Annotated in this window: 49 protein-coding genes (2 of these 49 cut by a window edge); 30 read left to right on the forward strand and 19 right to left on the reverse strand. The window is 74.3% G+C overall.

Annotated elements, in window-relative coordinates; translation table 11 throughout:
* The 3 genes in view from DWV08_RS00265 to DWV08_RS00275 are tightly spaced (each overlapping or abutting the next) and all read left to right on the forward strand, a layout consistent with a single transcriptional unit that may run on beyond the window.
* A protein-coding gene (locus tag DWV08_RS00265) for a carbon starvation CstA family protein (protein ID WP_115414837.1) crosses the window boundary here: on the forward strand, positions 1-980 show its 3' portion. Its footprint begins 730 nt before the window's first position; the window shows 980 of its 1710 coding nt (coding positions 731-1710); its start codon lies off the left edge, out of view; it ends in the stop codon at positions 978-980.
* Positions 977-1288 (forward strand): cory-CC-star protein, encoded by a 312-nt coding sequence (locus DWV08_RS00270; protein ID WP_420897518.1) that lies wholly within the window; start codon positions 977-979, stop codon positions 1286-1288. Before DWV08_RS00265 ends, DWV08_RS00270 begins: the two co-directional genes overlap by 4 nt.
* Positions 1279-2274, forward strand: coding sequence for an ArsA family ATPase (locus DWV08_RS00275; protein WP_115411966.1), 996 nt, complete (start codon positions 1279-1281; stop codon positions 2272-2274). The genes DWV08_RS00270 and DWV08_RS00275 overlap by 10 nt, the downstream gene beginning before the upstream one ends.
* A 15-nt stretch (positions 2275-2289) precedes the next feature.
* On the opposite strand, the gene DWV08_RS00280 is transcribed toward DWV08_RS00275, so the two are convergent.
* The 3 genes from DWV08_RS00280 to DWV08_RS00290 all read right to left on the reverse strand — a co-directional run bounded on the left by DWV08_RS00280 (position 2290) and on the right by DWV08_RS00290 (position 5811).
* Positions 2290-3768, reverse strand: coding sequence for a DHA2 family efflux MFS transporter permease subunit (locus DWV08_RS00280; RefSeq protein WP_115411967.1), 1479 nt, complete (start codon positions 3766-3768; stop codon positions 2290-2292).
* Between the two features lie 184 nt (positions 3769-3952).
* Positions 3953-4591 (reverse strand): response regulator, encoded by a 639-nt coding sequence (locus tag DWV08_RS00285; protein WP_115411968.1) that lies wholly within the window; start codon positions 4589-4591, stop codon positions 3953-3955.
* The gene (locus DWV08_RS00290) at positions 4588-5811 is read right to left on the reverse strand and encodes a sensor histidine kinase (protein ID WP_115411969.1); all 1224 of its coding nucleotides are present in this window, start codon (positions 5809-5811) and stop codon (positions 4588-4590) included. The genes DWV08_RS00285 and DWV08_RS00290 overlap by 4 nt, the downstream gene beginning before the upstream one ends.
* Before the next feature lie 102 nt (positions 5812-5913).
* On the opposite strand from DWV08_RS00290, the gene DWV08_RS00295 reads away from it, so the two are divergent.
* The 8 genes from DWV08_RS00295 to DWV08_RS00330 all read left to right on the forward strand — a co-directional run bounded on the left by DWV08_RS00295 (position 5914) and on the right by DWV08_RS00330 (position 15492).
* Positions 5914-6663 (forward strand): GAP family protein, encoded by a 750-nt coding sequence (locus DWV08_RS00295; RefSeq protein ID WP_115411970.1) that lies wholly within the window; start codon positions 5914-5916, stop codon positions 6661-6663.
* 97 nt (positions 6664-6760) lie between these two features.
* On the forward strand, positions 6761-7609 hold the full coding sequence (locus tag DWV08_RS00300) for a DeoR/GlpR family DNA-binding transcription regulator (RefSeq protein WP_115411971.1): 849 nt from the start codon (positions 6761-6763) through the stop codon (positions 7607-7609).
* Position 7610: 1 nt separating this feature from the next.
* Positions 7611-8651, forward strand: a complete 1041-nt coding sequence (locus DWV08_RS00305; RefSeq protein ID WP_115411972.1) for a LacI family DNA-binding transcriptional regulator — start codon at positions 7611-7613, stop codon at positions 8649-8651.
* Positions 8648-9925 (forward strand): alpha/beta fold hydrolase, encoded by a 1278-nt coding sequence (locus DWV08_RS00310; RefSeq protein ID WP_115411973.1) that lies wholly within the window; start codon positions 8648-8650, stop codon positions 9923-9925. The genes DWV08_RS00305 and DWV08_RS00310 overlap by 4 nt, the downstream gene beginning before the upstream one ends.
* Positions 9926-10139: 214 nt before the next feature.
* Positions 10140-11480 (forward strand): MFS transporter, encoded by a 1341-nt coding sequence (locus DWV08_RS00315; RefSeq protein ID WP_115411974.1) that lies wholly within the window; start codon positions 10140-10142, stop codon positions 11478-11480.
* A 49-nt stretch (positions 11481-11529) separates the two neighbouring features.
* Positions 11530-12168 (forward strand): TetR/AcrR family transcriptional regulator, encoded by a 639-nt coding sequence (locus DWV08_RS00320; protein ID WP_115411975.1) that lies wholly within the window; start codon positions 11530-11532, stop codon positions 12166-12168.
* Positions 12169-12398: 230 nt separating this feature from the next.
* Positions 12399-13733, forward strand: coding sequence for an exo-beta-N-acetylmuramidase NamZ family protein (locus DWV08_RS00325; protein WP_115411976.1), 1335 nt, complete (start codon positions 12399-12401; stop codon positions 13731-13733).
* 13 nt (positions 13734-13746) lie between these two features.
* Positions 13747-15492, forward strand: coding sequence for a glycoside hydrolase family 3 protein (locus tag DWV08_RS00330; RefSeq protein WP_115411977.1), 1746 nt, complete (start codon positions 13747-13749; stop codon positions 15490-15492).
* Here DWV08_RS00330 and DWV08_RS00335 read toward each other — a convergent pair.
* Positions 15454-16686, reverse strand: coding sequence for an MFS transporter (locus tag DWV08_RS00335; protein ID WP_241237417.1), 1233 nt, complete (start codon positions 16684-16686; stop codon positions 15454-15456). The two genes, DWV08_RS00330 and DWV08_RS00335, sit on opposite strands and share 39 nt — an antisense overlap.
* Before the next feature lie 138 nt (positions 16687-16824).
* Here DWV08_RS00335 and DWV08_RS00340 point away from each other — a divergent pair, with 138 nt between their 5' ends.
* From DWV08_RS00340 to DWV08_RS00385, 10 genes are all read left to right on the forward strand, one after another.
* Positions 16825-17403 (forward strand): helix-turn-helix domain-containing protein, encoded by a 579-nt coding sequence (locus DWV08_RS00340; protein WP_115411978.1) that lies wholly within the window; start codon positions 16825-16827, stop codon positions 17401-17403.
* A 126-nt stretch (positions 17404-17529) separates the two neighbouring features.
* Positions 17530-19191: a purine-cytosine permease family protein gene (locus tag DWV08_RS00345; protein WP_115411979.1), complete on the forward strand. Its 1662-nt coding sequence runs from the start codon at positions 17530-17532 to the stop codon at positions 19189-19191.
* A gap of 6 nt (positions 19192-19197) precedes the next feature.
* Positions 19198-19500 (forward strand): urease subunit gamma, encoded by a 303-nt coding sequence (locus tag DWV08_RS00350; RefSeq protein ID WP_115411980.1) that lies wholly within the window; start codon positions 19198-19200, stop codon positions 19498-19500.
* Positions 19501-19509: 9 nt separating this feature from the next.
* Complete coding sequence (locus DWV08_RS00355) at positions 19510-19863, forward strand: urease subunit beta (RefSeq protein WP_115411981.1); 354 nt, start codon at positions 19510-19512, stop codon at positions 19861-19863.
* The gene (locus DWV08_RS00360) at positions 19863-21566 is read left to right on the forward strand and encodes an urease subunit alpha (RefSeq protein WP_115411982.1); all 1704 of its coding nucleotides are present in this window, start codon (positions 19863-19865) and stop codon (positions 21564-21566) included. The genes DWV08_RS00355 and DWV08_RS00360 overlap by 1 nt, the downstream gene beginning before the upstream one ends.
* 5 nt (positions 21567-21571) lie before the next feature.
* Positions 21572-22258, forward strand: coding sequence for an urease accessory protein UreF (locus tag DWV08_RS00365; protein ID WP_115411983.1), 687 nt, complete (start codon positions 21572-21574; stop codon positions 22256-22258).
* Entirely contained in the window at positions 22251-22988 is a 738-nt protein-coding gene (gene ureG / locus DWV08_RS00370; protein ID WP_115411984.1) for an urease accessory protein UreG, read from the forward strand. The genes DWV08_RS00365 and ureG overlap by 8 nt, the downstream gene beginning before the upstream one ends.
* Complete coding sequence (locus tag DWV08_RS00375) at positions 22985-23728, forward strand: urease accessory protein UreD (RefSeq protein WP_115411985.1); 744 nt, start codon at positions 22985-22987, stop codon at positions 23726-23728. The genes ureG and DWV08_RS00375 overlap by 4 nt, the downstream gene beginning before the upstream one ends.
* Positions 23725-24612 (forward strand): aldo/keto reductase, encoded by an 888-nt coding sequence (locus DWV08_RS00380; protein WP_115411986.1) that lies wholly within the window; start codon positions 23725-23727, stop codon positions 24610-24612. The genes DWV08_RS00375 and DWV08_RS00380 overlap by 4 nt, the downstream gene beginning before the upstream one ends.
* A 231-nt stretch (positions 24613-24843) precedes the next feature.
* Positions 24844-25341 carry an FBP domain-containing protein gene (locus DWV08_RS00385; RefSeq protein WP_115411987.1) on the forward strand — a complete coding sequence of 166 codons (498 nt, stop codon included), beginning with the start codon at positions 24844-24846 and terminating at the stop codon, positions 25339-25341.
* 19 nt (positions 25342-25360) lie between these two features.
* Here DWV08_RS00385 and DWV08_RS00390 read toward each other — a convergent pair whose 3' ends face one another.
* The 9 genes from DWV08_RS00390 to DWV08_RS00430 form a co-directional block, all read right to left on the reverse strand.
* On the reverse strand, positions 25361-26005 hold the full coding sequence (locus DWV08_RS00390) for a nucleoside/nucleotide kinase family protein (RefSeq protein ID WP_115411988.1): 645 nt from the start codon (positions 26003-26005) through the stop codon (positions 25361-25363).
* Complete coding sequence (locus DWV08_RS00395) at positions 25998-29228, reverse strand: UvrD-helicase domain-containing protein (RefSeq protein ID WP_115411989.1); 3231 nt, start codon at positions 29226-29228, stop codon at positions 25998-26000. The genes DWV08_RS00390 and DWV08_RS00395 overlap by 8 nt, the downstream gene beginning before the upstream one ends.
* Positions 29225-31909, reverse strand: coding sequence for a PD-(D/E)XK nuclease family protein (locus DWV08_RS00400; protein WP_115411990.1), 2685 nt, complete (start codon positions 31907-31909; stop codon positions 29225-29227). Before DWV08_RS00400 ends, DWV08_RS00395 begins: the two co-directional genes overlap by 4 nt.
* 72 nt (positions 31910-31981) lie before the next feature.
* Positions 31982-33580: an MFS transporter gene (locus DWV08_RS00405; RefSeq protein WP_241237418.1), complete on the reverse strand. Its 1599-nt coding sequence runs from the start codon at positions 33578-33580 to the stop codon at positions 31982-31984.
* Positions 33573-34592 carry a glutaminase A gene (gene glsA / locus DWV08_RS00410; protein WP_115411992.1) on the reverse strand — a complete coding sequence of 340 codons (1020 nt, stop codon included), beginning with the start codon at positions 34590-34592 and terminating at the stop codon, positions 33573-33575. Before glsA ends, DWV08_RS00405 begins: the two co-directional genes overlap by 8 nt.
* Positions 34593-34660: 68 nt before the next feature.
* Positions 34661-35701, reverse strand: a complete 1041-nt coding sequence (locus tag DWV08_RS00415; RefSeq protein WP_115411993.1) for a hypothetical protein — start codon at positions 35699-35701, stop codon at positions 34661-34663.
* A gap of 68 nt (positions 35702-35769) precedes the next feature.
* A complete protein-coding gene (locus tag DWV08_RS00420) occupies positions 35770-36882 on the reverse strand; it encodes an SPFH domain-containing protein (protein ID WP_115411994.1) in 1113 nt (370 codons plus the stop codon).
* Between the two features lie 58 nt (positions 36883-36940).
* Positions 36941-37432: a glutathione peroxidase gene (locus tag DWV08_RS00425; protein ID WP_115411995.1), complete on the reverse strand. Its 492-nt coding sequence runs from the start codon at positions 37430-37432 to the stop codon at positions 36941-36943.
* A 60-nt stretch (positions 37433-37492) separates the two neighbouring features.
* Complete coding sequence (locus DWV08_RS00430; protein ID WP_115411996.1) at positions 37493-38404, reverse strand: PfkB family carbohydrate kinase; 912 nt, start codon at positions 38402-38404, stop codon at positions 37493-37495.
* 29 nt (positions 38405-38433) lie between these two features.
* On the opposite strand from DWV08_RS00430, the gene DWV08_RS00435 reads away from it, so the two are divergent.
* A complete protein-coding gene (locus tag DWV08_RS00435) occupies positions 38434-40338 on the forward strand; it encodes a penicillin-binding transpeptidase domain-containing protein (protein ID WP_115411997.1) in 1905 nt (634 codons plus the stop codon).
* Here DWV08_RS00435 and DWV08_RS00440 read toward each other — a convergent pair.
* Both DWV08_RS00440 and DWV08_RS00445 read right to left on the reverse strand, forming a co-directional pair.
* On the reverse strand, positions 40332-40811 hold the full coding sequence (locus DWV08_RS00440; RefSeq protein WP_115411998.1) for a nucleoside deaminase: 480 nt from the start codon (positions 40809-40811) through the stop codon (positions 40332-40334). The two genes, DWV08_RS00435 and DWV08_RS00440, sit on opposite strands and share 7 nt — an antisense overlap.
* Entirely contained in the window at positions 40808-41281 is a 474-nt protein-coding gene (locus tag DWV08_RS00445; protein ID WP_206516761.1) for a DUF6194 family protein, read from the reverse strand. The genes DWV08_RS00440 and DWV08_RS00445 overlap by 4 nt, the downstream gene beginning before the upstream one ends.
* A 43-nt stretch (positions 41282-41324) precedes the next feature.
* On the opposite strand from DWV08_RS00445, the gene DWV08_RS00450 reads away from it, so the two are divergent.
* A complete protein-coding gene (locus tag DWV08_RS00450; RefSeq protein WP_115412000.1) occupies positions 41325-42041 on the forward strand; it encodes a MerR family transcriptional regulator in 717 nt (238 codons plus the stop codon).
* 3 nt (positions 42042-42044) lie between these two features.
* Here DWV08_RS00450 and DWV08_RS00455 read toward each other — a convergent pair whose 3' ends face one another.
* Together DWV08_RS00455 and DWV08_RS00460 are read right to left on the reverse strand one after the other, a co-directional pair.
* Positions 42045-44111: an NADPH-dependent 2,4-dienoyl-CoA reductase gene (locus tag DWV08_RS00455; RefSeq protein ID WP_115412001.1), complete on the reverse strand. Its 2067-nt coding sequence runs from the start codon at positions 44109-44111 to the stop codon at positions 42045-42047.
* Positions 44112-44172: 61 nt separating this feature from the next.
* Positions 44173-45744, reverse strand: coding sequence for an HNH endonuclease signature motif containing protein (locus DWV08_RS00460; protein WP_206516762.1), 1572 nt, complete (start codon positions 45742-45744; stop codon positions 44173-44175).
* A 447-nt stretch (positions 45745-46191) separates the two neighbouring features.
* On the opposite strand from DWV08_RS00460, the gene DWV08_RS00465 reads away from it, so the two are divergent.
* Both DWV08_RS00465 and DWV08_RS00470 read left to right on the forward strand, forming a co-directional pair.
* Entirely contained in the window at positions 46192-47412 is a 1221-nt protein-coding gene (locus tag DWV08_RS00465) for an AAA family ATPase (RefSeq protein ID WP_115412002.1), read from the forward strand.
* Positions 47413-47474: 62 nt separating this feature from the next.
* A complete protein-coding gene (locus DWV08_RS00470) occupies positions 47475-47972 on the forward strand; it encodes a DUF1648 domain-containing protein (RefSeq protein ID WP_115412003.1) in 498 nt (165 codons plus the stop codon).
* Here the strand turns inward: DWV08_RS00470 and DWV08_RS00475 are convergent.
* On the reverse strand, positions 47969-49063 hold the full coding sequence (locus tag DWV08_RS00475; RefSeq protein WP_115412004.1) for a MerR family transcriptional regulator: 1095 nt from the start codon (positions 49061-49063) through the stop codon (positions 47969-47971). The two genes, DWV08_RS00470 and DWV08_RS00475, sit on opposite strands and share 4 nt — an antisense overlap.
* Positions 49064-49222: 159 nt before the next feature.
* On the opposite strand from DWV08_RS00475, the gene DWV08_RS00480 reads away from it, so the two are divergent.
* The 3 genes from DWV08_RS00480 (at position 49223) to DWV08_RS00490 (ending at position 52115) form a co-directional block, all read left to right on the forward strand.
* On the forward strand, positions 49223-50263 hold the full coding sequence (locus DWV08_RS00480) for a GNAT family N-acetyltransferase (RefSeq protein ID WP_115412005.1): 1041 nt from the start codon (positions 49223-49225) through the stop codon (positions 50261-50263).
* A 75-nt stretch (positions 50264-50338) separates the two neighbouring features.
* A complete protein-coding gene (locus DWV08_RS00485) occupies positions 50339-51568 on the forward strand; it encodes a beta-propeller fold lactonase family protein (protein ID WP_115412006.1) in 1230 nt (409 codons plus the stop codon).
* A 64-nt stretch (positions 51569-51632) separates the two neighbouring features.
* Positions 51633-52115, forward strand: a complete 483-nt coding sequence (locus DWV08_RS00490) for a DnaJ family domain-containing protein (RefSeq protein WP_162801458.1) — start codon at positions 51633-51635, stop codon at positions 52113-52115.
* A gap of 12 nt (positions 52116-52127) precedes the next feature.
* On the opposite strand, the gene DWV08_RS00495 is transcribed toward DWV08_RS00490, so the two are convergent.
* Entirely contained in the window at positions 52128-53027 is a 900-nt protein-coding gene (locus tag DWV08_RS00495) for a serine protein kinase RIO (protein ID WP_115412008.1), read from the reverse strand.
* A gap of 248 nt (positions 53028-53275) precedes the next feature.
* Between DWV08_RS00495 and DWV08_RS00500 the strand changes: the two genes are divergently transcribed.
* Complete coding sequence (locus tag DWV08_RS00500; protein WP_115412009.1) at positions 53276-55633, forward strand: hypothetical protein; 2358 nt, start codon at positions 53276-53278, stop codon at positions 55631-55633.
* Between the two features lie 44 nt (positions 55634-55677).
* A protein-coding gene (locus DWV08_RS00505) for a VOC family protein (protein WP_115412010.1) crosses the window boundary here: on the forward strand, positions 55678-56294 show its 5' portion. The gene runs 115 nt beyond the window's last position; only the first 617 of its 732 coding nucleotides appear in the window; it begins with the start codon at positions 55678-55680; the stop codon falls past the right edge of the window.

Below are 56294 nucleotides of genomic sequence, written 5' to 3' on the forward strand. Positions count from 1 at the left end.
TGCAGCCCCGCGACTACATCAACGGCCTGCAGCTGTTCATCGGGCTGGGCCTGCTGTACGGCTCGGTGCTGCTGTTCGGCCCCAGCATCGTGGCCCCGGCCGTCAACGCGAACGTCCCCGAGGGCACCCCGGGGCTGATGCCGCTGCTGTTCGTCACCATCGCCTGCGGCGCGATCTCCGGGTTCCACGGCATCGTCTCCTCCGGCACCTCCGCCAAGCAGCTGGACAAGGAGACCGACGCCCGCTTCGTGGGCTACTTCGGCGCGGTGGGCGAGGGCCTGCTGGCGCTCGGCGCGATCATCGCCACCACCGCCGGGTTCCGCACCCTGGCGGATTGGGAGGAGGTCTACAGCGCCTTCGGCCAGGGCGGTGTGGGGGCGTTCGTCGACGGCGGCGGCGCGATCCTCAACGCCGGTCTGGGCCTGCCCACCTCGCTCTCCTCGACCATCCTGGCGACCATGGCGGTGCTCTTCGCGGCCACCACGATGGACACCGGCGTGCGCCTGCAGCGCTTCGTGGTGCAGGAGATCGGCGACCTGGTGGGCGTGAAGCTCGGCACCGTCGTGGCCACGGCGATCGTGCTGGTGGTGTGCCTGGGCCTGACCTTCAGCGCCGGGGCCGACGGCTCTGGCGGCATGCTGATCTGGCCGCTGTTCGGCACCACCAACCAGATCCTCGCGGGGCTCACCCTGTCGATCCTGGCGGTGATGCTGGTGCGCCGGCGCCGCCCGGTGCTGCCGGCCCTGGTGCCGCTGGTGTTCGTGCTGTTCGTGAGCGTGTACGCGCTGCTGATCCAGCTGGGCGGGTTCTACCGGGACGGCAACTGGCTGCTGCTGGTGCTGGACGTGATCATCCTGGTCGCCGCGCTGTGGGTGATCGTCGAGGCGGCCGTGGCCCTGCGACGCGCCCGCACCGCGGAGCCCGACCTCGACGAGGACGAGCCCGCGCAGGTCGGCACCGGGGGAGGCGGCCGGGAGTGAGCGGCGCGGCGGGTGCGCGGGCCGCGGCGGTGCGCAGGGCGGCCGGCGCGCTGCGCACCCGCTGGCGCGCCCTCGCCGAGGGACTGCACGAGTTCTACGTCGGCCCCTACCGGCGCACCTTCGCGAAGGCCCAGCGCGACGAGGACGATCTGTTCCGGATGCTGGTGATGAGCGAGATGCTGGGCGTGCCCAACCCCGCCTCTTACTACACCGCCGAGCTGCTGCCGGTGCTGTACGACGGCTTCCACGAGTGGCACCGGCGCATGGGCATGGAGCGGTCCCCGCTGGAGGAGTACCGATGCTGCTGAGGCTCGCCGCGGAGCGCCGCGTGCTGTTCCTGGGCGGGAAGGGCGGGGTCGGCAAGACCACCCTCGCCTCCGCCGGCGCGCTCGCCGCCGCCCGGGCGGGACGGCGCGTGCTGGTGGTCTCCACCGACCCGGCCCACAACCTGGGCCACCTGTGGGACCGCCGGATCGGCGACCGCCCCACCACCCTGGATGCCGGGGCCGACGGGGGCGTGCTGCGCGGGCTGGAGATCGACCCCGACGCCACCACCGATCAGCACCTGCGCGACGTGGGCCGCTCCCTGCGGCGCCTCATGCCCGCGCACCTCGCGGGCGAGGTGGACCGGCACATGGAGCTCTCCCGCCGCTCCCCGGGCACCCACGAGGCGGCGCTGCTGGAGCGGATCACGGAGCTGGTGGAGCAGGGGAGGGAGGAGCACGACCTGCTGGTCTTCGACACCGCCCCCTCCGGGCACACCGCCCGGATGATGGCGCTGCCGGAGCTGATGACCGCCTGGACCGACGGGCTGCTGCAGCGGCGGGAGCGCTCGCGCCGGCTCGGCGCGGCCCGGCGCGGGCTCGACGGGGACCACGGCGACAGGATCCTCGGCTCCAGCGCCCCGCGCGATCCGCTCGAGGAGCGCGATGAGGAGATCCGCGCGATCCTGCTGCGCCGCCGCGACCGGCTCGCGGGGCTGCGCGCGGTGCTCACCGACGCCGAGATCTGCTCCTTCGCGATCGTGCTCGCCGCGGAGCGGCTGCCGGTGCTGGAGACCATCGCCCTGCACGAGGAGCTCACCCGCACCGGCGTGGACGTCGGCGCCCTGGTGGTCAACAAGCGCTCGCCCGCGGATCGTGGCGACTTCCTCGCCCGCCGCCACGCGGTGGAGGCGGAGCATCTGGGCACCCTCCGCGAGGCGCTGCCGGCCGTGCCGCTGCAGGAGGTCCCGCTCGGCGAGGAGGACGTCGTCGGCCCCGCCGCGCTGGAGCGATTCGCCGCGCTGCTGTGACCGGCGCGGGAGCGCTCAGCCCTGCGCCGGCTCCCGCGACGGCCGCAGCGTGCACGCCAGCACCACCGCGATCGAGGTCATGACCCCGCCGGCCGAGAAGGCCCACGAGGCGCCGGCGGCCTGGGCGATCGGCCCGGAGGCACCGCCCTGGGCGGCCACGGCCGCACCGAGCGTGAGCAGCGCGATGAACACCGCCGTGCCGAGCGCGGCGGCGAGCTGTTGGAGGGTGTTGAGGATCGCCGAGCCGTGGCCGTACTGCGCCCGCGGCAGCGCGCCGAGCGAGAGCGCCATCAGCGGGGTCATCACCATCGCCATGCCGAGGCCCAGCGGCACGTTCAGCGCGATCACCAGGCCCTGGCTCGCCTCCCCATCCAGCAGCACCATCGCCAGCCAGGACGACGCGGCCATCAGCGCCGCCCCGGGGATCACGATCGGGCGCGGCCCCAGCCGGTCGTAGAGCGCGCCCACCAGCGGGCCCAGCAGCCCGGAGGCCGCCGCGCCCGGGAGCATCGTCAGCCCCACCGCGAAGGTGTTCATCCCCAGCGCTCCGGTCATGTACAGCGGCAGCGCGGTGACGGTGCCCAGCATCGTCGCGAAGCTCAGCATCATCACCAGCAGGGACACGGTGTAGGTGCGCACCCGCAGCGGCCGCAGGTCCAGCAGCGGTTCGTCGCCGCGGCCCACCCGCCGCACCTGCCGCAGCGCGAACGCCGCCAGGGAGACCAGGCCGATGCCGCCGGCCAGCAGCGGCAGCAGGCGCGCCTCGCCCTCGACCACGCGGCTGATCGAGGACAGCGCGTACACGGCGCCGCCGAAGCCGAGCGCGGAGAGGACCACGGAGACCACGTCCAGCGAGACCTTCTCCGGCTCGGTGTGGTTGCGCATGAACAGCAGCCCGATCACCAGCGCGATCACGATGATCGGCAGCATCAGCGCGAACAGGTGGTGCCAGGTGCCGTGCTCGAGCACGAAGCCGGAGATCGACGGGCCCAGCGCCGGCGCCGCGGAGATCACCACGCCCACCAGCCCCATCACCAGGCCGCGGGAGCGCAGCGGCACCAGGGCGAGGATCGTGGTCATCAGCAGGGGCAGCACCATCGCGGTGCCGGCCGCCTGGACCACGCGCGCGCCCAGCAGCACCGCGAAGGAGGGCGCGAGCATCGCCGCGGTGGTGCCCACCAGGAACAGCCCCATCGCCAGCTGGAACACCCTGCGCGAGGCCAGACGCTTCATGAGGAAGCCGGTGGTGGGGATGACCACCGCCATCGTGAGCATGAAGCCGGTGGCCAGCCACTGCGCGGTCACCGCGGTGATCGAGAGGTCCGCCATCAGGGTGGGCAGCGCCACCGACAGCAGGGTCTCGTTGAGGATCATCACGAAGGCGGAGACCACCAGCACCGCGATCAGCGGTGCGACCTTCACGGAGGGGGCGGTCTCGTCGGGGGCGGCGACGGCGGGGAGCTCGCCGGTGGGGGTGGGGGAGTGCGTGGTCATGGCGACGCCGGGGTGCTTTCTTGCTCGTCGTACCGGAGGGCCGGGACCCGGGCGCCGCGGTGAGCGGGCGGGTCACCCTCCGGTGGGGTCGCGAACACGATTCACGACCGGTGGAAGTCTTTCACGGCAGGCCGTTCCCGTCACGGTGATAAACGCCGCTCCCCGCGCCGCCCCGGAGACCGGCTCAGCCGCGGTGCCGCTGCCACCACAGCGCCGCCTGCACCCGCGACTCCAGTCCCAGCTTCGTCAGCGCGTGGGAGAGGTGGGACTTCACCGTGGAGACCTCCACGAACAGGGCGCTGGCGATCTGCTGATTGGTGCGACCCTGCGCCACCAGCGCCAGCACGTCCTCCTCCCGCCCGGTGAACGCCGGGTCGGGGCCGGATCCGGCGCCGTCCGCGCCCCGCAGCGCCGCCAGGACCGTGCGGGTCGCGCCGGCGGAGAGCACCGCGTCCCCCCGGTGCACGTCCCGCACGGCGGCGAGGATGCGCTGCGGCTCCTCCGACTTCACCAGGTATCCGTCGGCCCCTGCCCCGAGCGCGCCGAGCACCGCCTCGTCGAGGTCGAACCCGGAGATCACCAGCACGCTCGCCCCCAGCGCGCGCAGGCGCGGTGTGATCTCGATGCCGGTCGCGCCGGGCATGCGCACATCGGTGAGCACCACGTCGGGGCGGTGCGCCCGGGTCTCCTCGACCGCCGCGGCACCGTCGGCCGCCCGGCCCACCACGGTGATGTCCGGGGCCGAGTCGAGCAGGGCCACCAGGCCGGAGAGGACGCCGGGATGGTCGTCGGCGACCACCACGCGGATCGGGGGAGTGCTCATGTGGGGGGCTCCTCGAGGTCGGGTGCGAAGGGGTGCTCGCCGCGGGCGCACAGCGGCAGACGCGCCTCCACCTGCCACCGGGAGGTGTCGTCGGGGAGAGGGCCGGCGCTCGCGGTGCCGCCCACCGCCGCGGCCCGGTGCGCGAGGGCGCCGCGCCCCACCCCGGTGCGGGGTGCGGCGTCGTCGGACCGCTCGTTGGTGAGCGTCAGCACCGCCGCGTCCTCCTCGCGCCGCGCGGTCATCGTCATCGGCGCCCGGCCGTGGCGCACCGCATTGGTGACCGCTTCGGCGCCGATGCGCAGCAGCGCGGCCTGCGCCGACGGCTCCACCTGGGCGGGGTCGCTCAGCGCCGGTTCGACCTCGACCCGGGCCTGCGGGTCCCGCCCCCGCAGCCGCGCGCTGAGGGAGGGCCAGTCCAGCGTGGCCTGCGGCAGCGCCCCGGCCTCCTCGCTGGAGAGCACCCCGATCATCGAGCGCAGGTCCCGCAGCGCCGCCCGGGCGGAGTCCCCGGCGGTGCGCAGGGAGCTCTCCCGCTCCGCGGCGTCCTCCAGGCTCGCGGCGAGACCGGTGTGGAGCGAGACGGCGCTGAGATGGCCCGCCACCACGTCGTGCAGGTCGTGGGCGATGGTGCGCCGCTCCGCCTCCACGGCGCGGGACGTGCGCACGGCCGCGAGCTCCTGCTCGAGCCCGGCGAGGCGTTCGGCCGCGAACCGGGCCTCACGATGGTGGCGCACCTCCCAGCCCCACAGCAGCGGGGTGGCGAGCACGAGCACGATGAGCATCGCCAGCAGCAGCACCTGCGGCCCGGGCACCCCGGCCACCAGTGCGGCGAGCATGCCGAGGGACCCGGTCGTGATCGCGAGGCCCGTGGTGAGGCGGGCGAGGCGCGCGCTGCCGTGCATCACCGGGTCGAACAGCGCCTCGAACAGCAGCAGATAGGCGCCGATGTTCCCGCCCCCGAGCAGCTCGGCGAGGCTCAGCGGCCCGGCGACCGCGAGCGTGACCGCCGGGCGGCGCCGCCGCCACAGAAGGCTCGCGCAGGAGACCAGCAGGAGGGTGAGAGAGACCGGCAGCCCCCATCCGTCCCGCCCCGACAGCAGCCCCGAGCTCTGCAGCCCCAGCAGCGGCAGCGCCACGACGACCCCGGCGTACAGGGCGGCGACCAGCAGGTCGCGCCCGAGTCCGGGCTCGTGCTCGACGGGCTCGACGGCGGAGGGCATGCTCCGAGGCTACGCGGGCGGGGATCCCCGCGGAGGGCGGCCCGCGCGGTTCCTCCCAAGGGGGGAGGACCGCGCCCCGCCGCACCGGGAAGGATGATCGTCATGGATGTGCTGACCGATGCCGCCGGCCCGCTGGGCCTGGTGCTGCTGGCCCTGGTGGACTCGACCTCGATGGGCACGCTGGTGATCCCCGTGATCCTGCTGGTGGTGGGAGAGGGCGGGGCGCGCCGCGTGGCCGGCCGCACCCTGCTGTACCTGCTGGTGATCGGGGTGTTCTACCTGGTGCTCGGCGTGGCGCTGCTGGCCGGTCTGCTGCCGCTGCTGGCACGCTTCGGGCACCTGCTGGGTGCCCCGCCGGTGATGCTGGTGCTCGCCGTGCTGGGCGTGCTGGCGGTGATCTGGTCCTTCCGGCTGGAACCGGCGGCGATCGAGAAGCGGGGAGGGGACCCGCAGGCCTCCGCCCGGCGCTGGACCCTCCGCGCCCGGCGCGCCTCCGGCCGTCCCGCGCTGCTGGTCTCGCTGGCGCTGGTAGCCGGGGTGATCGAGGCGGCCTCGATGCTCCCGTACCTCGCGGCTATGGGGCTGGTGGCAGAGATGGGGCTGGGGCTGGGGGCCGGGGCGCTGGTCCTGGCCGGCTACTGCACGGTGATGATCCTGCCCGCCGCGGTGCTGTGCGGGGTGCGGGCGCTGCTGGGGGCGCGGGCGGACCGCCTCCTCGAGCGACTCCACGACCGCGCGGTGCGCAGCGCCCCGAGCGCCTTCTCCTGGATGCTGGGAATCGTGGGCGTGGTGGTGGTGGTGAACACCGCCGGGCCCGCGCTGGAGTGGCTCGGCGGGAACGCGGGCCCCTGACCGGGGCGGACGGTTCCCGAGCATCCCGTCCGCGGTGGTCACAGGGCCGGTAGACTCCCGGCAATCCGCGCACGCCGAGAGGGGAGGGGCCCGCACCATGCCGCCCACGGACGAGGGAGCCGACCGCCACGCCCCGCCGGTGCGCGGCCGGCGCGCCCGCCTGGACCACGTGCTGGACCTCATCATCGAGGAGGGCCACCTGGGGGTGGACGATCTCATCGAGCGGCTGGGCATCTCCCCGGCCACCGCGCGGCGCGACCTCGACACCCTCGCCGAGCAGCAGCTCGTGATCCGCACCCACGGCGGCGCCTCCGCCCATCCGGACGCGAGCGCCCTGCCCATGCGCTACCGGGCCGCGCGCAACGCCGGCGCCAAGGAGGCGATCGCCCGGTGCGCCGTGGAGCTCGCCGAGCCCGGCAGCGTGCTGGGCCTGAACGGCGGCACCACCACCACGGCCCTGGCGCAGGAGCTCGCCGCCCACCCCGCCTTCCGTGAGGCGCCGCGGCAGACGGTCCTGGTCACCAACGCGATCAACATCGCCCAGGAGCTGGCGGTGCGGCGGCACCTGCAGCTGGTGGTGACCGGCGGCGTGGTGAAGGAGGCCAGCTTCGAGCTGGTGGGCTCCTGGGCGGAGCAGCTGCTGGCGCAGATCCGCATCGACACCCTGTTTCTGGGCGTGGACGGCCTCACCGCCGTCGACGGCGCCCGCACCCACGACGAGGCGGAGGCGTCGATCTCGGCCCGCCTCATCGAGCGCTCCACCCGCGTGGTGGTGCTCGCGGACGCGGAGAAGATCGGCACCGGCGCCTTCGCGAGGATCGTGCCCACCACGGGGATCCACGACCTGGTCACCGAGGAGTCCTCCGATCCGGAGGTCCTCGCCGCGCTGCGCGAGGCCGGGGTGCGGGTGCACCTGGCCCCCGCCGAGCACGGGAGGGCCGGCTGAGATGGCCAGAGCATCCCGGGGCACCGTGACCCTGGCCGACGTGGCCCGCGTCGCCGGCGTGTCCCTGGCCACCGCCTCCTTCGTGCTCTCCGGCCGGGCGGGCGCCCGCTCCGCCGGCTCGGAGGAGACCAAGGCGAAGGTGCGTGCGGCGGCGGCCGAGCTCGGCTACGTCCCCAACCGGCACGCGCAGGCCATGCGCACCGGTCGCGGCGGCGGGATCGTGCTGGCGTTGGGCACCCTCGACGACCCGTGGGGCGTGCAGCTGGCCACGCAGGTGCGGGAGGACGCCCTCGCCCACGACCTCTCCACCCTGATCCTCGCCGACGAGCGCTGGTACGAGTACCTGATGGGCGCCTCCGCCGATGCCGCCCTGGTGACCAGCATCGACTTCGTGGACGACGGGCCCGAGCGGGTGCGCCGCCTGGCGGCGTCCACGCAGACGGGCCTGATCGCCTTCAGCGCCCGGATGGAGCCGGAACGGTTCGACGTGGTGCGCTCCACCCCGGTCCCCGCGATCGGCCGCGCCTACGAGCGGCTGCGCGCCCGCCATCGTCGGGTGCGGCTGCTCGCCCCCGAGCTGGGCCGGCGCCCCGGCGGCACCCTCGAGCATCCCCGCACCCGCGCGTTCCTCGACGCCGCGCAGGCCCACGGCGACGGACCGGGGGAGGACCTCCTCCACCTGGTCCCCGAGGGCAGCCGCGACACCTACCTCGCCGGCCTGGAGTGGATGAGCGGCCCGGACCGGCCCGAGGCCGTCATCTGCTTCACCGGCTACCAGGCGGTGGCGCTGCAGCTCGCCGCCGAGCGGGCCGGCCTGCGGATCCCCGAGGACCTCGAGTTCGTGGCCATCGGCGACGTCCCCGCCGCCTCCGAGTTCTTCGGCCCGATCAGCTACTACGGCGTGGACGACGTCTTCGCGCGGCTCTCGCGCATCATCGTGGGCCGTGCGGCGGACCGCGAGGATCGCCCCGGCGCCCTGCACACCTTCGACTGGGAGTTCTTCCCCGGCACCACCACCCGCGACCCCGAGGAGAGCGCGTGAGGCGCACCTGGACCCTGCCCGGCCTGCACATCGAGGACGTCACCCTGCCGGTGCCGCTGGACCACGCCGATCCGGCCGGCCCGCGGATCGAGGTGTTCGCCCGGATCCTCACCGCCGAGGGCGGGCAGGACCGCCCCCACCTGGTGTTCCTGCAGGGCGGGCCCGGCTCCGAGGCGCCGCGGCCGCTGGACGCCTCCACCCCGGGATGGCTGGGCCGGGCGCTGCGCGAGCACCGCGTGGTGATGCTCGACCAGCGCGGCACCGGCCTGTCCGGCCCCGTCGGCCCGGACACCGCGCTGCCCGAGGGCATGGGCGCCCCCACCCTGCGGGAGGCGACCCCCGCCCAGCAGGCCCACCACCTCACCCACTTCCGGGCGGACGCGATCGTGGCGGACGCCGAGATGCTGCGCGAGCACCTGGGGATCGAGCGCTGGGCGCTGCTGGGGCAGTCCTTCGGCGGCTTCACCGCCCTGCGCTACCTCAGCGCCGCCGCGGCCGGCGTCTCCACCGTGCTGTTCACCGGCGGCCTGCCTGCCGTGGGCCCCGGCCCGGACGAGGTCTACGCCACGACCTGGGAGGGCATGATCGCCCGGTCCGAGCGCTTCTGGGAGCGGTTCCCCGGTGACCGCGACCGGTTCCGCCGCCTCGCCGAGCGCGCGGACGCCGGGCGGCTGCGCCTGCCGGACGGGCAGCGGGTCTCGGTGGAGCGGCTGCGCCGACTGGGCCACCTGCTGGGCGCCTCCCAGGGCGCCGAGCGGCTCCACCACCTGCTGGCCCTGGACCCCGCCGCGCCCGCCCTCGCCCACGATCTCGCCGCCGCGCTGCCCTTCGGCGGCCGCAATCCGCTGTACGCGGTGCTGCACGAGAGCTGCTGGGCCGACGGGGTCGCCACCCGGTGGGCGGCGGACCGCACGCAGCCGGACGCGGTGCGGCAGGACCCGACCCTGCTGGCGGGGGAGCACGTGCACCGCAGCCTCTTCGCCGAGGACCCGGAGCTGGCGGTGTGGGCGGAGGCGGCGGACCTGCTGGCCGCGCACGAGTGGCCGGCGCTGTACGACCCCGCCGCGCTGCGCGCCGCCGACGTGCCCGGCGCGGCCGCGGTGTACTACGACGACGCCTACGTGCCGCGCGAGACCTCCCTCGCCACCGCCTCGCTGCTGCCCCGCCTGCGCCCCTGGATCACCAGCGAGTACGAGCACAACGGCCTGCGCGCCGGCGGCGAGACCGTGCTCGACCACCTGCTGGACCTCGCCGCAGGGCGCCGCACCGCCTGATCTCCGCCGACCCGTCCGGCGTGACCTCGCCCACACCGGCGCGGTGATGAGGCAGGTCACAGGGGCGTCGACGCCACCATTGCCATCCACTGGTCAGGATCGGCTCGACATAATAGTGAGAGGCCACTAATAATTCTCGCCAGGTCGCTCCACGCGGCCCACGACGACGCGCCGGCCACGGGCCGGGCGCGGCCCATGACGAAGGAGTCCACTCGTGTCGACACCCACGGCGGGTCCCGGCTTCGCCCCGGATCCCACCATCGACCTGCAGGGCAGCCCCAACCGGCTCGGCCCGAAGCTGCCCATCCCGCACCTGGGGATCCAGCCCGATGCGACGAAGCCCTGGTGGTACATCGCCGGGATCGTGCTGGCCCAGTTCGGCCTGTTCGTGGCGCTGCTCGCCCCCGCCACCGTCTCGATCCAGCTGAAGATCACCACCCTCACCGACGTCCCGGCCGAGCAGGCCTCGATGACGGCGATGGTGATCGCCCCCGGCGCCCTCGCCGCGGTGATCTTCAACGCCCTGGGCGGGCGCATCTCCGACCGCACCACCTCGGGCCTGGGTCGGCGTCGGCCCTGGATCGTGCTGGGCAGCGCCGGCCTCACGCTCGCCCTGGTGCTCATCGCCCTGGCCACCGGTCCGCTGCTGATGGCGGTGGGCTGGTTCATCTCCCAGGCCTTCGCGAACCTGGCCTTCGCCGCCTTCCTCGCCTCGGTGGCCGATCAGCTGCCCTCGGAGCAGTACGGCAAGACCTCCGGCCTCATCGGCATCGCCCAGAACGTGGGCATCATGGTGGCCACCTGGCTCAGCGCCTGGCTGAGCGGCGACATGCTCGCGCTGTTCCTGGTCCCGGCGCTGATCGGCCTGGCGCTGATGACGCTGTACGCGCTGATGATCCCCGAGCCGGTGCTCAAGGAGAACCGCTACCCGTTCAACCTGCGCGAGCTCGCCACCACCTTCTGGACCAACCCGCTGAAGCACCCCGACTTCGGGCTCGCCTGGTGGGGCCGTGCGCTGATCGTCCTCGCCTCGTACCTCTTCATCACCTTCCGGCTGCTGTACATGACCAACCACCTCGGCCTCGCCGCCGGGGCCGCGGCGGCCGCGGTCGCCGTGGGCGTCACCATCTACACCGTCGCCTCGATGGTGGCGAGCCTGCTGGCCGGCTGGCTCTCCGACTACCTGGGACGCCGCAAGGTGATGGTGGCCGTGGCGATCCTGCTGTTCGGCGTCGCCACCTACATGCTCCTGCACGCCGAGACCGTCACCGCGTTCTACCTGGTGGAGGCCGTGATGGGCTTCGCCTACGGCATGTACGTGGCCGTGGATCTCGCCCTGGTGCTCGACGTGCTGCCCGATCGCGAGAACGCCGGCAAGGACCTGGGCGTGTTCAACATGGCCAATGCGCTGCCGCAGTCCCTCGCCCCCGGCATCGGCGGGTTCCTGCTGGCGAACCTGGGCGGCGGCACCGACTTCACCGCCCTGCTCGTCGCCGCGCTCATCGCGGCGGTCATCGGCGCCGTGCTCACGATGTTCATCCGCGGCGTGAAGTAGCACGCCGCCGGCGTGGAACACTGGTCTCCGATCGCGCCGAAGGAGACCCATGACCACCGCCGCCTCCCGCTCCCGCTCCGCCCGTCGACGTCCCGGTCGTCCTCGCGGTCAGGACTCCGCGGTGGTGCGGGAGGCGGCGCTCGTGGCCGCGATGGAGCTCATCGCCCGGCAGGGCTTCGCGGCCACCTCGATGTCCCAGGTGGCCCACGCCGCGGGGATCTCCCCGTCGGGCCTCGCCCACCACTTCCGCTCCAAGCAGGCGCTGCTGGGCGCGGTGCTCGCCCGGCGCGATGAGCTGGACGCGGTGCCGCCGCGGCCCGACGAGGACGAGCCCTGGCGCGCCTACCGGGAGCTGGTGGACCTGGCCCGCCACAACATGGACAACCGCCAGATCGTGGCGCTGTTCATGACGATGGTGGGCGAGGCGGTCGCGCCGGAGCACCCGGCGCACGAGTGGATGCTGCGCCACTACCGCGACGTGCTGGCGCAGCTCACCGCCCAGGTGCGCACCGATCAGGAGGCGGGGCGAGTGCGCGAGGACGCCCCCGCCGAGCGGATCGCCCGCGAGACCATCGCCCTCATGGACGGCCTCCAGGTGCAGTGGCTGCTGGACCCGGAGGTGGACATGTCCCGCGCGATGGCCGAGCACCTCGCGGATCTGCGCCGCTGCTGGGACCTCGCCCCCTGAGCCCTCGGGCGCCGCGAGACGCCCGCGGCGTCCCCTGGTCGAGCCGACCGCCCGCCTCACGCCGTCGTGACCTGCGGGCATCGGTCCTCCTTCGCACGCCTGCGCGGAGCGGATCCTGCACGGACCGCGCGGCAGGCCTCGTCGACGCGCGGTGCGGTTGTGACCGCCGACACAGCGATGTAACGTTTTGCACCGCGTGTTCCCTGCCCGACGATGATGACGGAGTCCCCATGAACCACGCAGCATCCCACCCCGCCCCCGTGCACGGCCGCCGCCGCGTCCTCGCCTCCCTCGGCGCGCTGCCCGCCGGCGCCGCGCTCGCCGCCGCCGGCGCCGCCCGGGCCGAACCCGGCCGCGGCAAGGGCGGCAACCACTCCGGCGGCGAGTTCCGCCTGGGCGTGGAGAACCTGCTCGAGCCCGAGGCGCTGGAGACCCTGCGCGGTGCGCGCGTGGGCCTGATCACCAACCCCACCGGCACCGACCGCACCCTCCGCTCCACCATCGACCTGCTGGTCGCGGCGCAGGAGGACGGCGGCTTCACCATGACCGCGCTGTTCGGCCCCGAGCACGGGGTGCGCGGCGCGGAGCCGGCCGGCGGCTCCGTGGGCGACTACATCGACGAGAAGACGGGCCTGCCGGTGCGCTCCCTCTACGGGGCCACCCAGAAGCCCACCCCCGAGATGCTGGCCGACGTGGACGTGCTGGTGTTCGACATCCAGGACATCGGCACCCGCTTCTACACCTACATCTGGACCATGTACTACGCCATGGAGGCCGCCGGCGAGAACGACAAGCGCGTCGTGGTGCTGGACCGCCCCAACCCGCTGGGCGCGGACGTGGAGGGCTTCGTGCTCGAGCCGGAGCTCTCTTCCTTCGTGGGGCTGCGGGAGATCCCCCAGGCCCACGGCCTCACCGTGGGCGAGCTCGCCCGCTTCTTCGACGGGGAGTTCCTGGACGGCGCCACCGATCTCGAGGTCGTCCCCATGAGCGGCTACGACCCGGAGGATCCCGCCGCCGCGGACCTCCCGTGGGTGCTGCCCTCCCCGAACATCCCCACCGCGGACACCGCCGTGGTGTACGCCGGCACCGGCCTGATCGAGTCGCTGAACGTCTCCGAGGGCCGCGGCACCACCACGCCGTTCCTCTGGTTCGGCGCCCCCTTCATCGGCGAGCAGCAGATCGACGCGATCATCGAGGACCTGCAGGCCGCTGAGCTTCCCGGCGTGCTGTACCGGCCGATGTTCGCCACCCCCTCCACCTCCAAGCAGGCCGGCTCCTTCTGCGGCGGCCTGCAGCTGCACGTCACCGATCCGCGCGCGTACCAGCCGGTGCGCACCGGCATCCACGTGCTCGCCGCGCTGCTGCGCAACGTCGAGGAGGTGGACTGGCGCGAGGGGGACGACTGCCGCACCCCCGAGGACGTGTGCTGGATCGACAAGCTCTCCGGCACCGGCCGCACCCGCGCGATGCTCGAGGACGGCGCGGAGCCCGAGCAGATCGTCGAGGCCTGGCGCAAGGAGGCCCAGCGCTTCACCGCCGCCGCCCAGAGCTACCGCCTGTACTGACCGGGAGAGCATGATGACCGCACTGACCCGACGCACCTTCACCGCCGCCGCCTTCGGCGGCCTGGGCGCGGCCCTCGCCGTGCCCGGCGCCGCCCGCGCCGCGGGCACCGTGCACCGCAAGCAGCTCGAGGAGCTCCTGGCCGGGATGAGCCTGGAGCAGAAGATCGGCCAGCTGTTCGTGGCCGTGGGCTACGGCGCCACCGCCGATGCCCCGCATCCCTCGAACACCTCCACCACCGGGGTGGACACCATCGCCGAGATCGTCCGCACCCACCACGTGGGCGGGCTGATCTACTTCGTGTGGAGCGACAACCTCCAGGACATCCCCCAGATCGCCCAGCTCTCGAACGACGTGCAGGACGCGGCGCTCGATTCCGGCGGGATCCCGCTGGTGCTCAGCGCCGACGAGGAGCGCGGCATCGTGTTCCGCCTCCCCGCCCCGGCGACGGCGCTGCCGGGCCAGATGGCGCTGGGCGCCACCGGCTCCCCGGCCCACGCCCGCAAGGCGGGGGACCTCGTGGGCGCGGAGATGCGGGCCGCCGGCCTGCACCAGTCCTTCTCCCCGGTGGTGGACGTCAACATCGAGGCGCGCAACCCGGTGATCGGCGTGCGCTCCCTGGGCGCGGACCCGCAGACGGTCGCGGATCTCGCCGCCGCCCAGATCAAGGGCCAGCAGGGGGCGGGCTGCTCCGCCGCGGCCAAGCACTTCCCCGGCCACGGGGACACCGCCACCGACTCCCACGTGGGCCTGCCGGTCATCGACCACACCCGCGAGGAGCTGGACGCCCTCGACCTGCCGCCCTTCGTGGCCGCGATCGCGCAGGGCGTGGACACGATCATGACCGCGCACATCATGGTGCCGGCGCTGGACGACTCCGGCCGCCCCGCCACCCTCTCCCACCCGATCCTCACCGGACTGCTGCGCGAGGAGCTGGGCTTCGAGGGCGTGATCGTCACCGACTCCCTCGCGATGGAGGGCGTGCGCACCCTGTTCGGCGACGATCGGGTGCCGGTGGAGGCGATCCTCGCCGGCGCCGACCAGATGCTCATGCCGCCGGACCTCGCCGTCGCGCTCGGCGGGGTGCGCGACGCGGTGGCGAGCGGCGAGATCACCGAGGAGCGGCTGGATCAGTCGGTGCGGCGCATCCTCGCCCAGAAGATGCGCCGCGGCCTGTTCGACGAGGTGCACGTGGATCCGGCCGCGGCGGCCGACGCGATCGGCCTGGACAAGCACGCCGCCACCGCCCAGCGCATCGCCGAGGACTCGATCACCCTGATCGCGGATGACGCCGGCACGGTCCCGCTCGCGCCGGGCACCTCGGTGCTGGTCACCGGCGGCACCACCGGTGCGCGCCTGGCGCTGGTCGCGGAGGCGCTCACCGCGGCGGGGCTGCCCGCCACCAGCCTCGCGGACGCCTCTCCCCAGGAGGCCGCCGCGGCCGCCGAGGAGGCGGAGGCGGTGCTGGTGCTCACCTACTCCTCGGGCTTCACCACGCCCGCCGCGCAGCAGGAGCTGGTCGCGGCGCTGGTCGCCAGCGGCACCCCGGTGCTCCATGCCGCGCTGCGCAACCCCTACGACGTGGTGCACCTCGGGGAGGTCGCGGCGTCGCTGGCCACCTACAGCTACACCGAGCCGTCGCTGCGGGCCCTGGCCCGGGTGGTCGCCGGGGAGATCCGGGCCAAGGGGTCGCTGCCGGTGCCGATCCCCACGGCCGACGGCTCAGGGGAGGCGTACCCGATCGGGCACGGCCTGGGCTGAGCCGGCCCGGGCCTCCGCCGCCTCCCGGGCGAGGCGGCGGCGCCGCACCTGCACCCAGCCGGCCGTGAACACGATCCCGGCCAGCACCATCACCGTGGTCATCAGCGCGATGACCACGGTGAAGGTGGTGTGCAGCGGCGCCAGGGACAGCAGTGCGCTGGAGGTGATGATGCCCAGCGCGTTCGCGGTGCGCAGCAGCGCGAACACCTCGGCCCGGTGGGCGGGCTCCACCAGGGTGTCCAGCACCAGCGAGTAGTAGGTGGCCAGCGGCGCGAGCACCGCGCCCACCAGCAGGGCGCCCACCACGGTCGCGGCCACGGACTGGCCGAAGCCCACCGCGGCGACGCCCAGCGCGGTCACGGCGAGCCAGGCCAGCACGGTGCGCCGGCGCGGCATGCGGTTGTGCACGCTCACCCAGATGCCGCCGAGGATCGAGGTGACGCACAGCGCGACCGGGAAGATCACGCCCCAGGTGGCCGGCATCCCGAAGGAGACCGCCATCGAGACCGCCCCGATCTCGATCGCGGAGATCGCGGCGGCGCTCGCGCCGCCGCACAGCAGCCACAGCCCGATCGCGGGGCTGAGCCGCAGGTGGCCGCGGCGCTGCGCCGGGCCGGGCGCGGTGGCGGTGGGGATGCGCGGCAGCAGCAGCATCGGCCCCAGCCCCAGCAGCACCATCGCCCAGGCGGCCGCCTGCGGGGAGACGCTGCCCAGGGCCGCGGCGAGCACCGGGGAGGCCACGAACGCCACCTCGTTGAGCGTGGCCGCCACCCCGAGGGAGCGGGGCAGGCGGGAGGCGGGCACGAGGTGGTTCAGCACCGCGCGCAGCGTGCCGTAGGCGGCGCCGTTGACCAGCCCCGCCAGGGCCGCGCCGGCGACCACCAGCGCGAAGGGGGCCTGCAGCCCGGCGAGCACGGCGATGCCGATCAATGCGAGGGTGCGCAGGCCGATCAGCGCGCGCACGAAGGGGACGGGGGAGAAGCGCCGGCCCAGGCGGGTGATCGGCACCGCGCCCACCACCTGGGCGGCGGTCATCGCGAGCATCATGGCGGCGCCGCTGGCGGCGTCCCCGGTGAGCGGCAGCGCGATCAGCGAGAAGGCGATCGGCGCGGAGGCCTGCGGGATGGTGAAGGTGCCGTACGAGGCGTACCAGCGCAGCAGCGACGCCGGGGTGCGAGGGGCGGGGGCGTTCACGGGGACCTCCTTCGATGCATCGGGGACCAGGGGCGGAACCACCTCTGCGCAACATAGTGCGCACAGGCCGAGATGCGCAATATAGTGCGCGCCCGGCTCGCTATGCTTCTTCTCACGCAGTCGATCGGGAGGAGCGCCATGAGCGGTGGGATGCGCCCCGCGGTGGTGGAGCAGCTCGGCGAGCGGATCCGCGCCGCCCGCCAGGAGCTGGATCTCAGCGTCGGCGCGCTCGCGGATCTCAGCGAGGTGAGCCGCAGGATGCTCACCCAGATCGAGCTCGGCCAGGCGAACCCCTCCGTCGCCCTCCTGGACCGCATCGCCGCGGGCCTGGGCACCACCTTCGCCGCCCTCATGGGCGTGGGCGCGGGGGACGCCCCCGAAGGGGTGGAGATCTGGTCCACCCCCGGCGGCAGCTGGGCCGTGCTGCTGGACGCGATGGACACCGAGACCGTCGCCGTGGAGACCTGGAAGTGGAAGCTGGTGGGCGAGGACGTCTACGAGGGCGGCGCCAGCCTGCCGGTGCTCGGGATCATGCACCACGTGATCGACGGGGCCCTCGAAGTGGAGACCGCGGAGTCCGTCCAGGTGGTGGAGGCCGGCGGGTCCGGGCGCGCCGGCCCGGGCGGCGCCTACCGCTACCGCGCCCACGACGGCCAGGCGGCCGTGTTCGTCTCCGTCGCGATGCTCACCCGTACGGCGGGCCCCGCCGCCCCCTGAGACGCCCGGTCACGGAACGGTCACGGGCCCCTCCGGGCGGGGGCTCCGCACCACCGCGCTCCTACGGTGTCGACGTCCCGTGCAGGCCCCTCCTCGGCCTGCGCCCCGTCGAGATCGGAGATCCCCGTGAGCGTCGACGCCCAGCCCGCCCCCGCCGATCCGGGCACTGCCGCCGCCCAGGCCGCGACCCGCGAATCGCTGGAGGACTACACCCTCCGCTTCGCCCCCCGCTCGTACCGCACCTGGACCCCGGCTGTGGTGGCCACCAGCGCCCTGGGCGGCATCGCCTACCTCGCGGACTTCTCGATCGGCGCGAACATCGCCCTCACCCACGGCACGATGAACGGCCTGATCGGCATCGCCCTCGCCGCGACGGTCATCTTCCTCACCGGGCTGCCGCTGGCCTACTACGCGGCCCGCTACAACCTCGACCTCGACCTCATCACCCGCGGCAGCGGCTTCGGCTACTACGGCTCGGTGATCACGAACGTCATCTTCGCGTCCTTCACCTTCATCTTCTTCGCCCTCGAGGGCTCGATCATGGCGCAGGGCCTGTACCTGGGGCTGGGGATCCCGCGCTGGATCGGGTATCTCGTCTCCACCCTGCTGATCTTCCCGCTGGTGATCTACGGGATGAAGACGCTCGCGAAGCTGCAGGTGGCCACCACCCCGGTGTGGCTGGTGCTGATGGTCATCCCCGTCGCCTACCTGGTGATCTCGCATCCCGAGTCGGTGCAGACCTTCCTCACCTGGACCGGGGAGAGCGAGCAGGGCGTCAGCCTCGCCTCCGCGATGCTCGCCGCCGGCGTGTGCCTGTCGCTGATCGCCCAGATCGCCGAGCAGATCGACTACCTGCGCTTCATGCCGCCCCGCACTGCCGCGAACCGGCGCTCCTGGTGGGCGGCCACGATCCTCGGCGGCCCCGGCTGGGTGCTGTTCGGCGCCACCAAGCAGGTGCTGGGCATGTTCCTGGCGGTGTACCTGGTGGCCACCGTCCCCGGTGCCCGCGAGTTCGCGAACGAGCCGGTGCAGCAGTTCCTGGTCACCTACGAGCAGCTGATGCCGGGCTGGCTCGCCCTCGTGCTGGCGGTGGTGCTGGTGGTGATCTCGCAGGTCAAGATCAACGTCACCAACGCCTACTCCGGTTCGCTGGCCTGGACCAACGCGTACACTCGCCTCACCCGCCGCTACCCCGGCCGGCTCGTGTTCCTCGCCGTGAACCTGGGCATCGCCCTGGTGCTGATGGAGGCGAACATGTTCGCGTTCCTCAACGGCATCCTGTCCTTCTACGCGAACCTCGCGATGTCCTGGATCTGCGTGGTCGCCACCGACATCGTGGTGAACAAGCACGTGCTGAAGCTGTCGCCGAAGCGCCCCGAGTTCCGCCGCGGCATGCTGCACGACTGGAACCCGGTGGGCCTGGTGGCGATGGGGCTCTCCGGAGGTCTCTCGATCGCGATCTACTTCGGGGCCTTCGGAGCGGCCGTCCAGCCGTACTCGCCCCTGTTCGCGGTGGGCATCGCCGTGGTGGCCACCCCGCTGATGGCCGTGGCCACCCAGGGCCGCTACTACCTGCGCCGCACGGACGACGGCATCGACCTGCCGCTGGACGACGAGGACGGCAACCCCTCCGGCGAGCTGCTGCCCTGCGCGGTCACCGGGCTGGAGTTCGAGCGGCCCGACATGATCGCCTCCGCGATCCCGGGCCCTGACGGCCGCACCCAGTACCTCTCCTCCCTGGCCCTGACCACCGACCGCACGGGCGCCCACGTGCTGCCGAAGGAGTGAGGGCGGGTGCGGCTCACCCCCGGTGACTCCGAGAAGCTGCTGCTCGCCGTGGCGGGGATGGTGGCCCGCGACCGCCTCGAGCGCGGCGTGCTGCTGAACCATCCCGAGTCCGTCGCGCTGCTGTCCACCTGGGTGATCGAGCGGGCCCGCGAGGGCGTGCCGGTCGAGCAGCTGATGGTGGACGGCCGCGAGGTGCTGCGCCGCGACCAGGTGATGGACGGCATCGCCGAGATGCTCGCGGACGTGCAGGTCGAAGCCACCTTCCCCGACGGTCGCAAGCTCGTCACCCTCCACCATCCGATCGCCTGAAGGAGCACGATGAGCACCCCTGACCCCGCCCTCGTCGGCCCCACCGGTCCCGGCGCGATCCGGGTGCGCCCCGGCACCCGAGAGCTGAACCACCGCGCCGACCCCGCCGACCGGATCGAGCTGGTGCTGGAGAACACCGGCGACCGGCCCGTCCAGATCGGCTCCCACCTGCACCTGCCGGACGCGAACGAGGCGCTCGCGATGGACCGGGAGGCCGCCCGCGGCTTCCGCCTCGATGTCCCCGCCGGCACCTCGCTGCGCTTCGAGCCCGGCGCCTCCCGCACGGTCGCGGCGGTGCGGCTCGGGGGCGCGGGCCGGGTGCCCGGGCTGCAGATCCGCTCGGTCGAAGGGCAGGCGCGCTGATGGCCCGGATCGACGCGGAGCGTTACGCCGCCCTCTACGGCCCCACCGCCGGGGACCAGGTGCGACTCGGCGACACCGACCTCTGGATCGAGGTGGAGCGGGACCTCACCGTCGGCGGGGAGGAGGCGGTGTTCGGGGGCGGCAAGTCGATCCGCGAGTCGATGGCGCAGGGCACCACCACCCGCGCCGAGGGCGCGCTGGACACCGTGATCACCAACGCCGTGGTGCTGGACCACTGGGGCGTGGTGCGGGCGGACGTGGGCCTGCGCGACGGGCGCATCGTGGCCCTCGGGAAGTCCGGGAACCCCGATGTGCAGGACGGCATCGACCCGGCCCTGCGCATCGGCCCCTCCACCGACGTCATCGCGGGGGAGGGGCGGATCCTCACCGCCGGCGCCTTCGACACCCACGTGCACCTGCTCTCCCCCTCGCAGATCCATGAGGCCCTCGCCACCGGCACCACCACGATCGGCGGCGGCGGGACCGGCCCGTCGGAGGGCTCGCGCGCCACCACCGTCACCCCGGGGGCCTGGCACCTGGGACGCATGCACCAGGCGCTGGACCACCTGCCGGTGAACGTGCTGCTGCTGGGCAAGGGCAACACCGTCTCCGCCGCGGCGCTCGCGGAGCAGGCGCTGGCCGGCGCCGCGGGGTACAAGGTCCACGAGGACTGGGGCGCGACGCCCGCCGCGATCGACGCCTCCCTGCGTGCGGCCGAGGAGCACGGCCTGCAGGTGGCGCTGCACTCCGACTCACTCAACGAGGCCGGCTTCGTGCAGTCCACGATCCGTGCGATCGACGGCCGCACCCTCCACGCCTTCCACATCGAGGGTGCCGGCGGCGGTCACGCCCCGGACATCCTCGAGATCGCCTCGCTCCCGCACGTGCTGCCCGGTTCCACGAACCCCACGCTCCCGCACACCGTGAACACCGTGGCCGAGCATCTCGACATGCTCATGGTGTGCCACCACCTCAAGCCCTCGGTCCCCGAGGACCTCGCCTTCGCCGAGTCCCGCATCCGGGCCACGACGATCGCGGCGGAGGACCTCCTGCACGACCTGGGCGCGCTGTCCATCACCTCCTCGGATGCGCAGGCGATGGGGCGGATCGGCGAGGTGATCACCCGCACCTGGCAGGTCGCGCACGTGATGAAGCATCGCGTGGGGCCGCTGGGAGGCGGCCTCCCGGCGGACAACGAGCGAGCCCGCCGCTACGTCGCGAAGTACACGATCAACCCGGCGATCGCGCACGGCGTGGACGCGCACATCGGCTCCGTGGAGCCGGGCAAGCTCGCGGATCTGGTGCTGTGGGATCCGCGGTTCTTCGGCGCGCGGCCCGAGCTGGTGCTCAAGGGCGGGATGATCGCCTGGGCCGCGCTGGGGGACCCGAACGCCTCGATCCCCACCCCGCAGCCGGTGCTGCAGCGACCCGCCTTCGGCGACGCGCTCGGCGCGCCGCTGTCGGTCTCCTTCGTGGCGCCTGCCGCGGTGGAGGACGGCCTGCGCGAGCGCCTGGGTCTCGCCCGCGAGCTGCTGCCCGTGGCGGACACCCGCGGCGTGACCAAGGCGGATCTCGTCAACAACACCGCCCTGCCACGGATCGACATCCGCCCGGACACCTTCGAGATCAGCATCGACGGCGAGCCCGTGGTGCCGGCCCCCGCCGCGACGCTCCCGCTGGCCCAGCGGTACCAGCTGTTCTGAGCCGGATGCTCACCACCGCCCCCGCGACCCCGCTCGCCTCCACCACGCTGGCCATGCTGCTGGCGGACTCGCGCCTGCCCGCCGGCGCGCACGTCGCCTCCGGGGCGCTCGAGGCCGCCCTGCGCGACGGCCTCGATCCTGCCGCCACCGGCGACTACCTGGCCGGCCGCATGGCCACCGTGGTGCCGGTCGAGGCCGGCACCGCCGTGCTCGCCCGGCACCTGGCGCTGCACGGCGGGGACCTCGAGGCGCTGCGCGAGGAGTGGGCGGCACGCACCCCCAGCCGTGCCCTGCGCGAGGTCGCCGTCGCGCTCGGCGACGGTCTGCGCCGCCTCGCGCAGACGCTCTGGCCCGCCGCGCTCCCGCCGCCCCCGCCCGGGACGGGGCCCTGGCCGCGCCCGATCGTGCTGGGCCTGATCGCCGCCTCGGCCGGGCTCGAGGCGGCCGACCTGGTGCGGCTGATCGCCTACGACGACGCGCAGACGGTCGCCGCCGCACTGCTCAAGCTCGAGCCCGGCGACCCCCGCGAGGCGGCGGCGCTGGTGCTCGAGGCCTGCGCCCTGCTGGAACCGCGCGTGGCCGAGCTGGCCGCGCTCACCGACCCGGCGCACATCCCGTGCGCCGGGGCACCCCTGATCGACGGCTGGGCGGAGGCCCAGTCGCAGCTGCCGAGGAGGCTCTTCCGTGCCTGAGAACACCGCCGCCCACCGCTCCCTGCGCCTCGGGGTCGCCGGACCCGTCGGCACCGGCAAGAGCTCGCTGATCGCGACGATCTGCCGGGCGCTCGCCGAGGAGATCCGCCTGGGGGTGATCACCAACGACATCTACACCGACGAGGACGCGCGCTTCCTGCGCTCCGCCGGAGTGCTGGACCCTGCACGGATCCGCGCCGTGGAGACCGGTGCCTGCCCGCACACGGCGATCCGCGATGACGTCACCGCGAACCTCGCCGCCGTCGAGCAGCTCGAGGCGGACTTCGACCCGCTGGACGTGGTGCTGGTGGAGTCCGGCGGCGACAACCTCACCGCGACCTTCTCCCCGGCCCTGGTGGACGCGCAGCTGTTCGTGCTCGACGTGGCCGGCGGCGGGGACGTGGCCCGCAAGGGCGGCCCCGGCATCGGCCGCGCGGACCTGCTGGTCGTCAACAAGGTGGACATCGCCCCGCACGTGGGTGTGGACGTCGAGCAGATGGTCGCCGACGCCACCGCGGCCCGGGAGGGCCGGGACGTGCTGGCCGTGTCCCGGCACCGGGAGGACACCGTCTCCGAGCTGCGCGCCTGGGTGCTGGCCGTCCTCGCCGCCCACACCGACGGCCGCCACGTCCCCCAGGATCCGGGCCCGATGGCCCCGCACGTCCACGCCGACGGCGAGGAGCACGGGCACCCCCACGCCCACCCGCACGAGCACGCCCCCTCCCGATGACCAGGATCGCTCTCGCGCCCGTCCCGGGCGGTCCGGTGCGCGTGACCACCACGCCGGGCCTGCTCCAGGCCCGCACCGTCTCCCGCGGCGCGGACCGGGCCCACGTGGCGCTGGTCGCGGGCGGCGCGATGCTGGTGGGCGGCGACCGGATCGCGGTCGAGGTGGAGGTGGCCGAGGGCTGCGCCCTCGAGCTCGAGGACGTGGGCGGCACCCTCGCCTACCCGGGCGAGGGGCGGCGCAGCGCCTTCGACGTGAGGATCCGGCTGGAGCGCGGTGCGCGGCTGATCTGGCGCGCCCATCCGTTCGTCGTCGCGGACGGTGCGGCGGTGGACCGACGTCTCGAGCTCTCTGTCGCCGAGGGGGCATCGGCGTGCCTGCGCGAGACCCTCGTGCTGGGCCGCACCGGGGAGCGCGGCGGGACGCTGCGCGCCGGACTGCACGCCCGGACCCCGGCCGCTGCACCGCTGCTGTGCGAGGAGCTCGACCTCGACGGCGCCCGCCCGGTCACCGGGGTGATGGGCGCGCACCGGGTGCTGGACAGCGTGCTGCTGCTCGGCGCCCGACCCGCCCCCGAGGCCGCCGTGCCGTCGGGCGTGAGCGTGCTCCACCTCCACCGCCGCGGCGCCCTCGCCCGCATCCTCGCCCACGACGCCCACGCCACCGGGCTCGATCCCCTGATGGAGGAGTGGGCGGCGGGCCTCCGCGTGCCCGATAGCAAAGGTATACGCTTACCCGCATGACTGCACCCACCCGCCAGATCGGCTCCCTCACCGTCTCCGCCCTGGGCCTCGGCGCCATGCCGCTGTCCATGGGGCGCGGAGAGCCCGCCCCGCACGATCGCGCGATGGCCACGTTCCACGCCGCCCTCGACGCCGGCATCACCCTGCTCGACACCGCCGACATCTACGCCCCCTCCTGGGACACGATGGGCCACAACGAGACGCTCGTCGCGGAGGGCCTGCGCACCTGGGGCGGCGACCGCTCCCAGGTGGTGGTGGCCACCAAGGGCGGCATCACCCGCGCCGAGGGCGAGCAGTGGGGCCGCGACGGCTCGGCCGGGTACCTCCGCGCGGCGCTGGAGAGGTCGCTGGCGGCCCTGAGGGTGGACGCGATCGACCTCTACTACTGGCACCGCCCGGACCGCAGCCTCCGCTACGCCGACGGCGTCGAGGCGCTCGCCGCCCTGCAGCAGGAGGGCCTGATCCGCGAGATCGGCATCTCCAACGCGAACGTGGAGGAGATCGACGTGGCCCGGGACGTGCTGGGCGAGGGCGGCCTCGCCGCGGTGCAGAACGAGTTCTCGCCCACCTTCTTCCACACCAGTCGCCGCGAGCTCGCCCACTGCGGCGAGCACGGCATCGCGTTCGTGCCGTGGTCGCCGCTGGGCGGCACCGGCGGCGGCGCGGCCGCGGTGGGGGAGCGGTTCGAGAGCATCGCCCGGATCGCGCAGGCCCACGGCGTCAGCCCCCAGCAGGTGGTGCTGGCCTGGCAGCTGTCCCTCGGCGAGCACGTGATCCCGATCCCCGGCGCGAGCCGTCCCGAGTCGATCACCGACTCCGCCGCTGCGATGGCGCTCGAGCTCACGGAGGCCGAGCGCGAGGAGCTCGCCACGCTCATCGCCTGAGAGCGGCAGGGTGACCTGACGGATATCCCCTCGCGTGCGGTCAGCGAGGAGCGTACGGTGGCCCCCGTCCACGGACGGGAAGGAGTCGGCATGCCCACCACGCATGCGGGAAGCGGGGCGGCCCACGCGGCCTGCTCGGCGTGATCCGGCGCGCCCTCGAGCGCGTCCCCGACGATCACCCCGACTCCAGCACGCCCCCGCGCGGGAGCGTGCCCTCCGAGAGGACCCCTCATGGACCCCCTGACCGAGGCGCAGATCCGCGCCTGCTTCGTCAACGCCACCAAGGGAGACGCCCAGCGCGCCGCCCTGCCCGATCTCGACGCCGTGCCCTGGGAGGACATCGACCTCCTGGGCTGGCAGGACGCCCGCAAGCCGCAGCTGCACTACGTGGTGCTGCCCGTGGACGGCGAGACGGTGGGCCTGCTGCTGCGCGGCACCGGCCGCCCGCCGGAGCGCAAGAACCTCTGCGCCTGGTGCGAGGACGTGGTGGACGGCGTCCGCGCCGCCTCCTTCGTGGCACCGCTGGCCGGTCCCTCCGGCCGGCGCGGCAACACCAAGGGCACGGCGGTGTGCGCGGACTTCCGCTGCTCGCGCAACGTGCGCCGCGCCCCGGCCGCGTTCGAGCTGCGCACCGAGGACCCGGCCCTGCTCGCGTACCACCGCGAGCAGCGGATCGCCGGTCTGCGCGAGCGCAGCAGCGGCTTCGCCCGCGCGATCATGGCCGGCTGAGCATGCGCCGCCCGGGCCCTCAGCCCGGGTGCACCACCGCGTCGGCGCGGGAGCGGGTCGCGGCGACCCGGCGGGCATTGCGCTCGTCGGGCCCCAGCGCCCACTCCCGCGCCCGCGGGGCCGGCTTGCCGAACCGTTCGTGGCGCGCGATCAGGCGCTCGTGCCGCAGCGTCTCCGGCACCTCCACGAACCAGCACGCGTCCAGCAGCGCCCGCACCCGCGCGAAGGCACCCTCGGTCTCCAGCAGGTAGTTGCCCTCGGTGAGCACCAGCGGCACCCCGGCCGGGACCTCCAGCGCGCCGGCGAGCGGCTGCTCGAGCTCCCGCTCGAACATCGGCGCCCACACCGGGCCGTCCCCGGGCAGCTGGGTGCGCAGCCGCTGCAGCAGCGCCACGTAGCCGTCGGCGTCGAAGGTGTCCACCGCGCCCTTCCGCTCCGCGCGGCCCAGGCGCTCCAGCGCCGCATCCGCCAGGTGGAAGCCGTCCATCGGCACCCGCACGCAGGAGCCGGCCGGCAGCGAGGCCACCAGGTGCTCGGCCAGGGAGGACTTCCCCGCGCCCGGCGCCCCCGCGAGGCCCAGCAGCCGCCGCGTGCCCGCCCGTCGCGCCTCGTCCACCAGCACCAGGGCGCGGGCGCCCGCCTCCTCGAGGTCGAGCTCATCCATGCAGCGTCACCTCCACCACCTCGCCGCGCAGCGGCAGGTGGAGCAGGATCCGGGAGGGGGCCAGGCCGCTCGCGGCGAGCGCCCGGGAGTAGGTGGCCAGCTGGCCCAGGTAGTGCTCGCGCACGTGCTCCACCGGGTGCTCTCCCGGGTAGGACTTGTGGTCCACCAGCACGATCTCGCCGCCCGGCAGGCGCAGCAGGGTGTCGATCCAGCCCTCCATCACCTGGTCCTCCTCGTTCCACCAGGTGAGGGGCTGCTCGGTGAGCAGCTCCGCGCCGGGGAACTCCTCGGCGAGGAACGACGCCCAGGCCGTCCCCGCCTCGACCAGCACGGTCGGCTCCACGGTGCGGGAGACCGTCCACCGCTGCACCAGCCGAGCCGCGGCCGCCTCCCGCTGCTCCTCGGTGAGCGCGTCCAGCGGCAGGGCGAGGTAGGCGTGGATCGCCTCGCCCACCCGCTCCCACTGCGGCCCGCCGCCGGTGACGAGCCGCCGACCGATCGTGCGCGGGGCGTGCACGGTCCCGAGCGCCTCGTCGGAGGCGACGCCGGAGGCCTGGAAGCGGGCGGCGCGCTGCACGGGGCCCTCGCCCTCCGGGCGCAGCGGCACGTCCGTCGCGGCGAGCGGATCGGGCACCGCGGGCAGGGACACCACGTCCTGCTCCATGAGCGCGTCGACGTCCACCGCGGTGAGCCGCGCCGGCAGCGGCGCCGCGGCGCCGTCCACGCGGAGCGCGCCCTCGCCCCAGGTGAGCAGCGCATCGTCCCCGTCGATCAGGGCGTCGAGCTCGCTGCGCGCCCCGCCCACGGCGAGCACCGCGGTGCTCGCCGCGCGGGTGAGCGCCACGTACTGCAGCCGCCCGGCCTCCTCGGCCTCCGCCTCCGCGCGCCTGCGGGTGAACGCGGAGTCCTCCAGCAGCGCCGCCACCTCCTCCGGGACCGCCAGCTCGGGCCGGAACTGCAGGTCCCGGCCCGCCAGCGGCGCCGTCACGTCGATCTCCTCGGGGGAGCGCACCAGCACGCCCCAGCGCTGGTCGCGCTCCTTCGCCCGCGCGGAGAGGTGCGTGACCACGTGGTCCCACTCCAGCCCCTTCGCGGCGTGGATGGTGCCCACCCACACCGCCTCCGGCAGGCCGGAGAGGTCCGGCCCCTCCTCCCAGGCGTCGAGCTCCGCCCGCAGGGCGGTGAGCGTGATCGGGGCGCCCTCGGCGCGCCGCCGCGCGGTGGTCTCCCGGGCCAGCGCCCGCAGCGCGTCCAGGGAGCGGCGGCGGGCGCCCTGCCCGCTCCAGCGCTTGATCCGCTGGGGCAGGTCGAGCGCGTCGATGAGCGCGCTGAGCATCTCCTCCGGCGTGTAGGCGATGCAGGCGCGCCGCACCGCGTGCAGCCCCTGCAGGGTCTCGTCCTCCCACCAGCGGGCGTACACGGCGCGTCGCGCCTCCCTGTCCGGCGCGGCCATCAGCTGCTCGAACCAGGTGCGGTGCGCGGCGTGGTCCTCCAGCAAAGTCACCAGCTCGGTGAGGGCGAGGGTGTCGGTGGCGTCGAGCGTCACCGCGAGCGCCGCCCGCACCATCTGCGCCTCCCGCGTGGACAGCAGCGCATGGGCCGCCCCGGCGGTGGGCACGCCCCGGGCCTGCAGCGCGGCGACCACCGCCTGACGCTGGGTGTGGGTGCGCACCAGCACCGCCGTGCTCCCCGGCGTGAAGGCGCCCTCCGCGATCCGCTCCCGGATCTGCTCGGCGATCATCGCGGCGTGCTTCTCGGCGGAGACCGCCCGGTTGTCGCCCTTGGTCGCCTCCCACACCTCGAGCGTCCCGCCGGCGGCCCGCTCCTGCCGCTGCGCGGGGATCGCGAGGGTGATCTGCTCGGCGCCCGTCCCGTCCGGGTCGAACACCCGCGTGAACAGGGCGTTGGTGAACTCCACCAGCTGTTCCCGGGAGCGCCAGGAGTGGGTGAGGTCCCGGATCTCGCCGGTGCCGAACACGGTGTCCCCGCGGCCCAGCGCCGCGATCACCTTCTGCATCAGCCGCGGGTCCGCGTCGCGGAACCCGTAGATCGCCTGCTTCGGGTCGCCCACCCAGATCTTGTCCTCGATCAGCCGCGACAGCTCCAGGAACAGGGCGAGCTGCACGGGGGAGGTGTCCTGGAACTCGTCGACCGCGAGCAGGCGGAAGCGGGAGGCGACCGAGGCGCGCACCCGCGGCGACTCCTGCAGCAGCCGCAGCGCCCGCACCTCCTGGTCGATGAAGTCGATCATCCCCAGGTCGCGCTTGTGCTGCTCGTAGGCGTCCAGCGACTCCGCGGCGGTGCCGAGCACCAGCGCGATGAGCGCGCGGACGTCCTCCTGCCAGGGCCCGCAGGCGGTGAACTGCGCGGCGATCTCCTCGCTCAGCGGGGCGAGCGTGCGCTTCGCGACCGCACCCATCGTCCCCGCCGCGATCCGGCGCCAGGCCGACCACGGCGCCCGGTCGTGGTCGGCGAGGGTGCGGCGCAGCCGCTGCAGGTCCTCGAGGTCCTTCGCGGTCCTGTTCAGGCTGCGCGCCGAGATCGGGCCGCCCGCGATCGGCTGCTCGTCGGCCGTGCGGGAGGCGGCCAGCGCGGCGCCCAGCTCCTCCAGCCGCTGGTCCAGCAGGTGCAGCCAGCGGGGCCGCAGGTCCGGGCCCGGCGCCGGCAGCGCGGCGTCCTCGCGGAACGACTCCCAGGAGGTCTCGCTCGCCGCGCGCAGCTGAGCGGCGTCGAGCAGGTTGGTGCGGGCCGCGTTCGCGATCGTGCGCACCTGGCCGCGCCAGGAGGGGCGGCGCCGGAAGGAGGTGTCGTCCTCGTCGCCGTCGTGCTCGGTGCGGGCCAGCAGATCGCTGTGCTCCTCGCCGCGGGCGGCGGCGGTGCGGGCGATCGCGGCGCCGAACGCGGCCTTCTGCGTGGTCTCGTCGAGCACGTCCACGGCGGGGGAGAGGCCGGCGTCCATCGCGTAGTCCGTCACCAGGCGCCCGGCCACGGAGTTCACGGTGCCGATCACCGCGGAGTCGATGCCGCGGGCCTGCGTCACCTGCGCGCCGTCCAGCAGCGTGGAGCGCACCCGCGCGGTGAGCTCCTCCGCGGCCTTCACCGTGAAGGTGGTGGCGATGACCTCGGAGGGGTCCAGGCCCCCGCCGATCAGGGCGGCCAGGCGCTGGGTGAGCGCGTACGTCTTGCCGGAGCCGGCCGAGGCGTTGATCAGGGTGAACGTCATGACGCATCGCCTCTCATCCCGCACAGCAGCGAGAACTCGCAGTAGTCGCAGCGCGCATCGACCACCAGCGCGCCCTCGGCGCGCGCGGCCTCCCGCGCCCGTTCGTAGGTCGTCTTCGCCGCGGTGCGGGGCGTGGCCAGGTCCTGCCCGGCGTCCCGCAGGATCTGGCCGCTGCGGGCGTCGACCTCGCCGTCGCCGATCGCGTCCAGCGCCGCCGTCATGCCGTCCACGCCGCGCCGCCACAGGTCCACCACGTCCAGGGTGGGCCGGCCGTGCGGGTCCAGCGCGGGGTTCGCCGCCACGAACTCGCCCTGGGCCAGCAGGTAGTAGCCCACGTCCACGTGGCGGTCGTGCAGGGGCCGGGCGTAGGCCGCCAGCTGCAGCGCCTCCCCGGTCTCGAACAGGTCCGGGTACTTCTTCGCGGCGAAGGTCCACTTCAGGTCGATCACCACGGGCCGGCCGTCCGCATCCTCCGCGTCCACGTCCCGGAAGCCCACGAACGGCACGGTCACCTCCCCGCGGCGCAGAGGCAGCGTGAGCGCCTCCTCGAAGCGGGACTCCACCGCCGTGATCACCAGGCCCGCCGCGGCCAGCCGGTCGAAGAACTCCACCAGCGAGCGCACGGCCTGCTCCCGCATCCCGGCCAGCTCCACCTCCCGCCCGGGCAGCAGCAGCTCGGAGGCCAGGCGCGGCACCTGCGCGTCGATCTCCTCCCGGACCCGCTGCGCCCCGGGCGGGCCGGTGCGGTCCTCGCGCTGCGCCAGCGCCTCCACCACCGCGTGCACCAGCGTGCCGATCATGCGGTTGCCGGTGGGGACCTGCGCGATCGACGCCGGCCGGATCTGCAGGCCGTTCTTGTACGTCCACTTCTGCCGGCAGCCCAGGAGGTCCTCCGCCTGGGAGTAGGACAGCCGTGCCGGGACCAGGTGCGGGGCGGGTTTGACCCGCCGGGTGAGATCCCGGGGCAGGGGGCGCGGCCGTGCGCGGGGCGGCACCTCGAGCGGCCGACGGGATCCGGCGAGGTCGAAGCCGTCCTCGCCGAGGGTCCGCTCCGGGGCGAGGGTGTGCGCGGCCAGGACCTCGGCCACGCCCTGCCCGGGCTCGGCCCGTGCGGCGGCGAGGTGGGCGAGCAGGGCGTGCGGTGCGACGGCCTCCTCGGCACGGCGCCGTGTGCGCACCACCACGAGCCGCTCCGCCCCGTGCAGGCCTCGCAGCCCGGCATCCGTGGCCAGCGCCGCCAGGCGCGCGGGCGGGAGGATCCGGGCACCGAGCGCGGTGAGCGCCTCCGCCTCCGCCGCGTCCCACACCACGCCGGTGGCGGCGTCGTCGCGGTCGGCGCCCCACCACAGCACGTCCCCGCCGCGCGGCAGCAGCTGGGCGGGCCGGCTGCAGGTGCGCCAGGCGGCGCTCGCCTCCGGGCGGGCGAAGGGGGAGGCCGCCCGGCCGCCCGCGGCCTCGACCATCTGCGCCAGCTCGCGGGTGCCGAGCACGCGGGAGTCCTCGAGGGTGTCGAGCACCTCCCGCAGCACCTGCAGGTGCTGCGAGGCCCGGGTGAGCTCCGGCGCGCCCTGCCCGAGGGCCCGCAGCCGCGCGCCCAGCGCGTCGGTCGCCTCCCGCACCCGCGGCGGGGTCAGCGCCTCCGGCGGGATCGGGGCGGCGACCAGGGCGGCGAGCGCGGCGACGAACTCGCGCCCGCCGGCCGCCATCCCCTTGTCGGCCGCGATCGCCGCCAGCGCCCGCCGCCAGTGCGCCCCGCCGATGCCGGGCTCCTGCGCGAGGGCGTCCAGCAGCCGGGCCCGGGCACGGGCGGGGACGAGGCCCACGTGCTCCCGCCCGCCCTCCGGGGCGTCCAGCACGCGCAGATCGAGCAGGGCGGCGAGCTGCTGCACGTCCACCGGGGCGAGGGCGACGGAGAGGAACAGCGGCAGGATCTGCAGGGCCGTGCGGTGCGCGGCCGGTGCGGCGACGCCGAGGGCGGGCAGGCCGCGGCGGTGCAGCTCCTGGTCCAGCAGCACGGTGTCCGCCCCGGCGAGCACCTGCAGCGGTGCGCCGTCACGGCCGGCGAGGAACCGGGCGGCGGTCTCGGCCGCGGCCCATTCGTCCTCCGCCTCCACGAGCAGCAGCGCGGGGGAGCGCCCGCCCGCGGCCTCGGCGGGCTCGCGCCGCACCCCGGCCCGCTCCAACAGGGACAGCAGGCGCGGCCACAGGCCGGGCAGCTCCTCCGGGGGCTCGTGGCACACCAGCACCTCGAGGCCCAGCGGCCAGGTGACCTCCTGCTCGAGCACGTCCACCAGCTCGCGCAGGTCGTCCGCCGCGCCGGGCCGGGCCGCGGAGTGCCGGGCCTCGATCGCGCACAGCGCCGCGATCCGCTCCGGGAGCCCGTCGCGGGGGACCAGCCGGGCGCCCGCCTCGACCGCGGCGTCCCGCCACCGCAGCAGCGCGGCCGTGGTCGCCCACGGGTCCGCGGCGGCGGAGTCCCGCACCCAGGCAGGAGCGGCGGCGGCCAGGGCGCGGGAGTACTCCGCCACGCGCACCGCCTGCTCCACGGGCGGCCGGGTCAGGCCCAGCCGGTTCTGCAGCAGCTGCACCAGCGCGCGCGGCCCCATCCGCGCCGCGCCCCGGGCGCCGCCCCCGTCGGCCCAGGCGGCGCCGTCGAGCGACCAGCCGAACTCGATCCGCATGCGCCACCCCTCCGTCGCAGGTCGCAGACCCGGGCGGGCCTGCGGCTCCACCCTAGGGGAGGGGACCGACATCTACGGCGCGGGGTCCGGGATCTCCTCGGGGCGGTACGCGGGCAGGCGCGAGGCCGGCAGCGCGGCGATCGCGCTGAGCCCGGCCAGGAGCAGGAAGCCCGTCTTCAGGGTGCGCAGCCTCTGCTCCTCGTTGAGCGCGATGGCGGCCTCCACCTGGGCGTCCGTGGCCGTGGTGCGGCTGAGCACCTCGTGCAGCTCGTCGTTGCTGACGAAGTTCACCTGATCGAGGTCCACCTGCGCCACCAGCTCCTCCGGCAGCTCCGGGTGCTCCGTCACCGCACGGCCCACGCCCACCCCGAGGACCATCACCAGCACCGCCCCCATCACGGCGGTGCCCACGGCCGAGGCGAGGTTCTGGGTGGTGCCGCGCAGGGATCCGACGTCGCCGGCCAGTCGCGTGGGAGCCGAGGTCACCAGCACGTTGAACACCAGGGTGACCAGCGCGCCCTGGCCGATCCCGAAGACCACCAGGCCGAGGATCGTGGGCAGCGTCTCCCAGTTGTTGGTGACCACGGCGGAGAGCCAGATCAGCGCCCCCGTGGTGAGGGCGAAGGCGAACAGGGCGATGGTGCGCGGGGAGAAGCGGGAGTAGAAGCGCACGATGAGGGTGGCGGTGACGAAGACCGTGAGGTTGAACGGCATCATCGCCCACGAGGTGTCGAGCGGGGTGCGCCCCTGCACCACCTGGATGTAGATCGGCACGGTGAAGTTCACCGCCGCCTCCATCAGCACGATGATGAACATCGCGTACACCGCCGAGCGCTCGGTGCGGCTGCCGAGCACGCTGAGATCCACCAGCGGGACCTTCCCCTGCCGCATCCGTCGCAGGGTCCACAGGATGAACAGCTGCCCGAGGACCACGCCCACCACCACCAGCACCGGGGCGGGGGACAGGCCCAGCAGCGAGAAGGGGGCCTCCGGCGCGGCCAGCAGCGCGCCCCAGCCGTTGAGGTTGTTGAACCCCAGGGTGAGGGCCACGACGGCGCCGCCGACCAGCACCGAGGCGACCAGGTCGATGCGGGTCGAGGCATCGCCCCGGTCCGAGCGCAGGGTGAAGCTCAGCGCGAAGACCACCACGGCGAGCACCAGGGTGATGACGAAGATCGGCCGCCACCCCACGAAGGTGCCGAGCGTGCCGCCGATGAGGAAGGCGCTCATGCCGGAGAACGCCCGGGCGGACCCCAGGGAGCCGACGGCCGTGGCCTGCTGCGCCCCGCGGTAGTTCTCGGCGATGAGCGCGACCAGCGCCGGCACGATGATGGCCGCGGCCGCCCCGGCGAGCACCTGCCCCGCGATCGCCCACCCGATCGTGGGGGAGAGGATCATCAGCAGCGAGGAGGTCGCGAACACGGCCAGGACGGCCCGGAAGATGAGGGTCCACCCGATGCGCTGGCCGAGCTTCGCCCCCGTCATCACCAGGGCCGCGACCGCGAGCCCGTAGACGACGATGGTGGAGCTGGCGACGGTGGGCGGGACGGAGAAGTCCTCGACCATGCCGCCCAGCGAGATCGGCAGCGCGGCCACGTTGAAGGACATCAGCACCTGGGCGAGGAACAGCCCGCTCATCGGGACCCAGGATCTGCGCTCGGTGTCAGCCATCGGTGCGGGCCCCTTTCCGGGCGTGCGTGGTGGAGGCGAAGAGGTTCAGGCCCAGGGTGCGGGCCAGATGGGCGCAGGCGCGCTGTCCGCGCACGCTGTTGCCGGCGCGGTCCAGCGGCGGGGAGAACACGCCGAGCGCGCCCTTGCCGGGGGCGACGGCGACGATCCCGCCGGACACGCCGGACTTCGCGGGCAGACCGATCTCGAACTGCCACTCGCCGGAGAGCTCGTACATCCCGCACGCGGCGAGCACCGCCAGGGTGTCGCGGCACACCTCGGCGGAGACCACCTGCTCCCCGGTGACCGGGTTCAGCCCGCCGTCGGCGAGGGTCGCTCCCATCACGGCGAGATCCTCGGCCGTCACCAGGAGCGAGCACTGCCGGGTGTACACCTCGACCATCTCCGGGGCGTCCCCGCGGAGGCGCTCGTAGGAGGCGAGCAGCGAGGCGATCCCCCGGTTGCGGTGGTTGGAGGCGGATTCGGAGCGCAGCACCCGCTCGTCGATCTCGAGGGAGCGGCCCGCGAAGCGGCTGAGACCCTCGTGCACGCCCTGCCATCTCTGCTCGGCGTCGGCGCCGGGCATGAGCGCGGTGGTGGCGATCGCCCCGGCGTTGACCATCGGGTTCATCGGACTGCCGGCGTTCAGCTCGAGGGCGATGACGGAGTTGAAGGGCAGTCCGGTGTTGTTCACGCCGACGATCCGGTGGACCTCCTCGTGGCCGATCGCCTCGAGCACCAGCGCGAGCACGAAGGCCTTGGAGATCGACTGGATGGTGAAGGGCGCGGAGGTGTCGCCGGCGAGGTGCTGGGTGCCGTCCACCTCCGTCAGCGCGAGGCCGAACAGCGCCGGATCCGCCTCCGCGAGCGCGGGGATGTAGTCGGCGACCTCGCCCTCGCCGAGCGGCGCATAGCGGGCATGCGCCGCCTGCAGGAGCTCCTCGACGGTGGACTCCGCAGGAAGGTCCCCGGTCAGCGCGCGCTGCGGGACATCCGGAAGATGCGTCTCGAACACGGCGTTCCCCCTCCTTTGAGTCCCCTCACCCTATGCCAGGTGGTCGTGCTCGTGGCAGGCCCGGCCGCTCAGCGGTTGAACGGGTCGTCGGGGCGGACGCTCCAGCTGAAGCCGCGCTCGTGGAGCATCTGCCCGGACTCGTCGGGTGCGAGCACCAGGTCCTGCCCGTCGCCGGTGACGTGCAGGGTCCCGTCGGCCTGCTCGGCGACCTCCAGCACCAGCGTCTCGGGTTCGGTCCCGGCGTACTCCTGCACGGTCTGTCCCTGCTGGCGCAGCCCGCGCAGCTCCAGCGCGATGGTGCCGCCGTCCCGGCGCGTCCAGGTGCCGGTGAGCAGGGTGCCGTCGGCCAGGCGCAGCTGCGCGGCGGCCGCGTCGCCGTAGCGGGTACCGCCGAGCGCGAGGGCGCTCCATCGGGTGTCCTGGGACAGCTGCGCGGCGGGCTCGGCGGTGTCCTCGGCGACCGTCCACACCCCCGCCGGCACGGAGTCGTCCACGCTGCGCGGCGGGTACATCGTCGAGACGCCCCAGGCGACCAGCCCCGCGAGCACGAGCGCCGCGACCGGTCCGGCGATCGCCCCGACCCGCTCGGCCGGGCGCCAGGGGATCAGTCGCGGCGAGGGACCGGGCCCGATCTCCCCGCGCCCCAGCACCGCGCGCCACAGCCGCGGCATCCACGGGATCAGCACCAGGAGCGAGAGCAGCACGTACACGGCCGACGGGGTCTTGACCATCACGTCGTAGCCGAGGTTCAGCACCAGCACCAGGCCCATCGACGCCGCCCCGATGAGCGCGCCGAGCGGCACCGTGCGCCGCCACAGCAGCGCCAGCCCGGCCCCGAACTCGGCCAGGCCGGCGAGGAACTGGAACAGCGGCGAGAAGGCGACCATCCGCCACAGCAGCCCCATCGGGCTCATCTCGCCGTGCATGATCAGGGCGTCGCCCGCGTCGGAGAACCCGAACTGGCCGAACACCAGCTTCGCCGCGCCGTAGTAGAGCAGCACCAGCGCGAGCACGAGCCGGATCGCGCCGTGGGCCCACCAGGCGAGGGTGACGCCGGCGAGGCGGGCGAGACGCTTCTCGGTGGAGTAGTCGGTCGTGGGGGAGGCCATGCCCCCACCTCACCCCACCGCGCGCCCGCGCCTCCTCACCCCGGGGTATCGAGCGGGTACGACCTTCGTCAGCCCTGGTGCGCGCTGCCCGGGTGCGCCCACGGCGGGGCGTCGTCGCCCGGGTAGCCGTCGGGCACCTGGTCCTGTGCCTGCTGCTGCGCGGCGCGTGCCTGCTGCTCCGCCTCCTGGCGGGCCCGGCCCGCGGAGGGGCGGCGGGCGTTGCGCGCGTCCGCCGCGTCGGCGTCCTGCGACGCCTCGGCGGCGGCCTGGGACTGCAGCATCGCGGTGCGGATCTCCTCGCCCATGCCGCCCACGGCGCCGGGGTTCGAGGGCAGGTACAGCACGTTGGAGCGGCCGTTGCGGGCCACGTCCTGCATGGTGTCGAAGTACTGGGTCATCAGCAGCAGCTGCTCGGCGGAGTTCTCGATGCCCACCTTGCGCAGCATCTCGTACTGCTCCGCGATGCCCAGCGCGATCGCCTTGCGCTGGCCGGCGACGCCCTCGCCCTGCAGGCGCTTGGACTCCGCCTCGGCCTCGGCCTGGGTGACGCGCTTGATCTTGTCCGCCTCGGCGAGGGACTGCGCGGCGACGCGGTCGCGCTGGGCGGCGTTGATGGAGTTCATCGAGTCACGCACCCGCTGGTCCGGGGAGATGTCCTGCACCAGCGTGTTGATGATGTTGAAGCCGAACTCCTCCATCCGCGTGGACAGCGTGGTCTCCACGCTGCGGGCGATGTCGTCCTTCGACTCGAAGGCCTGGTCCAGCTCGAGGGAGCTCAGCGCGGAGCGCACGGTGTCGAACACGTACGAGCGGATCTGCGCCTCGGGGTTCGAGAGCTTGTAGTACGCGTCCACGACCTGCTCCTCGCGGATGCGGTACTGGACGGCGACCGGCACCGTGACGAACACGTTGTCCTTGGTCTTGGACTCGATGTTCACCTCCAGCTGCTGGACGCGCAGGGAGACCGGCCGGGTGGTGGAGTCGATGAAGGGGGTCTTGAAGTTCAGTCCCGCGTGGGCGACGCGCTTGAACCGGCCGAACCGCTCCACGATCACGGCTTCCTGCGTGTGGACCGTGAACATCAGCGAGGTGCGCAGGCCGCCGAACAGCAGCGCGCCCACGATCGCGAGCACGACGAGCAGGACGACGATGACGACCAGGACGACGATGGCGCCTTCCATAATTTCCCCCTTGGTGGTGATGACGTGTGCGTCACACGCTATCAACCCTCGTCGGACGTCAGGCGCGCAGCCCCAGCTCGCTCTCGATCCGCTTGGCGATCCGCACCGGCGGCACCGGCGGGGCGTAGCGGCGCAGCACGCGGCCCTCGCCGTCGATGAGGAACTTCGTGAAGTTCCAGGCGATACGCCCCCCGATCACGCCGGCCTTCTGCGCGCACATCCACTGCCACAGCGGGTGCGCGTCCGGACCGTTCACGTCGATCTTCGAGAACAGATCGAAGGTGACCCCGTAGACCGAGGCGCAGAACTCCTCGGTGTCCGCATCGGTGCCGGGATCCTGGTGGAACTGGTCCGAGGGGAAGCCGAGCACGCTCACGCCGTGGGGGCGGAAGCGCTCGTGGAGCTCCTGGAGCGCGGTGAGCTGCGGGGTGAAGCCGCACTGCGTGGCGATGTTGACGACGACGACCAGGTGACCGCGGTACTCGCTCATCTCGCGGCGCTCCCCGGTGATGGTGAGTGCGGAGAAGTCGTGGAAGGTCTGCTCGGTCATGGGCCCCTGACTCGGCTCGGAGGTGACGTGCGCCTCCATCGTAGGCCGCGCCCGGGGGAGTCAGGCGAGGAAGGCGTCCACCTCGAAGCGGGTGGGGGCGCTCTCGGTGCCGCGCCGGGTCACGGCGATCGCCGCCGCCGCGTTCGCACGCGTCGCGGCGGACTCCCAGTCCGCGCCCAGCGCCCGCTCCGCCAGCAGCACGCCGGTGTGGGTGTCGCCGGCGCCGTTGGTGTCCACCGCCTGTTGCGGGAAGGCGGGGATCTCGGTGCCGCGCCCGTGGTGGAACACCAGGCAGCCGCGCTCCCCGTCGCGCACCACGATCACGGCGCCCGGGGCGAGGCGCCGGCGGATCGAGGCCGGGGTGTCCTCGAGGGCGTCGAGGTCGGTGAGTGCCCGCGCCTCGTCGGCGTTCGAGGTCCACACCGTGGTGCGCGCCAGCACCCTGTCCTGCACCGCGCGGGGGAAGTGCGCGAACGGGTCTCCCGGGTCCAGCACCACCGAGACCCCTTCGGGCAACGCCTCGAGGAACTCCAGCAGCGGCTCCCGGGTGGGCTCGAAGAGGCTGTACCCGGAGACGCACAGCAGGTCCCCGGGCCGGGGATCCAGGGTGGCGAGGGAGGCGGCGGTGATCTGCCGCTCCGCGCCGTACACGGTGACGAAGGTGCGCTCGGCGGAGGGCTCCAGCAGCACCGTGCAGTAGCCGGTGTCGGCCTCCGGGCGCGGCGCGTCCGAGAGCGCCACCCCGTCCCGGGCGAGCGCCTCGCGGATCAGGTCCCCGCGGGGGCCGGTGCCATGGGCGCCGCCGTGCACCGCCTGGGCCCCGGTGCGGGCCGCCGCGATCAACGTGGTCACGGCGCCGCCGGCGTACGTGGTCTCGCGGCGGGCGTTGGCGTTGCCGCCGCGTTCGGGCAGCGCATCGACCTCGAGGATCACGTCGACGAGCGCCTGGGAGGTGTGGAGCACGCGGGGCATGCACCGAGTCTAGGTGCGAGGATGACGCCATGGCTCCCGCGTCCCCCACCTCGCGCCGCCGCGGCCCGCTGCTGGTGCTCATCGCCCTGCTCGCGATCGCCGCCCTGGTGGCGACCTACCTTCTGGTCCGCGGCCGGTTCGACACCGGCGAGGAGGCCGCCCGGCAGCTCGCCGCGGCGCTCACCGCGGGGGAGGTGCCCGCCGGCGCGGACGCCGCCCAGCACGAGCGGATCCTCGCCGGGATGCTCGAGGAGGGAGCGGTCCCGTCGGTCGCCCTCGCCGATCCCGGACGCGCCGAGAGCGGCGAACGCACCGTCACCCTCGACTGGACCTGGACCCTCCCCCAGGAGGCGGGGACCTGGGAGTACAGCACCGAGGCGACCCTGCACCGCGGCGAGGACGGCTGGGAGGCGGCGCTGGAGCCGTCGGCCTACGCCCCCGATCTCACCGCGGGCGAGCACCTCGTCCTGGCCGCCCTCGACCCCGCCCTCGGCGAGATCACCGACCGCGACGGCACCGCGCTGTACGCCGAACGGCCCGTGATCACCCTGGGCCTGGACCGCAGCAGGCTCGAGGACGACCAGGTCGATCAGGCCGCCCGCGCCCTCGCCGGCCTGCTGGGCACCGACCCGGACCGGCTCGCGGAGGCCGCGGCGGCCGCCGGCGAGGAGGCCTTCGTGGCCGCCCTGACGATCCGCGAGGAGGACGCCGGCGCCTACCCGCTGGATCGCGCGGCCGACGAGGTGCCCGGCTACCTCGCCGTGGACGGCACCCGGCCGCTCGCGCTGGAGCGGGACTACGCCCCCGGCGTGCTCGGCGCACTGCGCGAGGCCACCGCGGAGGACGTCGAGGACTCCGACGGGGAGATCGAGGCCGGGGACCTGGTGGCCACCGGCGGCGTGGTCGCCGCGACCCGCGACGAGCTGCTGGGCACCGAGGGCGTGGAGGTGCGCGCCGTGGACGAGGACGCCGAGGAGCAGCGCCCCCTGCACACCGTCGCCCCGGCCGACGGCACCACGATCGCCACCACCCTGGACGACGACCTGCAGCGCCTGGCCACGGAGGCCGTCGCCGAGGAGGACTCGCCCGCCGCGGTGATCGCCCTGCAGCCCTCCACCGGGGACGTGCTGGCCGCCGCCCTGGGCCCCACCGGTCAGTCCTACCCCGTGGGCCTGGTGGGGCAGTACGCGCCCGGCTCCACCTTCAAGACCGTCACCGCGCTGGCGCTGCTGCGCGCCGGCGTCACCCCGGACACCGAGCTGGAGTGCCCCGAGACCGCGACCGTGGCCGGGCGCAGCTTCAAGAACGCCGACTCGATGGACCCGGCCCTGTTCGGTCCGATGCCGCTGCGCTCGGCGGTCGCGCACTCCTGCAACACCGCGCTGCTGCTGCAGCACGAGACGGCGGACCAGGCCGCGCTCGCCGACGCCGCCACCACCCTCGGCCTCGGCCAGGACGCCCCGACCGGGCTCGACGCCTTCATGGGCTCCATCGATCCGGCCGACGAGGGCGTGGAGCACGCCGCCGCGATGATCGGCCAGGGGCGGGTGCTCACCTCGCCGCTGTCGATGGCGGTGGTGCTCGCCTCGGTGCAGAACGGCGCGACGGTCACGCCCCGCATCCTCGCCGACGACGAGCCCGCCGCCCCCGAGGTGCCCACCCCGCTCACCGAGGAGGAGACCGCGCAGATGCAGGAGATGCTGCGCGGCGTGGTCACCGACGGCAGCCTCGACGACTTCGCCGACCTGCCCGGCGAGCCCGTGATCGGCAAGACCGGCACCGCCGAGTGGACGAACGCCGACGGCGAGCTGCGCCTCCACTCCTGGGTGATCGTGGCCCAGGGCGACCTGGTGGTCGCCGCCTTCGTGGAGGACGGCAGCTACGGCTCGGTGACCGCCGGGCCGATCGCCCGCGAGGTGCTCGCCGGTCAGTAGGCAGTGCGCCCCTCGTGGGCGAGCCACGCGTCGAAGGGATCGACCGCGTCCGCGTGCCGGTGCTGCTCGACGGGCAGCACGGCGTGGTGGCCGGGCCGGGCGAAGTAGTCGTAGAAGGCGGAGTCGTCGAAGCCTGCACGTGCGGCATCCCCGCGTCCCGCGGCGAACACCACGAGGTCGAGCCGCGCCCAGAGCGCCGCGGCCATGCATATCGGGCACGGTTCGCAGCTCGCGTACAGCACCGCGCCGCGCAGGTCGGGGGAGCGGGTCCTCGCGCAGGCCTCGCGGATCGCCGCCACCTCGGCGTGCGCGGTGGGATCGTTCGACGCGGTCACCCGGTTCACGCCCTCGACCAGCTCCCCGTCGGGCAGGCGCACCACCGCGCCGAACGGGCCGCCGCCGTCGGCGACGTTGGCGGTGGCCAGAGCGATCGTGCGCTGCAGGATCTCGGTGGGATCGGGAGGATGGCTCATCCCATGGGATCCTCCCGGTTCCCGCGCGCCGTGTCCAGGGTGCCGCCGAGCCGGCGCCTCTGGTCGTCGCGGGCGAGCTCGAGCAGGGGCAGCACCGCGGGCCAGGTGCGCTCGCCCGGCAGGATCACGCACAGCCAGCCCTGGCGGGAGTAGAGCGGATGCGGCTGGAGCACGTCCGGTGCGGTGGGATCGTCGGGCTCGCCGAGTCCGAGCCCCTCCAGCCGACGCCGACCGACATGGATGTTCAGCCTCCACCGACCCTCCGGGTCGAGATCCGAGCTCGTATCGTCGGGATAGTCCTTGGTGACGAGGGTGGCGAAGGGCTGGGTGCGGGGCACGGTGCCATCCGGCGACCAGTAGAAGAAGTGATCGCCCCAGGCCACAGGTGGGTAGTCGCCGCCCTCCCGTGGCGCCAGTTCGAGCACGCCGTCGAAGGAGCGGAGGGTGGAGAGGATCTGCTGCATACTCATGGTTCGAGTATCCGGTTCACGTGCCTATGGAGGGTTCGGCGGGATGGAGCGGCACAGGACGTCGAGCACCACCGCCGTCGCGCGCGCTGCGGGGTGCTCCGCCCAGCAGGTCCGCGATCTCGAGGCGGCGGGCGTCATCCCGCGTGCGGAGCGGGCGCCGAACGGCTACCGCCGCTTCACGCAGGTGCACGTCGACGCGATCCGCGCCTACCGGCTCCTCGCGGCGGCCGTCGGCCCGACCACGGCCCGGGACACGATGCGCGGCCTCGCGGCCGACCCCGCCGATGCCGCGCTCGCACGGATCGGCTCCCTCCACGTCGACCTCGCCCTGAACCGGGAGCGGACACTGCTCGCGCTGGACGCCGTGGCAGCGATCCGCGAGGAGCCGCGCGACGACGAGGCCGGCCCGGACACCATGACGATCACCCAGCTCGCGGAGGCGCTCGGGGTGCGGCCCTCCACCCTGAGGTACTGGGAGCTCGAGGGTCTGGTCCGTCCCGAGCGGCGCGGTCGCCTGCGGGCGCGCAGCTATCCCGCGGGCGCCATCCGGGAGGCGCGCATCGTCTCCGCGCTGCGGACCTCGGGCCGCTCCGTCCCCGACACGGCGCAGGTGATGGCCGATCTCCGCGACCAGGGTGGGGTCGAGGCCCTGCACTCCGTGCTCGCGGCGCATCTCGAGGTGGTCGCCCAGCGCACCGAGAACCTGCTTCGCGCCGGCACCTCGCTGGTCGAGCTGCGCTCCGCGCTCGCGGACGACTGAGCGCTACAGCCCCGCGACCACCTCGACGGCCTGACGGATCGCCCGCTCCGCGTCGAGCTCCGCGGCGACATCGGCCCCGCCGATCACGTGCACCCGCGGCGAGCGGCCCGTGCGCGCCGCGACCACCTCGTCGGCCAGGGCGTTCACGCTCTCCTGCCCGGCGCAGATCACCACCGTGTCCACCGCCAGCACCCGCTCCTCCCCGTCCTCGAGCACGTGCAGCCCCTCGGCGTCCACGCCCCGGTAGGTCACGCCGCGGTGCGGGACGATCCCCGCGTGCCGCAGCTCCGCCCGGTGCACCCAGCCGGTGGTGCGGCCCAGCCCCGCCCCGATCCGGGTCTCCTTGCGCTGCAGCAGGTGCACCTCGCGCCGCGGCGCATGCGCGGGCCGGACGGCCACGCCGCCGCGGTGCTCCTCGTCGGCGTCCACCACGCCCCAGTGCGCCTTCCACGCCGCGACGTCGAGGGAGGGGGAGGGCTGCGGGGCGGAGAGGAACTCGGCGATATCCACCCCGATCCCGCCCGCGCCGATGATCGCGACCCGCTCCCCGGCCTCGGCGCGACCCTCCAGCAGGTCCGCGTAGCTGATCACGTCCGGGCCGCCCGGCGCGACGGACAGGTCGATCTCGCGCGGGGTCACGCCGGTGGCGACGATGACGTCGTGGAAGCCCTGCAGCTCGGTGGCCGTGGGCCGCATCTCCAGCCGGATCCCGACGCCCGCCGCGGCCAGCCGCATCCGCCAGGAGCGCAGCGCCTGCGCGTAGTCCTCCTTGCCGGGGATCCGCGCGGCCATCCGCAGCTGCCCGCCGATCTCCCCGGTCGCCTCGTACAGGGTGACGATGTGGCCGCGCTCGGCGGCGGCGAGGGCGGCCTCGAGCCCGGCCGGCCCCGCGCCGACCACGGCCACCTTCCGGGCGCGGCGCGGGATGACGGGGTTCAGCACCAGCTCGGTCTCGTGCGCGGCGCGCGGGTTGACCAGGCAGGAGGCCCGTTGCCCGTCGAACACCTTGTCGAGGCAGGCCTGGTTGCAGGAGATGCAGGCCACCACCTGGTTGGTGCGGCCCGCGGCGAGCTTCGCCGGCAGCTGCGGATCGGCCAGCAGCGGGCGCGCCATCGAGACCAGATCCGCCTGCCCCGCCTCGAGCACCTGCTCCGCGACGGCGGGGTCGTGGATCCGGTTCGAGGCGATCACCGGCACGTCCACCAGCTCCCGCAGCGCCGCGGTGTTCTCCGCGAAGGCGGCGCGCGGCACCGAGGTGACGATGGTGGGCACCCGCGCCTCGTGCCAGCCGATCCCGGTGGAGAGCACGTCCGCTCCCGCCTCCACCAGGCCGCGGGCGAGCGCGGAGGTCTCCTGCCAGGTCTGCCCCTCGGGCACCAGGTCCAGCAGGGAGAGGCGGTAGGTGAGCAGCGCGTCCGCACCGATCGCCTCCCGCACCGCGGCGGTCACCGCCAGCGGCATCGCCCGCCGCCCCTCGGCACCGCGGCCCCAGCGGTCCCGGCGCCGGTTGGTGGCCGGGGCGGCGAACTGGTTGAGCAGGTAGCCCTCGGAGCCCATGATCTCCACACCGTCGTAGCCGGCCTCGACCGCGCGGCGTGCGGCGGCGGCGAAGTGCTCGATCGTGCGGGTCACGCCGCGGCGGCTCAGGCGCCGGGCCCGGAACGGGGACAGCGGCGACCTCCCCGCCCCGGCGGAGGCGGAGAAGGGGTGGAAGGCGTAGCGCCCGGCGTGCAGCAGCTGCAGCACGATCCGCCCGTCGGCCTCGTGCACCTCGCGGGTGACCAGGCGGTGGGCGCGCAGGGTACGGGCGTCGGCCTGGGCGCCGCGCGGGGTGAGGCGGCCGGTGCGGTCCGGCGAGTAGCCGCCGGTGACGATCAGCCCGGCCCCGCCGCGGGCGCGCTCGCCGAGGTAGGCGGCGAGCTTCTTCACGTCCGCCGGCCGGTCCTCGAGGCCCACGTGCATCGAGCCCATGACGATCCGGTTGCGCACCTCGAAGGGGCCCAGGTCCAGCGGGGAGAGCAGCCGCGTATGGGCCGAGGGCGTGCTGGGGCGGGGGAGCGACGCTGGCATGCGGCGATTGTGCCAGCTCCGACGGGTGCGGGGCGCCGCGACGGGGAGGGCGTGGAGATTCTCAGAACGGCGGATCGCCGTGGTCCGGAGGCGGTGGGCTCCCCGGAGGGATGATCCGGGCGTTGCCGGCATCGCTGTTCTTGTGGGCCTCGGAGCGCCGTCGCTGGTGCTCGGACCAGGCGTGCTCGAGGAGCCGGGCCGCCCGCGGGGTGAGCAGGTCTGTGGCTTCTTGAGTAGTGGTGCGGAGGTCCGTGCCGAGCGTCCACTGCGTGGTGAGCGGTCGGGCAGGCGCGGCGAGGTCGATCGGCTCGCGGGTCGGGTCGATCAGTCCGGCGGTCTTCATCTGGTGGTGATGCCCGCACAGCCGGTGGAGGTTCTCCAGCGAGGTGGGGCCGCCGCGGTCGGGATGCTCGTGGTCGTATTCGTGGATGTGGTCGTCCTCCGCGCCGAGTGCGGTGGATCGGGTGCACCCGGGCACCGCGCAGACGGGGTGGCGCAGCCGCAGCTGCATGCGCTGCTGCGCATCGGGTCGGTAGGTGTCGATGCGGACCGGCAGGGTCGACCCGCACACCGGATCGGTGAGGATGCGGTACCAGATGGAGGAGGCCGCGGCGAGCTCACGGGCGAGCTCCGCGGGGAGGGGCGTGGTGCCCTCGAGCATGGCCGGGGCGTCGTCCATGCCCAGCAGCGTCGTCACGGGCACGGTGACCAGGAGCTTGTACGGGGTGACGGTCTCCTGGACCGGATCGGTGTCCAGCACCGAGTGGGTGAGGATCGCGTAGCGCAGGGTGGCGAGGGAGAGCGGCGTGCCGCGCTCGGCGAGGTCCTCGTCGAGGTCGAAGGGGAGCGGCCCCTCGGTGCCCTCGGCGAGGGCGGCGCGCTGGGCGCGCTGCACGTCCCGGGCGGCGACGTCGAGCCGGTGCGCCAGCCCCTCGATCTCGAGCATCGGGCCCGTGACCAGCAGCGAGGCGGTGCCGGCGCTGGTATCCACGTCGACGATCTCCACGGCGCGGCTCTGCGAGGGCGGGGCCGGGAGGTCCCCGGCGGTCGCGAGCTCGACGGCGAGGCGGAGGTGACGGGTGAAGGTGTCCACCGAGATCGAGGGCAGCTCGAGGCTCGCCATGTACCCGTCGACCTGCGCGGCCTGAGCGTCGGTCAGACGGCGCACTCGGCGCAGGAGCGTCTGGTGCATCGACTCGGTGAGCTCGCCGCGGCGCAGGTACTCGAAGGTGAGCGGCATGATCTCCACTGCGGTGCGGGCATCGCGCACCTGGCTCCAGGCCTGGCTGTAGGTGCAGCGCAGACCGGCCGCGATCTTCAGCGCGCTCAGGTCCGCGTCATCGGGCCGGCCCTGCACCTCCGGATCCTCGAGGAAGAAGGTCGCCAGCAGCCGCAGGTGATGGGAGTGCAGCCGGGCACGCGTCTGCACCGTGCGATGCAGCGCCATCACCCGCCCGGACTCGAGAGTGCCCGGCCCAACCTCCGCGAGGACCTTCTCCTCGGTGAGCGGCGTGCGGGCGCGGACACTCCACTCGGGCAGCTCCGGGACCTCAGCGGGCGGGAGAAGGTCGGGGGAGTGCTCGCGGGAGTCCTGCGCGGGGACATGCCCCGACTGCTCGAAGTCGCCCATCATGTCCCCCTTCCTTCGCCCCGGAGAATCCCGGATCGCCTCGTCGCGATATGTCGTCAGAATATGTCTCGATGCACCGCTTCGGAAGGTCTGCCTCGATACGGGGATGAATGTGTGGATAACTGCGATTGTGGAGGGAGGTCGGAGGGCGGGGAGGGCGGCGCTGTGGAGGAAAGGTGTGGAACGCCGGGTCGTCGTGTTGGCGCAACTCTGCTGATGGTGAGTGTGCGAGGGGCGGTGTGGAGTCCGTCGCCGGTGCATGCTCGCAGCGTGTCCGGCTCGCCCTCTGCCGAGACTCGATATTCGAGTCGGGGCCGCGGAATATGTGCGGGAGATGTCGCGTTCTCGCGTTCTCCCGGTGCTTGTCGTCGAAGAGCTCATCGGTCACACCGCGTTCCGTCAGTCGCCCCGAGCCTGTACATACACGAACACACACGGCACGATGGAGCGATGGCCCGCACCCCGTCGCCCTCCACCCCATCGCCCTCCACCCCCTCCGCGAACCCCTTCACCCCGGGCTTCGGCCTCACCCCCACGATCCTCGCCGGCCGGGACGTCGCGCTCGAGGAGTTCACGGCGGCGCTGGCCGGCAGCGTCCCCGAGGCGCGGGCGATCCTGATCTCCGGCGCCCGAGGCTCCGGCAAGACGGTGCTGCTCAGCGAGTTCCGGGAGCTCGCCCTCGAGGCGGGCTGGACCGATCTGCGGATGCACACCTCCTCCACCTCGCTGATCGACGAGCTGCGCGGCCAGGCCATCGCCCATCTTCGACAGATGGACCCGGAGGCGGTCACCTCCCGCCTCACCTCGGCCCGTGTCTCCTCCTTCGCCGCCTCCCGGGACGTGGTGGAGCGCTACGACGGGGAGGGGGAGGCGGTCACCACCGTGCTGGACCGCCTCGCTCAGCTGGCCGACGAGGACGGCGGCGGCCTGCTGATCACGCTGGACGAGCTGCAGTCCGCGGACCGCGACCAGCTGCACGCCCTCACCCAGCACGTGCAGGACCTCATCGGCTCCGGCCACGCGGTCGCGTTCCTCGCCGCGGGGGTGCGCCCCGGCGTGGACGCGCTGCTCGCGCACGAGCGCACCACCTTCCTGCGCCGCGCCCACCGCATCGAGGTGGGCAGCGTGGACGTGGGCACCGCGGCGGAGGCGATCCGGATGACGATCGCGGACACGGACCGGTCGATCACCCCCGAGGCGGCCGTGCTGGCCGGGGAGATCTCGCAGGGGTACCCGTACCTGATCCAGCTGGTCGGCTCCAAGGCCTGGCAGAACAGCGGCGACGCGGCGACGATCGAGATCGAGGACGTGCGCGGCGCCCGGGAGGCGGTGATCGCGGCGATGATCAAGAACGTCCACGGCCCGGCGCTGCGCGGGCTCAGCGCCCGCAAGCGCGAGTACCTCCGCGCGATGCTCGAGGACGAGGGCCCCTCCGCCGTCGGCGACATCGCCGAGCGGATGGGCATCGACCCGCGCAACCAGTCCACCTACCGCGAGCGGCTGATCGAGGAGGAGCTGATCCGGCCCGCCGGGCGCGGCTTCGTCGAGTTCGCGCTGCCGTACCTCGACGAAGCGCTGCGGCACGAGCAGCGCGAGGGGGTGGGGGCCGACGTCGAGCCGGACAAAGGGCTGACCCGGTCCCATCGTTCGCGGCGCACCGGGCGCGGGTAGGGACGGTTCCCGACCGTCGGCGGTCGCCCGCCGCGGGCAGCCCCCGTAGCCTGGCCAGCACCATGAACTCGTCGACCACGGCGCCCGCCCGGCCCTCCCGCACCTATGCCACCGGTCCGCTCACCCGGGTCCTGCGCGGGGCGTCGGTGCTCTCGGCGCTCGCGATCACCGCCTGGATCCTGCGGAGCTACCCCGACCTGCCCGCCACCGTCGCGACGCACTTCGATGCGCGTGGGCAGGCGGATGCGTGGGGGCCGCGCTGGTCCGTGCTGGTGCTGGCCGCGCTCATGGTGCTGCTGTCGGTGGGGATGGCCGCGCTGTCGACCAGGCCGCGCTGGTTCAACTACCCGCGCGAGGTCACCGAGCGCACCGCCCAGGCCGTCTACCGCGAGGGGGAGCGGCTGATGGTCTGGACGGTGCTTGCGATGCAGCTGATCTACCTCGGCATCGCCTGGTCGGTGATCCTCGGGGTGGGAATGGCGCTGATCGCTCTCGGTGTGGCGGGACTGCTCGGCGCGGTGAGCGTCGGGATCGTCCGGGTGGCCCGCGCGGGCAGTTAGACCCGCGCCAGTGCGAGTGCCACGTTGTCCGGTCCGCCGGCGTCAAGCGCGAGCTGCTGCAGCCGCGCCGCCACCACCTCGGGGTGCTCGGACGCGCCGGTCAGCGCCTCCGCCAGGGCCGACGGGTCGACCACGGCATGCAGTCCGTCGGACGCCACCAGCACCAGATCGCCCGGCTCCAGGCGCCGAACCAGCAGGTCCGGGGCCGTCGGGGCGCCGGCGGCGAGGGCGCGGTTGAGCACCGCCCGGTCCGGGTGCGCGGCGGCCTCCGCGGGGGAGAGCCGGCCCGCCTCCACGAGGGAGCGCACGTGCGTGTGGTCGTGCGTGACCTGCTCGATCCGCTCCCCGTGCACCAGCACCGCCCGGGTGTCCCCGAGGTGGGCCACGTGCAGCCTCCCTCCGTCGAGCAGGGCCGCGGTGAGGGTGGAGCCGGCCTCCGCGTCGGCAGGGATCAGCGCCTCGGCCGCCGCCCACGCGGTCTCCAGGGCGGGCAGCGCCGCGGCCGACGGGTCGGCGTCGAGCGCCTGCGCGAGCGCGGCGGCGACCGCCGCGAGCAGACGCTCGGCGAGGGCGTCGTCGGTGCCGAAGCCGTCGGCGACGGCGAGCAGGGTGCGTCCGCCCGGCAGCGCCCGCACCAGGGCGGCGTCCTGCTGGGCAGGGCGCACGAGGCCCTGGTGCAGGGCGAGCGCGGTGCGCGGGGCGGCGTGGTCGGTGGATGCGGTCATGGCGTGCTCCTGGGGGTGCTCCCCGAGCTCTCGGGCGAGGGTGTCGACGGCGGCGGCGCGGGAGAGGGCGTCGGCCTCCTCCTGCCGCCACCAGGAGCGCAGCTCCGCGGCGGCGGCCTCGGGGTCGAGATCGCACAGCACGCGGATGCGTGCCAGGCCCATCCCGAGCCCGCGCAGCGCCGCGATCAGCCGGGCCCGCTCCACCTGGTCCGTCCCGTAGGAGCGGTAGCCGGTGAACGGGTCCACCCGTCGCGGCGGCAGCAGCGCGGACTCGTCGTACAGCCGCAGCGCCTTGGGGCTCAGCCCGCTCGCGGCGGCCAGCTCCCCGATGCTCAGCAGCGAGTCGTCCCTGCGTTCTGCCCGCATGCGTTCCTCCGTCGTTCCTCGCCCGGCGGCCCGGGCACCGGGTCCGTCCCGGCGAGGACCACGCTCCGGAGTGTCCCAGGGGGAAGGTCAAGCCGCGAGGGCGGGAGGTTCGCGGATATTCCGTCGACTGGCCGTGACCGGCCATGATCCACTGCCCCCATGCACCTGACGATCCGTCCGCTGGACACCTCCTCCGATCTCGAGCTCGCGCAGTACCGCGCGCTCGACGTCGCGCTCGACGACCACGCCTACGGCGGCCATCAGGAGCTGAGCCTCGCGCAGCTGCGCGCCGAGCTCGCCGACTCCCCGTACTGGGCGGTGCACCGCTGGGTGGCCGTGGTGGAGGGCATGGACGGCGGCGAGATGCTGGTGGGCCGCGCCGCCACGCACATGCCGCTGCAGGACAACCTCGAATCGATCACCGCGGGCGTGGCCGTGCACCCCGCCCATCGGGGCCGCGGGATCGGCACCGCGCTGCTCGAGGAGGCGCTGCTGCCCGCCCTGCGCGAGGCGGGCCGCCCCCTGGTGGAGGCGTACGGCGAGGTCGCGCCGGGGGAGGACCCCGACGATCCCGGGCACCCCGTGCACCGCCTCGCCGCGAGGCTGGGCCTGACCCGCAGGAACCTCGCCGTGTGCCGGGCGCTGCCGCTGCCGCTGGAGCCCGCGCTGCTGGAGGGCCTGCGGGCCGAGGCCGAGGAACGGCTCGGCGAGTACCGGGTGGCGCTGTGGGACGGGGACCTGCCCGAGGAGCACCTGGAGGCCTACGGCCGCCTGCTCACCCAGCTGGAGATCGACGAGCCCGACGAGGAGGTGGAGCACGAGCCCGCCGAGTACACGCCCGCGCGGTTGCGCGGGCGGGAGCGCCGGCTGCGGGAGTCCGGCACCGCGCGGATCGTCGCGGTCGCCGTGGCGCCCGACGGCAGCTTCGTGGGCAACTCCGAGGTGCACGTGCACGAGAACGCGGCCAGCACCCTCGGCTACCAGGAGAACACCCTGGTGATGCCCGAGCACCGCGGGCACCGGCTGGGCCTGGCGCTGAAGGTCGCCACCCATGCCCAGCTGCGCGAGCGCGCCCCGCAGCTGCGCAGCCTGGTCACTTGGAACTCGCACGTGAACCCGTGGATGATCGGGATCAACGAGAAGCTCGGCTACCGGATCGTGTGCCACGAGCTGGTGTTGCAGGGCCGTCCCGCCCTCTGATCCCCGACACGCCGCGCCACCTCCCGGCCCGCGCCGCCGAGCCGACTAGGTTCGGCGGCACGGGAGGGGGCAGAGATGACCGTGCAGCCGAAGCACCGCCGCAGGACGCGGCGCGGGCGACCGCACGAGCAGTTCACGATCGCCATCGCGATCCTCTCGCTCGTGATGGCCGGTGGCATGGTCGCCGGCGTCGCCACCAGTGCGCTCGGGCCGAGCCCCGGCTCGGCGGCCGGCGCGGCGGGGGAGCCGGGGGCCGCACTCCCGCCGGGTGACCCCTCGAACACCACCCGGCTGGTGCACCGCGAGCGGATCACCGGGGACATCACCCCGAAGTCCGTGGTCGCCTCCCCCACCGGCACCGTGATCGCGAACAACATGATGTACAGCCACACCTCCACGCTGTACGACGCGGAGACCCTCGAGCTCACCCGCACCGTGGTGGACGAGGTGGACCTGGCGGAGTTCGGCATGCCGGAGCGGGCCGGGGTCACCCAGGGCGCGCCGGTCGAGGCCGTGTTCACGCCGGACGGGGCGTACGCCTACGTCTCCCAGTACCGGCTGCGCGGCCCCGGCGAGGGCGCCACCGCCACCGACGACTGCGCGAACGGCGACGCCATCGGACTCTCGGCCGTGTTCCGCCTGGACGTCGCCTCCGGGCAGTGGGACCAGGTGATCGAGGTGGGCCGGGTGCCCAAGTTCCTCTCCCTCTCCGCGGACGGCTCCCGCGCCCTGGTCTCGAACTGGTGCGATGAGACCGTCTCGGTGCTGGACCTCGACGCCGGCGAGGAGATCCGCGAGGTCCCCGTGGACGCCGCGCCGCGCGGCAGCGTGATCCTGCCGGACAACCGCACCGCCTACGTCACCGCGATGTACGCCGACGAGCTGTACCGGGTGGACCTGGAGACGGGGGAGAGCGAGCTGGTGATGGACACCGGCGACAAGCCCCGCCACCTGGTGCTCTCCCCGGACGCGAGCCGCCTGTACATGACCGTCTCCGGCAGCGACCGCCTGGTGGAGCTCGACGCCGCCACCGGCGAGGTGCTGCGCACCGCGGAGACCGGGCGGGAGCCGCGCACCATGGCGATCTCCCCGGACGGGCTCGCGCTGTACGTCGTGAACTACTACGCGAACACCGTCTCGAAGATCGACACCGCGACCCTCGAGGAGATCCAGACGGTCGAGGTGGGCAAGAACCCGATCGGGATCACCTACGAGCCCACCCAGCGCCGGGTGTGGGTGGCGAACTACGCCGGCTCGCTCGACGTATTCGACGACACCGCCGCGGTCGGCACCGTGGAGCCGTGACCTCCCCGCCCACGCCCGACGAGGGCCCGGCCCCCGGCTGGACCCGCGCACGCTGGGGCCGCGGATGGACCCGGACGTGGCCCGGGTGGAATCCGCGCTCGAGCAGGCCGCGGCCCGCGGCGACTTCGACGACCTGCCCGGCGCCGGGAAGCCGCTGCAGCTGCCGGACACCCACGACCCGGACTGGTGGGTGAACCAGCGCCTCGCCGACGGCACCATCGACCGCGAGGCCCTGCTGCCGGTGGTGGTGCTGCTGCGCAAGGAGTACGAGCACCGCGCGGAGACCCTCGCGGAGCTGCCCAGCGCCCGGGCCGCCCGCGAGTACGCCGCGGACTTCACCGAGCGGGTCCACCAGGACCGTCGCCGCAATCCCTTCCAGACGATGCTCGCCCCCGCCTGGGAGGAGGAGGACGCCGCCGCGCAGTGGCGGGCGCTGCACGCGGAGCGCACGCCGCGGGCGGAGGAACCGGCCCCGCCGCCCGCCGCGGCGCCGAGCGCGCCGCCGCGGGGCCGGCGGCGCTGGTGGCGGCTCGGCCGACGGGGCTGACCGGGGCGCGGCTCAGCTCCGCGTCCCCGCGCGCCACGCGGCGGCGCACCACTCCTCGGGATCGGCGGCCGACGGCGGGGCGCCCTGCGCGCACAGCCAGGTGCAGATCGTGGCGCAGTCCCGGCGCAGGTACTCCCCGCCGTGCGGGTTCGCGATCAGGTCGATCACCTGCGGGACGTCGATGATCACCGGGTCCGGCGCGGCCTGCCGAGAATCGGCGAGCACGTTGTACGGGGAGAGGTCGCCGTGGACCAAGCCGAGCTCCGCCAGCTGCAGCACCGCCTCCCGCAGCCGCCGCGCCCAGCGCTCCGCGGTCGCGGCGTCCGGGCGCGTCTCCTGCAGGCGCGGGGCGGCCACCGCGCCGTCGACGTCATCGGTGCCGACGAACTCCATCAGCAGCTCGGTGCCCACGATCTGCACCGGGTAGGGGACCGGCACCCCGGCCCGCCACAGCCGGCCCAGCACCTCGAACTCGGTGCGGGCCCACTGCCCGGCGGCGGCCTGCCGGCCGAAGGCGGTGCCCTTGGCGATCGCGCGCGCCTCGCGGGTGTCCTTGGTGCGGCGGCCCTCGGTGTAGGCGCTGCTGCGGTGGAAGGTGGTCAGCTCCGGGGCGCGGTACCGCTTGGCGACCAGCAGCGTCTCCTCGCCGGGCGCGCCGGTGCGCTGCGCGGCGGGCAGGGCGCGCTCGAGCAGGAAGGCGTCGGCCTCCTTGCCGGTCTTGAGGATGCCCAGCTCGGTGTCGACCGCGCCGTCGTGCTGGACCACCCAGTCGGGGAAGGGCTGGGGGCCGCGGTCGAGGGTGTGGGCGGTCTCGGGCCAGGTGGACCAGCGCTGGTCCTCGTCGAGCTCGGCGAGGGAGAGGGTGTACATGGACCGGGCGAAGAAGGCGTCCCTGTCGAAGGACGATGTCATGGAGGGCTCCTGAGGGAGGTGCCCGCTCTCAGCGGGGCACGCGGGTGGGGAGGACGGCAGGGGTCGTCACGGCGACACGCATCAGGTCCTCCTCTCCCTCGGGCCGCCCGGCGGGGGCGGCGACGAGGCGAGCCTACGGGGAGGGCGCGCCCGGCCGCCAGTGAATATCCGTTGCGTCTGAGTGCGCTGTGACCTGCGCGTTGTGGAGAACCTCGGGCCCGGTGCCGAGACTGTGGTCAGGTGTGTCCATGAGCTCCGCGCGCACCTCGCTCCGGCCGTCCCGTCGTTCGCTGCTGCACTCCGGCACGCTGCCGGGGGCAGTGGGCCTGGCGGGCTGCGACGTGACCCTGCCGTGGAGCGGGCCCGCGCCGCGGGCCTCGGTCACGCTGGCGCCGCTGACCACGTCCGTCGGTCTCCTGCCGAAGGAGCCGGTGTTCCGCGAGGACTGGGCGCTGTCCCCCACCGACGCGCGCCCGCTCGGGCTCCTGGTGCACCGGGAGAAGAACCTCGAGGCGGATCTGCGCGTGGTCACGCCCGGGGAGCTGTTCGGGCATCCGGTGCCGCTCGACCCGACCACCAGCGGCATCGTGGTGGACGCCCACGTGGACTCCGTGCGGATCTACACCCGCGGGGTGCGGGAGGGGCGGTACCGCACCACCCTGCTCACCTCGTCGGAGTACACCGAGTGGGCCACCACCGAGCTGGGCACCACGATCGACAGGCGTCTCGCCGCGGCCGGCGACGGCCTGGTGGTCTCCCGGCCGGCGCACGGCACCGTGCAGGTGTGGGAGGTGGCCGAGGACGGCGCGGTCGCCGCGCTCGCCCCGATCGCGGTGCCCGCGGGCGAGACCTGGGGGATCGACGGGATCGCCCGCTCCGGGGATCGGATCCTGGTGGTGCTCTCCCAGCGCACGGAGGTGGGGGAGGATCCGGCCGCCGTCTCCTCCGAGGACGGCGGCGCGACCTGGACGGAGGCCGTGCCGCTGCCGGGGGAAGGGCGCTGGCGCGGCGTGCGGGACGTCCTCGTCGCCGGGGAGCGCTTCGTGCTGATCGGCTACCACGACCTGCCCGTGGCGTGGGACGAGAACGTCACCTTCCGCCGGGCCGCGGCCTGGTCGGGCACCTCCGCGCAGGATCTGGCCGGGGAGGACGTGCCGCTGCCCACCTGGGGGATCGAGGATTTCTCGCAGACCGACGGCCGTGGATCCCTGGATCCCGACACCCCGATCGACTTCGCCGACCTCTCGCTCGGGCTCCCGGTCCGCTCCGCCGACGGCGCGGCCCTGCTCGCCCCGACCTTCTTCGCCGACGACTGCCGGCGCCTGCGACGCGAGGAGGACGGCACCTGGACCGTCTCCGCGAAGGACAGGTACGCCGTCCACTCGCTGTTCGGCGCCGTGCTCGACGAGACCGCCACGCTCTACCGCGTGCACGACCGAGTGCTCGGCAGCACCGGGGAGCACCCTCACGATCGCGACGGGCTCCCCTTCGCCCAGGCCCGGTCCCTCAGCGTCCCCGACGGGGCGACCGGCGCCGGGCTCACCGGGGAGTTCTCCTGGAGGGTCGGGACCATGGTGCGCACCGACGAGCGGATCAGCTGGCGCACGGAGCAGGACGGTTTCACGTTCGGGGTCGACGCCGAGGACCGCGTGGTCCGGCGCCTCACCCCGGCGCTGGGTCCCGACGCGCCCTCGAGCATCTCCCTCCACTGCTTCGAGGGCAGCCTGACGCTCGTCGCGGGGATCGTCTCCGACGGCGAGGATCCCGGAGTCCACGCCCAGGTCTCGGCCGACGGCGCCGAGTGGGAGAGTGCGAGCGGGCTTCTGCGCTCCGACCACGGGATGCGGGTGGGGCGCGGCACCACCGTCGCGGGCACGCACTACCTCCCCCTCGCGGAATGGGTCCCCGGGGAGGGCGACGACGACGCCGTCCTCACTCCCGGTCTCTACGCCTCGGAGGACGGCCTGACCTGGGAGGCCGTGCCGCCGCCGACCATCGAGCACCCCTCGCCGGAGCTCGCCGCCCACGGCGGCCAGATCCTCGAGGTCACCGCGGTGGACGGCACGCTCATCGCGCTCGGTCTCGTGCAGGACGTCGAGGATGCCCGGCGCCCGGTCCTGTTCGTGCAGGACGGCGAGAGCTGGGTGACGGTCGCGCCCGAGGGGGCCGCCCCCGGCTGGTCCTTCGCCGGGGTGGTGGGCACCACGGTCCACGGCTGGGTGGGCTCCCGCCGCGCGGAGTCGCGGCTCGCCGTCGACGGCACGCTCACCGAGACCTATCGCAGCGATGACGACACCGCGCGCGGCCCCGTCCTCGACCTCGGCGAGGGCGCGCTGATCGCGGGCGGGTGGATCGACCGTCCCGTCGCCGACGAGGAGGACGACTCCACGGCGGAGCGCGGGGTGGGCGCCTGCCTCTGGGCGAGCCGCGATGCCGGCGAGACGTGGCAGCGGACGATGCTGCCGGGGCAGGACGGCCGCTTCCCGGGCGTCACGGTGCGGCAGGAGGGGGACGGCCTGCTGGTGCTGCTCGACGACCCGGACACGCCCCGTGGGTACCGGATCCACGACGCCCGGGCCGACGTGCTCGGCACCGAGGAGGAGTGAGAACCCGGCGGCGCGGCCCCGGGGCGCGGCCATAGGGTGGTGCCATGTTCCTCGAGAACCTCGGCATCGACGCCCTCGACCCGCTCCGCCTGGGCCGCTTCTGGGAGGAGGCGCTCGGCACCGCCACCCTCACCGCGACGCCGGAGCTGTACGAGACCCGCCTCGCCCTCGACGGCGAGGCCTACCTCGACCTGTGCTTCGCCCGCGTGCCCGCCCCGAACACCGCGCCCCCGCGCCTCCACCTCGACCTCCTCGGGGGAGCGGCGCAGGAGGAGGTCGCCGCGCGCCTGCGCGCCCTCGGGGCCCGCGATCTCGACATCGGCCAGGGCGAGGTGCCGTGGACGGTGCTCGGCGACGTGGAGGGCGGGGCGTTCTGCGTCATGGAGGAGCGGGAGGCGTACACGCGCACCGGTCCGATCGCGGCCCTGCCGATGGACTCCTCCGATCCGGTGCGGGACGCGGAGTTCTGGGCGTGGCTGAGCGGCTGGGTCCCTGCGCCCGGCGTCGCGCCCCGCACGCTGCGCCACCGGTCCGGGCGCGGCCCGCTGCTGGAGCTGTGCCCGGAGCCGGAGCCCAAGCGCCCCGGCGCCAAGAACCCGATCCACCTCGACGTGCGGCTCGAGGCCGGCGAGGAGCCGGACGTGATCGCCGCCGGGATCGC

This window comes from Brachybacterium saurashtrense (assembly GCF_003355475.1).
Taxonomy (GTDB): Bacteria; Actinomycetota; Actinomycetes; order Actinomycetales; family Dermabacteraceae; genus Brachybacterium; species Brachybacterium saurashtrense.

What these genes read in the sequence shown, in the direction of transcription:
- DWV08_RS00470 (WP_115412003.1), top strand. Translation starts at nt 47,475, where the DNA reads ATGAACTCGTCGACCACGGCGCCCGCCCGGCCCTCCCGCACCTATGCC.
- DWV08_RS00390 (WP_115411988.1), bottom strand. Translation starts at nt 26,005, where the DNA reads ATGGATGAGCTCGACCTCGAGGAGGCGGGCGCCCGCGCCCTGGTGCTG.
- DWV08_RS00495 (WP_115412008.1), bottom strand. Translation starts at nt 53,027, where the DNA reads ATGACATCGTCCTTCGACAGGGACGCCTTCTTCGCCCGGTCCATGTAC.
- DWV08_RS00285 (WP_115411968.1), bottom strand. Translation starts at nt 4,591, where the DNA reads ATGAGCACTCCCCCGATCCGCGTGGTGGTCGCCGACGACCATCCCGGC.
- DWV08_RS00400 (WP_115411990.1), bottom strand. Translation starts at nt 31,909, where the DNA reads ATGCGGATCGAGTTCGGCTGGTCGCTCGACGGCGCCGCCTGGGCCGAC.
- DWV08_RS00380 (WP_115411986.1), top strand. Translation starts at nt 23,725, where the DNA reads ATGACTGCACCCACCCGCCAGATCGGCTCCCTCACCGTCTCCGCCCTG.
- DWV08_RS00375 (WP_115411985.1), top strand. Translation starts at nt 22,985, where the DNA reads ATGACCAGGATCGCTCTCGCGCCCGTCCCGGGCGGTCCGGTGCGCGTG.
- DWV08_RS00405 (WP_241237418.1), bottom strand. Translation starts at nt 33,580, where the DNA reads ATGGCTGACACCGAGCGCAGATCCTGGGTCCCGATGAGCGGGCTGTTC.
- DWV08_RS00355 (WP_115411981.1), top strand. Translation starts at nt 19,510, where the DNA reads ATGAGCACCCCTGACCCCGCCCTCGTCGGCCCCACCGGTCCCGGCGCG.
- DWV08_RS00475 (WP_115412004.1), bottom strand. Translation starts at nt 49,063, where the DNA reads ATGCGGGCAGAACGCAGGGACGACTCGCTGCTGAGCATCGGGGAGCTG.
- DWV08_RS00420 (WP_115411994.1), bottom strand. Translation starts at nt 36,882, where the DNA reads ATGGAAGGCGCCATCGTCGTCCTGGTCGTCATCGTCGTCCTGCTCGTC.
- DWV08_RS00360 (WP_115411982.1), top strand. Translation starts at nt 19,863, where the DNA reads ATGGCCCGGATCGACGCGGAGCGTTACGCCGCCCTCTACGGCCCCACC.
- DWV08_RS00460 (WP_206516762.1), bottom strand. Translation starts at nt 45,744, where the DNA reads ATGATGGGCGACTTCGAGCAGTCGGGGCATGTCCCCGCGCAGGACTCC.
- DWV08_RS00455 (WP_115412001.1), bottom strand. Translation starts at nt 44,111, where the DNA reads ATGCCAGCGTCGCTCCCCCGCCCCAGCACGCCCTCGGCCCATACGCGG.
- DWV08_RS00320 (WP_115411975.1), top strand. Translation starts at nt 11,530, where the DNA reads ATGACCACCGCCGCCTCCCGCTCCCGCTCCGCCCGTCGACGTCCCGGT.
- DWV08_RS00385 (WP_115411987.1), top strand. Translation starts at nt 24,844, where the DNA reads ATGGACCCCCTGACCGAGGCGCAGATCCGCGCCTGCTTCGTCAACGCC.
- DWV08_RS00280 (WP_115411967.1), bottom strand. Translation starts at nt 3,768, where the DNA reads ATGACCACGCACTCCCCCACCCCCACCGGCGAGCTCCCCGCCGTCGCC.
- DWV08_RS00395 (WP_115411989.1), bottom strand. Translation starts at nt 29,228, where the DNA reads ATGACGTTCACCCTGATCAACGCCTCGGCCGGCTCCGGCAAGACGTAC.
- DWV08_RS00305 (WP_115411972.1), top strand. Translation starts at nt 7,611, where the DNA reads ATGGCCAGAGCATCCCGGGGCACCGTGACCCTGGCCGACGTGGCCCGC.
- DWV08_RS00445 (WP_206516761.1), bottom strand. Translation starts at nt 41,281, where the DNA reads ATGAGTATGCAGCAGATCCTCTCCACCCTCCGCTCCTTCGACGGCGTG.
- DWV08_RS00290 (WP_115411969.1), bottom strand. Translation starts at nt 5,811, where the DNA reads ATGCCCTCCGCCGTCGAGCCCGTCGAGCACGAGCCCGGACTCGGGCGC.
- DWV08_RS00425 (WP_115411995.1), bottom strand. Translation starts at nt 37,432, where the DNA reads ATGACCGAGCAGACCTTCCACGACTTCTCCGCACTCACCATCACCGGG.
- DWV08_RS00440 (WP_115411998.1), bottom strand. Translation starts at nt 40,811, where the DNA reads ATGAGCCATCCTCCCGATCCCACCGAGATCCTGCAGCGCACGATCGCT.
- DWV08_RS00500 (WP_115412009.1), top strand. Translation starts at nt 53,276, where the DNA reads ATGAGCTCCGCGCGCACCTCGCTCCGGCCGTCCCGTCGTTCGCTGCTG.
- DWV08_RS00490 (WP_162801458.1), top strand. Translation starts at nt 51,633, where the DNA reads ATGGACCCGGACGTGGCCCGGGTGGAATCCGCGCTCGAGCAGGCCGCG.
- DWV08_RS00415 (WP_115411993.1), bottom strand. Translation starts at nt 35,701, where the DNA reads ATGGCCTCCCCCACGACCGACTACTCCACCGAGAAGCGTCTCGCCCGC.
- DWV08_RS00325 (WP_115411976.1), top strand. Translation starts at nt 12,399, where the DNA reads ATGAACCACGCAGCATCCCACCCCGCCCCCGTGCACGGCCGCCGCCGC.
- DWV08_RS00435 (WP_115411997.1), top strand. Translation starts at nt 38,434, where the DNA reads ATGGCTCCCGCGTCCCCCACCTCGCGCCGCCGCGGCCCGCTGCTGGTG.
- DWV08_RS00365 (WP_115411983.1), top strand. Translation starts at nt 21,572, where the DNA reads ATGCTCACCACCGCCCCCGCGACCCCGCTCGCCTCCACCACGCTGGCC.
- DWV08_RS00485 (WP_115412006.1), top strand. Translation starts at nt 50,339, where the DNA reads ATGACCGTGCAGCCGAAGCACCGCCGCAGGACGCGGCGCGGGCGACCG.
- DWV08_RS00340 (WP_115411978.1), top strand. Translation starts at nt 16,825, where the DNA reads ATGAGCGGTGGGATGCGCCCCGCGGTGGTGGAGCAGCTCGGCGAGCGG.
- DWV08_RS00450 (WP_115412000.1), top strand. Translation starts at nt 41,325, where the DNA reads ATGGAGCGGCACAGGACGTCGAGCACCACCGCCGTCGCGCGCGCTGCG.
- DWV08_RS00430 (WP_115411996.1), bottom strand. Translation starts at nt 38,404, where the DNA reads ATGCCCCGCGTGCTCCACACCTCCCAGGCGCTCGTCGACGTGATCCTC.
- DWV08_RS00465 (WP_115412002.1), top strand. Translation starts at nt 46,192, where the DNA reads ATGGCCCGCACCCCGTCGCCCTCCACCCCATCGCCCTCCACCCCCTCC.
- DWV08_RS00330 (WP_115411977.1), top strand. Translation starts at nt 13,747, where the DNA reads ATGACCGCACTGACCCGACGCACCTTCACCGCCGCCGCCTTCGGCGGC.
- DWV08_RS00300 (WP_115411971.1), top strand. Translation starts at nt 6,761, where the DNA reads ATGCCGCCCACGGACGAGGGAGCCGACCGCCACGCCCCGCCGGTGCGC.
- DWV08_RS00480 (WP_115412005.1), top strand. Translation starts at nt 49,223, where the DNA reads ATGCACCTGACGATCCGTCCGCTGGACACCTCCTCCGATCTCGAGCTC.
- DWV08_RS00275 (WP_115411966.1), top strand. Translation starts at nt 1,279, where the DNA reads ATGCTGCTGAGGCTCGCCGCGGAGCGCCGCGTGCTGTTCCTGGGCGGG.
- DWV08_RS00295 (WP_115411970.1), top strand. Translation starts at nt 5,914, where the DNA reads ATGGATGTGCTGACCGATGCCGCCGGCCCGCTGGGCCTGGTGCTGCTG.